This is a genomic window from Mycobacterium asiaticum DSM 44297 (assembly GCF_000613245.1).
Lineage (GTDB): Bacteria > Actinomycetota > Actinomycetes > Mycobacteriales > Mycobacteriaceae > Mycobacterium > Mycobacterium asiaticum.
Genome location: NZ_HG964937.1, coordinates 455,761 through 513,229, shown reverse-complemented (window position 1 = coordinate 513,229; position 57,469 = coordinate 455,761). Strand labels below are relative to the sequence as shown.

53 protein-coding genes, 3 tRNA genes and 1 pseudogene (1 of these 57 cut by a window edge) are annotated in these 57,469 nt (G+C 65.7%); 29 read left to right on the top strand and 28 right to left on the bottom strand.

Annotated elements, in window-relative coordinates:
* The 3 genes from BN972_RS12910 to lipQ form a co-directional block, all read right to left on the bottom strand.
* Positions 1-1,593, bottom strand: partial view of an HAD-IB family hydrolase/lysophospholipid acyltransferase family protein gene (locus tag BN972_RS12910; protein WP_036358378.1) — the 5' portion only. Its footprint begins 252 nt before the window's first position; 1,593 of the gene's 1,845 nt are visible here — the first part of the coding sequence; it begins with the start codon at positions 1,591-1,593; its stop codon lies off the left edge, out of view.
* Entirely contained in the window at positions 1,590-3,089 is a 1,500-nt protein-coding gene (locus tag BN972_RS12905; RefSeq protein ID WP_036358375.1) for a WS/DGAT/MGAT family O-acyltransferase, read from the bottom strand. Before BN972_RS12905 ends, BN972_RS12910 begins: the two co-directional genes overlap by 4 nt.
* Positions 3,090-3,317: 228 nt before the next feature.
* Complete coding sequence (gene lipQ, locus BN972_RS12900) at positions 3,318-4,574, bottom strand: esterase LipQ (protein ID WP_036358372.1); 1,257 nt, start codon at positions 4,572-4,574, stop codon at positions 3,318-3,320.
* A gap of 188 nt (positions 4,575-4,762) precedes the next feature.
* On the opposite strand from lipQ, the gene BN972_RS12895 reads away from it, so the two are divergent.
* Positions 4,763-4,836 (top strand) — tRNA-Arg (locus tag BN972_RS12895).
* A gap of 20 nt (positions 4,837-4,856) precedes the next feature.
* Here the strand turns inward: BN972_RS12895 and BN972_RS31195 are convergent.
* The 3 genes from BN972_RS31195 to BN972_RS12885 all read right to left on the bottom strand — a co-directional run bounded on the left by BN972_RS31195 (position 4,857) and on the right by BN972_RS12885 (position 6,609).
* The gene (locus BN972_RS31195) at positions 4,857-5,054 is read right to left on the bottom strand and encodes a DUF732 domain-containing protein (RefSeq protein WP_342342414.1); all 198 of its coding nucleotides are present in this window, start codon (positions 5,052-5,054) and stop codon (positions 4,857-4,859) included.
* 42 nt (positions 5,055-5,096) lie between these two features.
* The gene (locus BN972_RS12890) at positions 5,097-5,786 is read right to left on the bottom strand and encodes a cutinase family protein (protein WP_036360755.1); all 690 of its coding nucleotides are present in this window, start codon (positions 5,784-5,786) and stop codon (positions 5,097-5,099) included.
* A gap of 136 nt (positions 5,787-5,922) precedes the next feature.
* On the bottom strand, positions 5,923-6,609 hold the full coding sequence (locus BN972_RS12885; protein ID WP_036358369.1) for a GAP family protein: 687 nt from the start codon (positions 6,607-6,609) through the stop codon (positions 5,923-5,925).
* 212 nt (positions 6,610-6,821) lie between these two features.
* On the opposite strand from BN972_RS12885, the gene BN972_RS28835 reads away from it, so the two are divergent.
* Positions 6,822-7,901 carry a hypothetical protein gene (locus BN972_RS28835; protein ID WP_148305393.1) on the top strand — a complete coding sequence of 360 codons (1,080 nt, stop codon included), beginning with the start codon at positions 6,822-6,824 and terminating at the stop codon, positions 7,899-7,901.
* Here the strand turns inward: BN972_RS28835 and BN972_RS12875 are convergent.
* Both BN972_RS12875 and BN972_RS12870 read right to left on the bottom strand, forming a co-directional pair.
* Complete coding sequence (locus tag BN972_RS12875) at positions 7,898-8,725, bottom strand: adenylate/guanylate cyclase domain-containing protein (protein WP_036358366.1); 828 nt, start codon at positions 8,723-8,725, stop codon at positions 7,898-7,900. The two genes, BN972_RS28835 and BN972_RS12875, sit on opposite strands and share 4 nt — an antisense overlap.
* Positions 8,726-8,732: 7 nt before the next feature.
* A complete protein-coding gene (locus BN972_RS12870) occupies positions 8,733-10,241 on the bottom strand; it encodes a flavin-containing monooxygenase (protein WP_036358363.1) in 1,509 nt (502 codons plus the stop codon).
* Positions 10,242-10,371: 130 nt separating this feature from the next.
* Here BN972_RS12870 and BN972_RS12865 point away from each other — a divergent pair, with 130 nt between their 5' ends.
* Positions 10,372-11,580: an Rv1453 family transcriptional regulator gene (locus BN972_RS12865; RefSeq protein WP_036358361.1), complete on the top strand. Its 1,209-nt coding sequence runs from the start codon at positions 10,372-10,374 to the stop codon at positions 11,578-11,580.
* A 116-nt stretch (positions 11,581-11,696) separates the two neighbouring features.
* On the top strand, positions 11,697-11,972 hold the full coding sequence (locus BN972_RS12860; RefSeq protein ID WP_036358358.1) for a DUF3761 domain-containing protein: 276 nt from the start codon (positions 11,697-11,699) through the stop codon (positions 11,970-11,972).
* Positions 11,973-11,985: 13 nt separating this feature from the next.
* Here BN972_RS12860 and BN972_RS12855 read toward each other — a convergent pair whose 3' ends face one another.
* The 8 genes from BN972_RS12855 to BN972_RS12820 form a co-directional block, all read right to left on the bottom strand.
* On the bottom strand, positions 11,986-12,795 hold the full coding sequence (locus BN972_RS12855) for an HpcH/HpaI aldolase/citrate lyase family protein (RefSeq protein WP_036358355.1): 810 nt from the start codon (positions 12,793-12,795) through the stop codon (positions 11,986-11,988).
* On the bottom strand, positions 12,782-13,288 hold the full coding sequence (locus BN972_RS12850) for a MaoC family dehydratase (RefSeq protein WP_036358352.1): 507 nt from the start codon (positions 13,286-13,288) through the stop codon (positions 12,782-12,784). Before BN972_RS12850 ends, BN972_RS12855 begins: the two co-directional genes overlap by 14 nt.
* Positions 13,285-14,451, bottom strand: coding sequence for an acyl-CoA dehydrogenase family protein (locus BN972_RS12845; RefSeq protein ID WP_036358349.1), 1,167 nt, complete (start codon positions 14,449-14,451; stop codon positions 13,285-13,287). The genes BN972_RS12850 and BN972_RS12845 overlap by 4 nt, the downstream gene beginning before the upstream one ends.
* Entirely contained in the window at positions 14,451-16,439 is a 1,989-nt protein-coding gene (locus BN972_RS12840; protein WP_036358346.1) for an acetyl/propionyl/methylcrotonyl-CoA carboxylase subunit alpha, read from the bottom strand. The genes BN972_RS12845 and BN972_RS12840 overlap by 1 nt, the downstream gene beginning before the upstream one ends.
* 1 nt (position 16,440) lies before the next feature.
* Positions 16,441-18,018: a carboxyl transferase domain-containing protein gene (locus BN972_RS12835; RefSeq protein ID WP_036358343.1), complete on the bottom strand. Its 1,578-nt coding sequence runs from the start codon at positions 18,016-18,018 to the stop codon at positions 16,441-16,443.
* Positions 18,015-18,662: a CoA transferase subunit B gene (locus BN972_RS12830; RefSeq protein WP_036358340.1), complete on the bottom strand. Its 648-nt coding sequence runs from the start codon at positions 18,660-18,662 to the stop codon at positions 18,015-18,017. Before BN972_RS12830 ends, BN972_RS12835 begins: the two co-directional genes overlap by 4 nt.
* 229 nt (positions 18,663-18,891) lie before the next feature.
* Complete coding sequence (locus BN972_RS12825) at positions 18,892-19,638, bottom strand: CoA transferase subunit A (RefSeq protein WP_036358337.1); 747 nt, start codon at positions 19,636-19,638, stop codon at positions 18,892-18,894.
* A 101-nt stretch (positions 19,639-19,739) separates the two neighbouring features.
* Positions 19,740-21,380 carry an AMP-binding protein gene (locus tag BN972_RS12820; protein WP_036358335.1) on the bottom strand — a complete coding sequence of 547 codons (1,641 nt, stop codon included), beginning with the start codon at positions 21,378-21,380 and terminating at the stop codon, positions 19,740-19,742.
* A gap of 42 nt (positions 21,381-21,422) precedes the next feature.
* Between BN972_RS12820 and BN972_RS12815 the strand changes: the two genes are divergently transcribed.
* Together BN972_RS12815 and BN972_RS12810 are read left to right on the top strand one after the other, a co-directional pair.
* Positions 21,423-22,064: an SACE_7040 family transcriptional regulator gene (locus tag BN972_RS12815; protein ID WP_036358332.1), complete on the top strand. Its 642-nt coding sequence runs from the start codon at positions 21,423-21,425 to the stop codon at positions 22,062-22,064.
* 66 nt (positions 22,065-22,130) lie between these two features.
* Positions 22,131-22,925 carry an MmpS family transport accessory protein gene (locus tag BN972_RS12810; RefSeq protein ID WP_036360751.1) on the top strand — a complete coding sequence of 265 codons (795 nt, stop codon included), beginning with the start codon at positions 22,131-22,133 and terminating at the stop codon, positions 22,923-22,925.
* Here BN972_RS12810 and BN972_RS12805 read toward each other — a convergent pair.
* Entirely contained in the window at positions 22,899-24,281 is a 1,383-nt protein-coding gene (locus BN972_RS12805) for an MFS transporter (protein WP_080696829.1), read from the bottom strand. The genes BN972_RS12810 and BN972_RS12805 overlap by 27 nt on opposite strands.
* A 75-nt stretch (positions 24,282-24,356) precedes the next feature.
* Between BN972_RS12805 and cmrA the strand changes: the two genes are divergently transcribed.
* Positions 24,357-25,163 carry a mycolate reductase gene (gene cmrA, locus BN972_RS12800; RefSeq protein ID WP_036358329.1) on the top strand — a complete coding sequence of 269 codons (807 nt, stop codon included), beginning with the start codon at positions 24,357-24,359 and terminating at the stop codon, positions 25,161-25,163.
* A 3-nt stretch (positions 25,164-25,166) separates the two neighbouring features.
* On the opposite strand, the gene BN972_RS12795 is transcribed toward cmrA, so the two are convergent.
* The gene (locus BN972_RS12795; protein WP_036358327.1) at positions 25,167-26,708 is read right to left on the bottom strand and encodes a helicase HerA-like domain-containing protein; all 1,542 of its coding nucleotides are present in this window, start codon (positions 26,706-26,708) and stop codon (positions 25,167-25,169) included.
* Positions 26,709-26,794: 86 nt separating this feature from the next.
* On the opposite strand from BN972_RS12795, the gene orn reads away from it, so the two are divergent.
* From orn to BN972_RS12780, 3 genes are all read left to right on the top strand, one after another.
* The gene (gene orn, locus BN972_RS12790; protein ID WP_036358324.1) at positions 26,795-27,442 is read left to right on the top strand and encodes an oligoribonuclease; all 648 of its coding nucleotides are present in this window, start codon (positions 26,795-26,797) and stop codon (positions 27,440-27,442) included.
* A 53-nt stretch (positions 27,443-27,495) separates the two neighbouring features.
* Positions 27,496-27,571: transfer RNA gene (locus BN972_RS12785), tRNA-His, on the top strand.
* A 185-nt stretch (positions 27,572-27,756) separates the two neighbouring features.
* A complete protein-coding gene (locus tag BN972_RS12780; RefSeq protein WP_036358321.1) occupies positions 27,757-28,521 on the top strand; it encodes an alpha/beta fold hydrolase in 765 nt (254 codons plus the stop codon).
* A 6-nt stretch (positions 28,522-28,527) separates the two neighbouring features.
* Here the strand turns inward: BN972_RS12780 and BN972_RS12775 are convergent, their stop codons facing one another.
* Positions 28,528-29,130: a TetR/AcrR family transcriptional regulator gene (locus tag BN972_RS12775; RefSeq protein ID WP_036358319.1), complete on the bottom strand. Its 603-nt coding sequence runs from the start codon at positions 29,128-29,130 to the stop codon at positions 28,528-28,530.
* Positions 29,131-29,433: 303 nt separating this feature from the next.
* Between BN972_RS12775 and BN972_RS12770 the strand changes: the two genes are divergently transcribed.
* The 10 genes from BN972_RS12770 (at position 29,434) to BN972_RS12725 (ending at position 39,909) form a co-directional block, all read left to right on the top strand.
* Entirely contained in the window at positions 29,434-30,303 is an 870-nt protein-coding gene (locus BN972_RS12770) for an MlaE family ABC transporter permease (RefSeq protein WP_036358317.1), read from the top strand.
* Position 30,304: 1 nt separating this feature from the next.
* Complete coding sequence (locus tag BN972_RS12765; protein WP_036358314.1) at positions 30,305-31,168, top strand: MlaE family ABC transporter permease; 864 nt, start codon at positions 30,305-30,307, stop codon at positions 31,166-31,168.
* A 73-nt stretch (positions 31,169-31,241) separates the two neighbouring features.
* Entirely contained in the window at positions 31,242-32,735 is a 1,494-nt protein-coding gene (locus BN972_RS12760; RefSeq protein ID WP_235192501.1) for an MlaD family protein, read from the top strand.
* Positions 32,732-33,787 carry an MCE family protein gene (locus tag BN972_RS12755; RefSeq protein WP_036358308.1) on the top strand — a complete coding sequence of 352 codons (1,056 nt, stop codon included), beginning with the start codon at positions 32,732-32,734 and terminating at the stop codon, positions 33,785-33,787. The genes BN972_RS12760 and BN972_RS12755 overlap by 4 nt, the downstream gene beginning before the upstream one ends.
* Before the next feature lie 4 nt (positions 33,788-33,791).
* Positions 33,792-34,838, top strand: coding sequence for an MlaD family protein (locus BN972_RS12750; RefSeq protein ID WP_036358305.1), 1,047 nt, complete (start codon positions 33,792-33,794; stop codon positions 34,836-34,838).
* Positions 34,835-35,941: an MCE family protein gene (locus BN972_RS12745; protein ID WP_036358303.1), complete on the top strand. Its 1,107-nt coding sequence runs from the start codon at positions 34,835-34,837 to the stop codon at positions 35,939-35,941. Before BN972_RS12750 ends, BN972_RS12745 begins: the two co-directional genes overlap by 4 nt.
* Before the next feature lie 11 nt (positions 35,942-35,952).
* Entirely contained in the window at positions 35,953-37,152 is a 1,200-nt protein-coding gene (locus BN972_RS12740) for an MCE family protein (RefSeq protein ID WP_036360747.1), read from the top strand.
* The gene (locus BN972_RS12735; RefSeq protein ID WP_036358300.1) at positions 37,149-38,399 is read left to right on the top strand and encodes an MlaD family protein; all 1,251 of its coding nucleotides are present in this window, start codon (positions 37,149-37,151) and stop codon (positions 38,397-38,399) included. Before BN972_RS12740 ends, BN972_RS12735 begins: the two co-directional genes overlap by 4 nt.
* 18 nt (positions 38,400-38,417) lie before the next feature.
* Positions 38,418-39,122: a tetratricopeptide repeat protein gene (locus tag BN972_RS12730; protein WP_036358297.1), complete on the top strand. Its 705-nt coding sequence runs from the start codon at positions 38,418-38,420 to the stop codon at positions 39,120-39,122.
* Positions 39,123-39,132: 10 nt separating this feature from the next.
* Entirely contained in the window at positions 39,133-39,909 is a 777-nt protein-coding gene (locus BN972_RS12725) for a mannan-binding family protein (RefSeq protein WP_036358294.1), read from the top strand.
* A gap of 7 nt (positions 39,910-39,916) precedes the next feature.
* Here BN972_RS12725 and BN972_RS12720 read toward each other — a convergent pair whose 3' ends face one another.
* The gene (locus tag BN972_RS12720; protein ID WP_036360745.1) at positions 39,917-41,119 is read right to left on the bottom strand and encodes a L,D-transpeptidase; all 1,203 of its coding nucleotides are present in this window, start codon (positions 41,117-41,119) and stop codon (positions 39,917-39,919) included.
* Between the two features lie 206 nt (positions 41,120-41,325).
* On the opposite strand from BN972_RS12720, the gene BN972_RS12715 reads away from it, so the two are divergent.
* Positions 41,326-41,398 (top strand) — tRNA-Lys (locus BN972_RS12715).
* Between the two features lie 2 nt (positions 41,399-41,400).
* Here BN972_RS12715 and BN972_RS12710 read toward each other — a convergent pair.
* Positions 41,401-42,006, bottom strand: coding sequence for a TetR family transcriptional regulator (locus BN972_RS12710; RefSeq protein ID WP_051545423.1), 606 nt, complete (start codon positions 42,004-42,006; stop codon positions 41,401-41,403).
* A 48-nt stretch (positions 42,007-42,054) separates the two neighbouring features.
* Here BN972_RS12710 and BN972_RS12705 point away from each other — a divergent pair, with 48 nt between their 5' ends.
* A complete protein-coding gene (locus BN972_RS12705; protein WP_390176207.1) occupies positions 42,055-42,948 on the top strand; it encodes a lysophospholipid acyltransferase family protein in 894 nt (297 codons plus the stop codon).
* Between the two features lie 93 nt (positions 42,949-43,041).
* Here the strand turns inward: BN972_RS12705 and BN972_RS12700 are convergent, their stop codons facing one another.
* The 3 genes from BN972_RS12700 to BN972_RS12690 are packed head-to-tail and all read right to left on the bottom strand — an operon-like array spanning position 43,042 to position 45,724.
* Positions 43,042-43,848, bottom strand: coding sequence for an ABC transporter permease (locus BN972_RS12700; protein WP_051545420.1), 807 nt, complete (start codon positions 43,846-43,848; stop codon positions 43,042-43,044).
* Positions 43,845-44,987, bottom strand: a complete 1,143-nt coding sequence (locus BN972_RS12695; RefSeq protein ID WP_235192500.1) for an ABC transporter substrate-binding protein — start codon at positions 44,985-44,987, stop codon at positions 43,845-43,847. The genes BN972_RS12700 and BN972_RS12695 overlap by 4 nt, the downstream gene beginning before the upstream one ends.
* 26 nt (positions 44,988-45,013) lie before the next feature.
* Complete coding sequence (locus tag BN972_RS12690; protein ID WP_036358283.1) at positions 45,014-45,724, bottom strand: ABC transporter ATP-binding protein; 711 nt, start codon at positions 45,722-45,724, stop codon at positions 45,014-45,016.
* A 375-nt stretch (positions 45,725-46,099) separates the two neighbouring features.
* Between BN972_RS12690 and BN972_RS12685 the strand changes: the two genes are divergently transcribed.
* Positions 46,100-47,851: a DUF3556 domain-containing protein gene (locus BN972_RS12685; protein WP_036358281.1), complete on the top strand. Its 1,752-nt coding sequence runs from the start codon at positions 46,100-46,102 to the stop codon at positions 47,849-47,851.
* On the top strand, positions 47,848-48,636 hold the full coding sequence (locus BN972_RS12680) for an SDR family NAD(P)-dependent oxidoreductase (protein ID WP_036358277.1): 789 nt from the start codon (positions 47,848-47,850) through the stop codon (positions 48,634-48,636). Before BN972_RS12685 ends, BN972_RS12680 begins: the two co-directional genes overlap by 4 nt.
* Before the next feature lie 7 nt (positions 48,637-48,643).
* Here the strand turns inward: BN972_RS12680 and BN972_RS12675 are convergent, their stop codons facing one another.
* The gene (locus BN972_RS12675; protein ID WP_036358274.1) at positions 48,644-48,871 is read right to left on the bottom strand and encodes a DUF3618 domain-containing protein; all 228 of its coding nucleotides are present in this window, start codon (positions 48,869-48,871) and stop codon (positions 48,644-48,646) included.
* A 97-nt stretch (positions 48,872-48,968) separates the two neighbouring features.
* Between BN972_RS12675 and bcp the strand changes: the two genes are divergently transcribed.
* Both bcp and BN972_RS12665 read left to right on the top strand, forming a co-directional pair.
* Positions 48,969-49,454 carry a thioredoxin-dependent thiol peroxidase gene (bcp, locus tag BN972_RS12670; RefSeq protein WP_036358271.1) on the top strand — a complete coding sequence of 162 codons (486 nt, stop codon included), beginning with the start codon at positions 48,969-48,971 and terminating at the stop codon, positions 49,452-49,454.
* 49 nt (positions 49,455-49,503) lie between these two features.
* Positions 49,504-49,875, top strand: a complete 372-nt coding sequence (locus tag BN972_RS12665; protein WP_036358269.1) for a nuclear transport factor 2 family protein — start codon at positions 49,504-49,506, stop codon at positions 49,873-49,875.
* Here the strand turns inward: BN972_RS12665 and BN972_RS12660 are convergent.
* Positions 49,856-51,235 (bottom strand): dipeptidase, encoded by a 1,380-nt coding sequence (locus BN972_RS12660; RefSeq protein ID WP_390176206.1) that lies wholly within the window; start codon positions 51,233-51,235, stop codon positions 49,856-49,858. The genes BN972_RS12665 and BN972_RS12660 overlap by 20 nt on opposite strands.
* On the opposite strand from BN972_RS12660, the gene macS reads away from it, so the two are divergent.
* The 3 genes from macS to BN972_RS12645 all read left to right on the top strand — a co-directional run bounded on the left by macS (position 51,213) and on the right by BN972_RS12645 (position 54,976).
* On the top strand, positions 51,213-52,385 hold the full coding sequence (gene macS / locus BN972_RS12655; protein ID WP_036358264.1) for a MacS family sensor histidine kinase: 1,173 nt from the start codon (positions 51,213-51,215) through the stop codon (positions 52,383-52,385). The two genes, BN972_RS12660 and macS, sit on opposite strands and share 23 nt — an antisense overlap.
* On the top strand, positions 52,378-53,034 hold the full coding sequence (locus tag BN972_RS12650; protein WP_036358261.1) for a response regulator: 657 nt from the start codon (positions 52,378-52,380) through the stop codon (positions 53,032-53,034). Before macS ends, BN972_RS12650 begins: the two co-directional genes overlap by 8 nt.
* A 61-nt stretch (positions 53,035-53,095) precedes the next feature.
* Complete coding sequence (locus BN972_RS12645) at positions 53,096-54,976, top strand: DUF2339 domain-containing protein (RefSeq protein ID WP_036358258.1); 1,881 nt, start codon at positions 53,096-53,098, stop codon at positions 54,974-54,976.
* Between the two features lie 10 nt (positions 54,977-54,986).
* Here BN972_RS12645 and acpS read toward each other — a convergent pair whose 3' ends face one another.
* Positions 54,987-55,379 (bottom strand): holo-ACP synthase AcpS, encoded by a 393-nt coding sequence (gene acpS, locus BN972_RS12640; protein WP_036358255.1) that lies wholly within the window; start codon positions 55,377-55,379, stop codon positions 54,987-54,989.
* A 28-nt stretch (positions 55,380-55,407) separates the two neighbouring features.
* A pseudogene (locus BN972_RS28245) lies at positions 55,408-57,469 on the bottom strand (beta-ketoacyl synthase N-terminal-like domain-containing protein); the annotation flags it as partial.

Here is a 57,469-nt window from a genome sequence, read left to right as displayed (position 1 = left end):
CGCGGCGGCCTTCTTGGCCGGCGCCTTCTTTGCGGCCGCCTTCTTTGCGGGCGCCTTCTTTGCGGCTGCCTTCTTCACGGGTTTCGTGTTGTACAAGGCGACTTCGGGCAACTCGTCGACCGGCCAATCCGCCAACGTGTCCAGGTAGAGCACCCGGATCTCGGCGATGCGGTCCGGCAACGTGTCCAGAGTCCAATCCTCCACCGGGATCGGTGGGAACACCGCGACGTCGACCGTGCCCGGGTTCAACGTGGTGGAGTTGCGGGACGCGATGATCTCGGCATTGCGAATCACGATGGGCACGATGGGAATTCCGACCGCCATCGCGATGCGGAACGGCCCCTTCTTGAACGGCCCGACCTCCGTCGTGTCCAACCGGGTGCCCTCCGGGGCGATCACGATGGACAGCCCGTTCCTGGCGCGCTCTTCCACCTGGTGCAACGTCTCCACGGCGGAGTTCGGGTCGTCGCGGTCGATGAACACCCCGTCGAGCAACTTGCCCATGGTGCCCATGATGGGGTCGCGCTCCAGCTCCTTCTTGCCCACCCCGACCCAGTTGTCTTTCACCAATGCGCCGGAGATGATCGGGTCAACCTGGTTGCGGTGATTGAAGATAAAGACTGCGGGACGTTGCGCGGTGAGGTTCTCCCGTCCGATGACGTTGAGGTGCACACCGCAGGTGGCCAACAGCAGCGCCGAGAAGTTGGACGTGAAGAAGTTGACGCCGCGCCGTCGGTTGCGGGTGAGCAGCCCCAGCCCCACCGCGCCCGCTGCGACCGGGAACATGGAACTGAAACCCGCCAGGGTGCGAATCTGCCGCCGCAGGCCGACGCCACCACGGCTCTCGAACTTCAAAATCGGCCATCCCCGCCGCCGGGCGACGGCCGCCATCTTGCCCTCGGGGTTGGTGGGCCGCGGATTGCCGACCAGATACATCAGGGCGACGTCCTCGTCGCCGTCGGCGTAGAAGTAACTTTCCTTCAAGTCGATGTCGTGCTCGGCGGCAAACTGTTGCACCGCAGCGGCTTTGCCCGGTCCCCACAGGATCGGCTTGACCACGCCGCCGGTGAGGAACCCGTCTTCGTTGACTTCGAACTTGTTGGTGAGCGTGTTGGTGATGCCCAGGAAGCGGGCCACCGGGTTGACCTGAATGGTCAACGCTGAGGAACTCAGTACCACCGTGTGTCCGCGAGCAACGTGCGCGCGCACCAACTCCCGCATCTCCGGGTAGATCCGGGATTCGATCCGCTGGTTGAACAGCCGCTCACCGATCTCGTCCAGATCGGTGAGCAACCTTCCGGCCAGTGCCATGGACGCTTTGCCGATGAGGTCCTCGAACTCGATCCGCCCCAGGGTGTGGTTCAGCGCGCCGGTGATCATGCTGAGCAGTTCCCCGACGCCCATGTCGCGGCGGCGCAGCCGCTCCTGGGTCAGGATGACCGCGGTAAAGCCCGCTACCAGCGTCCCGTCCAGGTCGAAGAACGCGCCGACCTTGGGACCCGGTGGGCTGGCCATGATCTCGGCCACCGAACCGGGCAACCGCAGATCCTTGGCGGGCTGACGCGTTGCCTGGTCCTTCTCGTCGGCGCTCATGAGCCCGACACCGATCGAGCGGCCGCATCCGACGGCTGGGCCTCGAACGAGGCGGCCACCGCGTGGGGTGGCGGATCACCGGCCAGCGCGAGGATTTCGTTGAAAGCCTCGAGCAGGCATTGCGCGAAGAGCTCGTCCTTTCGCACCGAAGCCCGGTCGTAACGCACGGTGATCGTGCACCATCCGCCGCGGGAGATCAGCACGACCATCATGGCGACGCCAGGCAGCGGCCCAATACCATACTGCCGCAGCACTTTCGCGCCGGCGATGAAGGTATCTCCCGGGTATACCGGGACATTGCTGGCCTGTACGTCAGAACCGATCACCGAACCGCTGAGACCTTCGAGCACCGCCGTCGGCAGCACGCTGAGCACCGGCGCGATGGAGCCGACGATGTTCATCGCCGGTTCGTCACGACGCTGTGTCATTTGCGCCCGGATTTTCTTCATCCGGGCTACCGGGTCGACGGTGCCCACCGGAGCGGCCAGATTGACGCCGGTGAACTGATTCCCGCCGGCAGCGTCACCGTCTGACCGCAGGTTGACCGGGACCGCCATGGGCAGCGTGCTGATCGGCACGCCGAGGGCCTCGTGGTAGCGCCGCAAGGCGCCGCACAGCCCGGCGAGGTACGCATCGTTGATGGACCCGCCGCCGGCTTTCGCGGCCTTGTGCAGGTCAGACAGCCGGATGTCGATCGCTTCGGTGCGGGTGGTCAGGCTGCGCCGGCGCAGCAATGGCGATGGCTCCGCGGCCCGATTCATCACCCGCGCGCCCGACATCGCGTAGCCGACGATGCCCGAGACGGTGGACACCGGGTCCAGCACCGCGCGTCCGGCCACCGATACCGCACCGGTCAGCGCGCCGAGCGCGCCGCCGACCAACGCGATCGGCAGGTGGTTGAGGCCCTGTCGCATCAGATCATTGGGAGTTAGATCCTGCGGGATGGGTTGCGGCGGCACCGGCCTGGGACCCGGATCGCGCTCCAAATCGTAGATCTCGGCAAACATCTCAACCCCGCCGACACCATCGGTGACCGCATGGCTGAGGTGCAGCAGCGTCGCCGCCTTGCCGTCGGGCAATCCCTCCACCAGGGTGGCCGTCCACAGCGGCCGCGAAATGTCCAACGGCGATTGCAGCATCACCTCGGCCAGGTCGAAGACCTCGCGCAGGGTGCCGGATCCGCTGACGTGGAGCCGTCGTACGTGGAAATCGAGGTTGAAGTCGGGATCCACCACCCAACGCGGAGCCGCCGTCGGCAACGTCGGCACCACGACCTTCTGCCGTAGCCGCAACACCTTTCGGGAGGCGTTCTCGAATCGGTTTCGGAAACGTTCCCAATCCGGTGTGGTGTCGAGGATTTCCAGCGCCATGATTCCCGAGCGGGTCCGTGGATTGGCCTCGCCCCGGTGCATCAAATAATCGACCGGTCCGAGCTCGTCGGGCAACTTAACGGCACCGCTGGATTCAGCCCTGGATTCAGCCTTGGATTCAGTCATTGCCGAGACCCCTCGCGAGCCGGGTTTCTCGGCACCTCAACCCTCTCACCGCTGATCAATCCTCCTGCTATCGGGCCCCGCACCAAAATGCAAACCCAACGCTAGTCCGGTTCCGGCGGCGGTGAAAGTGAGGATGCGCTCATCACCCTTGACGGCAACCGCGCAGTCGCGAGACACGCTGTGGCCCAAAGATGTTGCTGCGGCAACGCCCGGGCGGGATCCGGCGGTTCAGCTGGCCGGGGTTGCCGACAGTGCCAACGAGTCGAGCAACGAGCTTTCCCGCCGCCCGTACACGACGCCCAGGAAGTCGGCGACGGCGTCGGCGGCCAGTCGGGAGCGGACCGTCGGGGTGATGTCGAACGCATGGTGGGCGTTGGCCAGCTCGGCGTAGGCGACCGTCGACGCTCCGGCGTCGCGCAGAGCCTTGCAGAACGCGCGGGCCTGGCCGCTGGGGACCAATTCGTCCTTCTCGCCGTGCAACACAAAGAAGGGCGGGGCCTCGCTGTGCACGTAGGAAACGGGCGACGCCTCGATGAAGCGCTCCGGGTGATGGTCGTAGCGGGCCTTCATCACGAACTGCTCGAGGAACGGCAGCATCAACTCGTGCATATTCTCGAGGTCGGTGAAGTCATAGACCCCGTAGTACGGCGCGACCGCCTGGACTGTGGTGTCGGCGCGCTCGAAGCCCGGCTGGAACCTCGGGTCGTTGGGAGTGAGCGCCGCCAGCGACGCCAGGTGCCCACCCGCTGATCCCCCGGTGATCGCGATGAAGTCCGAGTCGCCGCCGTAGTCCCCGATGTTCTCCCGGACCCAGGCGATGGCACGTTTCACGTCGATGATGTGGGCCGGGAACTTCGCCCGCGGGCTCTTGCTGTAGTTGATCGACACGCAGATCCAGCCGAGTTCGACCATCCGGCTCATCAGCGTGTACGCCTGCGGTCGCTTCCCGTTGACGCTCCACGCGCCGCCGGGGACCTGGATGAGGACCGGCGCCCGGTGACCGGGGGCCAGGTCGGGACGGCGCCAGATGTCGAGCAGGTGCTCGGTGCCACCTGGTCCGTAGGAGATGTTCGAGGTCTTGGCCGCGTAGCGGCGGTGCGGGCCCGGCATGGGCCGCGGCAGCCGACCACGGCGAATGACGGAGGGGTCGGTGGTCGGGTGGTAGACCTGCTCGCGGAAGCTCGACCCGAAAGACTCCTCCAGTGCTGCGGTGAGCGCCAGATCGGCACGCTGCGCCGCCCAGGTGGTGCCGACCCGATTGATCGACGGTGGAGCGATCCGGCACAGCGCGTGCCCCGTGACGACGTGCGGAGGGAATTCCGTAGCCAGCCAGCCGGCAATCCACCCGGCGGCGAATGGCGATCCGCGCAGCAGCAGAGCCCCGGCCCGATAGGTGTCCTTGGCTTCAGCCGCCATCTGAGCACCCTGCCGTAGCGCCTCAGCACCGACCCGCGAGCAACGCGCAGTCACACTGGACAAGCACATAACTAGGTTCCACCCCTCGACGTCAGGCACACGCCTCGTTGCGGTTAACGGCCGATTGCCGGCCGATGTTGTACGTGTGTCGAGGCTCACACAATAACCCGTAAATGGTCCTCCCAAACATCTTTCGGGCGTGTGTTGTTGCGGTCGCGGCTATCGATCCGGCCGTTGGATAGACTGACCTGCACATTGCCTCCGTAGCTCAGGTGGATAGAGCAAGGGCCTTCTAATCCCTAGGTCGCACGTTCGAGTCGTGCCGGGGGCGCGGGTGGGGTGCGTTTTGCCTCAGTGATCCCTGAGAAGCCTGTTTCTACTGATTCGAACTGAGCAGTACGACTTTGCCGATATCGTCGCGGACTGCGCGGCCCCGCTGCTGGTGAGCCCGGGATTGTTGTCCCGGATGTCGTTGCTGAGCTGCAACCTCGACGCGCCCCGAGAAACAAAGCCACATACCTTGGATGCGCCCCTTCTGCTCGGGGACACCGCTTGACGGCCGACCAATCAGCGCCGCGCGAAACCGAACCGCTAGAGGTGGCTCACCGCGAAGTCCGCGGCTCGGCCGGTCATGCCGTTCACCCCGTAGGAAGCGTGCGCCGCTGGGTCGTTGCCGGTGCCGCAGATCCCGTCCCCCGGTGCGCACAATTGCACCGTTTTGGGCTGATAAGCGGCACCGATCGTGATCGGTGGCGCATTGAGGTGGCTCAAGAATTGCGGGGACGGGGTGCCGAACAGGGCTACCGCGGCGATGTGGCTCGCGACGTCGGGCGCCAGCGGCTGGGGAACGGACGCCACGGGCACGCCGTCGGGCACGGCGGCCGAAGTGACGTAGCCCGCGACGGCCGCACCTTGGGAGAATCCGCCCAGTATCTCGCGCGTGCGCGGGCAGGAATTGGCCATCGACTGGATGTGTGAGCTGGCGTCCCGAATTCCGTCGACAACCGTCTTCGGGAAGTTGGGGTTGCCGAAGTCATCGCTGGCCGGATAGTTGACCGCGTACACGTTGAAGGAGCGGCCGCCAACCCGGGAACGCACAGCGTCGACGAAGGACCCTCCGATACCGCCCACCCCGGGAGGTTCGTTGGTCCCTCGGGCGAAAACGACCTCGACGTCGGGACACGGCGCAGCCGCTGCGGACGGAAGCGCTAACAGGGCAGGGACGGTCACCCCCGCCGCCACGCCGGCCGCCGCCGCGAACCGGCGAAATGATCGTCTCATCACGAAAAACACTGCCTCATCTCAATGTCGGGTGAGTTAGGTGGCGGGACTCGGCCGGAATATGGAGTTCCGACGGCCCAGCCGGAACAGCCGACCCGCACGGTCACCGCTTCAGGCGCGGCCGTGGCCCTAGCACTCAGTTGCCCACGATACCGAGGGTGACGAGCACGCCACCGACCGCGAGCAGCAAGATGGCAACTTCCAGCCGGCGACGTGATCGGATCCAGGAATTGAGCCTGGCCACCCCTCGCCCCGTCGCTTCTGGTTTCAGCAGGTATGCGAGCAAAGGAATCTCTACGAAAGCGAAGGCCATCGCATGGAACGCGAGCAGCGCGGCGACCTGGGTCGTGGCCGAGGCGCGGGAGGCCAGGATGACCGCCAACGCAGCCAAGTAATCCACGGATGGGAGGCCCGAGCCCAGACCGGCCACGGCCGCCACCCATAGCGAACGCCCCTCGAGCAGCTGTCGTAGCCAAACGACCGGACGAAGCGAGCCGATTCTGGTAACGACCACATCGAGTTCCGGCCGGCGCCCGCCTCGGCCCAACAAAATGTTTGCGGCCAGGACCGCGCCCACCAGCATGGCCAACCCACCGATCATGAGTTGGGCCCTGGGCAACGTGAGGTAGGTCGTATCAGCGAGCCGTCTGCGAAACACGAACAGTACGACCAGACCGACGGTGATGCCCATGGCGAAGCCCCCGCAGAGGAACGCCAACAATTGCAGCGTCGGCTTGGGCCGATTGAGCAGCAGCGCGGTCATGCCGATCCGGAACGGTTCGAGGCTCACCGCGATGGCCATCACCAGGATGGTGATCCACATGGTGGCAGGCTTCTCCGTCTTGGGTGTCGGCACGGATGTCGCCGCGACCGTACCATCGGCGCGCCGCAGGCCCTTCGGTGTCCAACCCCTCGCAGTTCGCTATCCGGTGCGATGATGACAAGGTGGCTGACGGCGAACCACCTGCAACTGGCTCCGAGATCCCTGGGCAGCCGTTAGCTGCCGGCGCACCTGCGAGCAGCGGTCGGGCCCAGTTGAAAGCCGTATTCGCCACCTGGCCGACGCACTTGGCCAACGGGCTGTCTCATCTGGGTGCGGGACTGTCCCTACTGGGCAGATGGCTGGCCCGCCTGGGCAGACGGCTGGCACGTCTGGCCGAGCTCAGACCATCGCCTTTACAGAAACTCGCCATCCTGGGCGGACTCGCCGGCCTGAGCATCTTCGGTGCTCTCGCCTTTCCGGGTAATCCAATTGGGCAGGCGTGCGTCATTGCGTTTGTTCCTGGCTTCTGCATCACGTTGGGCATCCTCGGAACTCGCTGGTACGCCGGGCACGAGATCAACCAAAGCCTCGCGAACGCAACGCAGAACGCGCTGTACGCGATCCTGCACTTGAAGAAGTCCGTTCGCTACGTCGACGACCGCCTCGCCGATGCGCAGCGCCAGTTGGAAAGCGGCAGCAAAGAAGGCGCACTGATCGAGGTGGTGCGAGCCAGGACCGCAACGGAGTTGTCGCTAGGCACTGCGGAGCAGTCGGTACGCCGATGGGAGTCAGTGGTCATCAGCGACGCTCCCCCGCCGCGCATCGTCGCGGGGGACGGTCCTGTTAGGAGGCCGATAGAGCACGACGAAGCCTCGGCATTGATCACGGGCAGCGTGGCTCGGGTCGAGGACGAATACACCTTGATCATCAATCGCGGTTCAGAGCACGGCCTGCAGACCGACATGGTGTTCGCGGTGATGGCTGATGGAGGAGACGAGATCCTGGACCCGGAGACGGGTTCGGTGATCGGTGAGCTGCCGGTGGAGAAGCTGCGGGTGAAAGTCGTCGAGGTGCAAGCGAAATTCTCGCGAGCGGTGACGTTCCGGACGTACACACCGGCGAAACTGCAGTATCCGGCCTTGACTGAGTTTGCCCGAGCGGGTGTGCGGACCGACGACGTCGGACCGTATGAGTCCATTGACGAGTCGATCACCAAGATGCTCGAAACCGAACTGGCGGAACCTATTCCGATGCGCGAGAAGATCGGCAACGCGAAGCCGGCCGGTGACGACGCGCAGGTCCGGCCGCAGGTGCGGGTCAATATCGGTGATCGGGTGCGGCAGGTCCCCTAGCTGTCGTCGGCTCCCGACCACATCACCGGGTACAGCTGGTGTGTGCCGCGGATGCCCTTGAGTTCGACCTCGCGAGGTGTGTCCAGCGCGATTTCACGCGAATTCTGAATCTCGTCGCGAATCGACTCGCTGATCAGGATCTCACCCCCGTCGGCCTGACCCGCGACTCGTGCGGCCATAGCGACATTGCGTCCGAAGAGATCGTCTCCGCGTCGCACCGAGCTGCCCATGTGCAGGCCGATCCGTACGCGAATGTCGTTGAACCGTTCAGGTTCTGCTTGCAGCGCCCGCTGCACGGCGATGCTGCACAGGACGGCCTTTGTGGGGTCAGGGAAGGCGATCATGAAACCGTCGCCCTGCGTTTTCACCACGTGGCCACCGTGGCCCTCAACCTGCTTGGCTATCAGCTTGTTGTGGCGTTCCAGCAATTTCACCCAGCCCCTGTCGCCGAGTTCTTCGTTGAGTTCGGTGGACCCTTCGATGTCGGAGAAGGCGATGACGACGTTGCCGTCCGCTGTGATCCTTGCGAGATCGGGCCATTCCACTCGTGCCCAGCCGGCGAGGTCCTCGACCGAGTTACGCACGGTGGCGCCAAGCCCCTTGTTGATCAGAGAGTCCGCTGTCCGCCAGACCCTCTTGACCGCGAGCGGAGCCACACCGGGCCTGCGGCGGCGACGACGGTTCGGACCCTCCAATCGCATGCGCGCCAACGCTTTTCGTGCTCCGCTCAGCTGGCGCCGCGACACAATGAGCACAACAAACGCCGCGATCAACCCGGCGAACTCGGTGAGGGCGATGATCGCCCAAAGAACTGTCGCGCTCACCCGACGATTATGCCGGGACCGCCTCCCGACTCGGAATGTCGGCCGAGGCCGTCAATTGCAGGGCCGGGTCAACCACGTCGTTGTCGCGCAACAGCTTCACGTCGGCGTGGTAACTCATCGACGTCAGCCACGGTTGGTCGGTGCCCTGCCGGGGTAGCTCGTGCACCACGCGCTGGACGTAGCCGGCCGCGAAGTCCATGAACGGCCGGGTCGGCATGTCGGGGTCGTCGAGGACGGGACGCGCGGTGTCATAGCCGTGCGCATCCATATGGCTGAGCAACCGGCAAAAGTGTTCGCACAGCAGTCCGACCTTGAGCGTCCAGGAGGAGTTGGTGTAGCCGATCGCGTACGCGAAGTTCGGGACGTCGGACAGCATCATCCCCTTATAGGCCACCCGCTCGGGCAGGTTGACCGCTGCGCCGTCGACCGTGAGCGAAATCCCGCCGAACGCCTGCATGTTCAAACCCGTTGCGGTGACGATGATGTCGGCATCGAGCTGGCGACCGGATTCGAGCTCGATGCCGGTCTCGGTGAAGGTGGCGATCCGGTCGGTGACCACCGACGCGCTGCCGTTGCTGATCGCCCGGAACAGATCAGAGTCGGGCACCGCGCACAGTCGCTGATCCCACGGGTTGTACGTCGGGCTGAAGTGCTCGTCGACGGGGTAACCCTCGGGCAGTCGCTTGGCGTTGAGATGGCGGATGATCTTGCGGGCCAAGGACGGGTGCTTCTGGCAGAACTGATACACCGCACGCTGCTGAGCGATGTTCTTACGGCGGGCCAGCGCGTAGCCGAGTTTGTCGCCCAGCAGGGCCTTGGCCGCATTGGCGAAGACGTCTTTTGAGGGCACCGGCATGATGTAGGTCGGTGAGCGTTGCAGCATGGTGACGTGCCCGGCCCGCTCGGCCATCGCCGGTACCAGGGTGACGGCGGTGGCGCCGCTGCCGATGATGACGACCTTTTTGCCCGCGTAGTCCAGATCCTCAGGCCAGTGCTGCGGGTGCACGATCTGACCGTTGAATCGGTCGCGTCCCGCGAAATGCGGTGTGTAGCCCTCGTCGTAGCGGTAGTAACCGCCGGCGCAGAACAGCCAGTTGGCGCTGATCTGTACCGGCTGACCGACGTCCGTCCGCTCGGCGTCGACAACCCAGCGCGCGTCCACGCTCGACCAGGCGGCGCCGCTCACCTTGTGATGGAACCGGATCTTGCCGTCGATGCCGTTCTCGGCGGCGGTCTCGCGCAGATAGGCCAGGATCTTGTCGGACGTTGCGATGGCGTGGTCGTCGCGCCATGGCTTGAACTCGTAGCCGAAGGTGTGCAGGTCGGAGTCCGAGCGGATGCCCGGGTAGCGGAACAGGTCCCAAGTGCCACCGGTGGCGCCGCGCGCTTCCAGGATCGCGTAGCTGCGTCCCGGATGCTCCCGCTGCAGGTAGTACGCGGCGCCGATGCCCGAGATTCCGGCGCCGATGATGAGGACGTCGACGTGTTCGACGGTGTCTGCGGACGGGTGGGGCATGGTCGTGGCTCCTGATCGGCGGGATGCGTTGGGCCAATAGTCGCCGGATTGGCGCCGCCAACCAAGTATATTTCTTCTCAATTAACCAGCGGTTGTGGTGCATTTTGCACCACCACTTTACTGTGGCTAAATGCCGTGGAAACGTCCGTCCGAGCCGGTCAGGGAGCTGATTCGGCAGTGCGCGCAGATCACTGTGAACCCGCGAGCCGAGTGGCTCGATGAACTCGACGCGGAGGTCCTGGCGGCCAGCCCTCAGATCGCCGCCGATCCCGAACTGGCCGCGGCCGTCAGCCGGAGCAACAGGGCCAACATGTACTTCTGGGGAGCGGCCAATGTGCGCGACCCCGGGGCGCCGGTGCCTCCGAACACCGGTCCAGAACCGATGAACATCGCCCGAGAAGTCGCCCGCCGCGGCTTGACAGCGTTCACCCTCGACGCCTATCGCGTCGGTGAAGCGGTGGCCTGGCGCCGATTGATGGAGATCGCCTTCGAGCTAACCTCCGATCCCGCCGAACTCCACGAGCTGCTGGACGTCTGCTCCCGCTCGATCAGCGCCTACATCGATGCCACCCTGGCGGGCATCGCGGCCCAGATCGATCAGGAGCTGGATGACCTCACCCGCGGAACCCATGCCGAGCGGCGGGAGACCGTCGCGCTGATCCTCGATGGCGCCCCCATCACCCGCAAGCGGGCCGAGGCGCGCCTGGGTTACGCGTTGACCGGACCGCACACCGCGGCCGTCATCTGGAGCGACGATCCGGGTGCCGACATGGCTCGGCTGGATGCGGCCGCCGAGGCGCTCGGGCATGCCGCGGGGGTACGGCCGCTGACGGTCCTTGCCAGCACCGCCACTCGATGGGTGTGGATCCCGAGTGGATCTTTAGACGTTGCGCTGCTGCGAAATTCGATTGCGGCAATGCCCGATGTACGCGTTGCAATCGGGCCGACAGCCGACGGAATCGACGGATTCCGGCGCAGTCACTTCGATGCGATCACCACCCAGCAGATGATGGCTCGCCTGCACTCGCCGCACCGCATCGCCCAGTTCGCCGACGTCGAACTGGTAGCCCTGCTCACCGCTGACCCCGACCGCGCCGGCGAATTCGTGCGCCACACTCTCGGTGACCTCGAGACGGCGGGCAGTGAACTACAGGAATTCGTCCGCATTTTCGTCGACGAGCAGTGCAATGCCTCCCGCGCGGCGGCGCGGCTCTACACCCATCGCAACACCCTGCTGCGCCGGCTGGCGCGGGCCGACGAGCTGCTGCCGCGTCCGCTGGCCGAGAACAGCGTCAACGTGGCGGTCGCGTTGGATGTGCTGCGCTGGCGCGGACGGTAGCGGCAGGCTGAAGCAGAGTTTGGCGAATCCCGCACGACGACGCCGTCAACCCGTTACTGTCGGTCTCCGGGTGGGGACCCGTTGACTTTTCAGGCTCGATCTTCACAGGTGGGACAATGCGCGTTCGGCTTTTTGCTGCGGTACTGGCTATTTCGGGAGGGACGCTGCTCGCGGCACCCGCGATCAGTGCGGGCGGATCGACGATCGTTCTCGGCAGTTGCAGCCACGGCTATTACTCGAATTCGGACGGGCAGTGCATCGCTTCGCCGTCGGCGGGCGGCGGGTCCGAAGGCGCCACAGCCGTGTGCGGCGACGGCACGTACTCCCACAGCACGCACCGCTCCGGCACCTGTTCTGGCCACGGCGGCGTCAAGCAGTGGCTGACGAGCTGACCTCGACCGGAAGTTAGCCGCCTGCCCGACGCAGCATCGCTTCGGCATGCCGCAGCACCGGAGAGTCGACCATCTGGCCTTCGAACGCAAACACGCCCCGCTCGGACTTGGCCGCTTCCAAAACCCTTCGCGCCCAATCCAGTTTCTCGTCGCTGGGCCGATAGGCGTTGCGCACCACGGGAACTTGGCTGGGGTGGATGCACACGGTCACGTCGAAGCCGACCGCCACGCCATCGACGGCCTCTTCCCGCAAGCCGTCGAGATCGCGGATGTCCAGGTGCACCGCATCGAGCGCCAGGCGGCCAAATGCCGACGCCGCCAGCAGCGCTGTCGACCGGACGTGCCGGGCCACATCCCGATAGCTGCCGTCCGGCCGTCTACTGGAGCTGCCCCCCAGGGTCGCCACCAAATCCTCAGCGCCCCACATCATTGCGACGGTGCCTTCGGCAGCGGCGATCTCGGTGGCGAAGAGCGCGCCGCGGGGTGTTTCCAGCAGCGCGATGACATCGCGGGGCGCCAGCGCGTCCACCTGGGCCGCCGACTCGGTCTTGGGCAGCATCACCGTGGTGTACGCGGTCTCGGCCAGGGCCTGCAGGTCGAGCGCCTGGTCTTCGGTGCCGGCGGCGTTGATCCGCACCACGGTACGTTCAGGATCCAACGGGGTCTCACGCAACGCGGTGCGCGCCGCGGCCCGCTCCGCCGCAGCCACCCCGTCCTCCAGGTCGAGGATCACCACGTCGGCGGCTGCCGCTGCCTTCGCGAACCGCTCGGGACGGTCGGCCGGGCAGAACAGCCAAGCGGGGCCGGCGTCACGCAATCTCATTGCGGCTCTCCATCACTGGCCGCTTCTGTACCAGCGTCGTGCGCACAGCCCGCGCAACCACATCGCCGTGCTGGTTGCGTCCGGTGTGCTCCAACGTGACGATGCCCTCGCCCGGACGGCTTTTCGACTCTCGCTTTCCGGTACACACCGTCTCGGCATAGAGGGTGTCGCCGTGGAAGACCGGCTTGGGAAAGGACACCTCAGAGAACCCGAGGTTGGCCACGATGGTGCCCAGGGTCAACTGGGAGACCGATAGTCCCACCAGGGTCGACAGGGTGAACATGGAGTTCACCAGCCGCTCGCCGCCGAAGCCGGGTTGATCGGCGGCCCACGCCGCGTCCAGGTGCAGGGATTGGGTATTCATGGTCAGCGTGGTGAACAGCACGTTGTCGGCCTCGGTGACGGTCCGACCGGGCCGGTGCAGGTAGGTGGTCCCGATCTCGAACTCCTCGAACCACAACCCGCGCTGGACAACGGACTTGGCATCGCTCATGACAGCCCCAGGGATCGCGCGATGAGCATGAGTTGCACCTCGGTGGTGCCCTCGCCGATCTCGAGGATCTTGCTGTCCCGGTAATGGCGCGCCACCGGGTACTCGTTCATGAAGCCGTAGCCACCGTGGATCTGCGTGGCGTCCCGGGCGTTGTCCATGGCCGCCTCGGAAGAGATCATCTTGGCGATCGCCGCCTCCTTCTTGAAAGGCTGGCCCGCCAACATCTTTGCGGCCGCGTCGTAGTACGCCGTGCGAGCGACGTGGGCCCGCGCTTCCATCCGGGCGATCTTGAAGCTTATCGCCTGATACGAACCGATCGGCTGGCCGAACGATTGGCGTTCCTTGGCGTACTTGACGCTCTCGTCGACACAGCCCTGCGCCACCCCGGTGGCCAGCGCGGCGATCGCGATGCGGCCTTCATCCAGGATGGACAGGAAGTTCGCGTAACCCTTCCCCCGCACGCCCAGCAAATTCTCGACCGGCACCCGTGCGTCGTCGAAGGACAGCGGGTGGGTGTCCGAGGCGTTCCAGCCGACCTTGTTGTAGACCGGTTCGACGGTGAAGCCCGGTGTGCCGTTGGGCACGATGATGGTCGAGATTTCTTTTTTGCCGTCGGCCAGGCTGCCGGTCACCGCGGTGATGGTGACCAACGAGGTGATGTCGGTGCCCGAGTTGGTGATGAATTGCTTGCTGCCGTTGATGATCCAGTCGTCGCCGTCGAGCCGGGCGGTGGTGCGGGTGCCGCCCGCATCGGATCCGGCACCGGGTTCGGTCAGACCGAACCCGGCCAGCGCGCGTCCTGCGATCAGGTCCGGGAGCCACTTCTGCTTCTGTTCCTCGGTGCCGAAACGGTAGATCGGCATCGCACCCAGTCCGACACCGGCTTCCAGGGTGATGGCGACCGACTGGTCGACCTTGCCCAGTTCCTCCAAGGCCAGAGCCAGTGCGAAGTAGTCGCCGCCCATACCGCCGTACTCCTCGGGAAAAGGCAGGCCGAACAGACCCATATCGGCCATCTTGGCGACCACTTCGTACGGGAAGCTGTGTTCCTCGTCGTGTTTGGCCGAGACAGGTGCGACGACGGTGCGCGCGAAATCGGCCACCGTGTCGCGGAGTTCCTCGTATTCCTTGGGCAACGTGCCCGCGCCGATCGTTGTCGTCATTATTCTTTTTCCTTGCTCTGGTCGGCCGGGACGAACCTGGCCAATACCTGTTCAAACTTCACCTGGTCCCCGACGGCCACCAGGACCTCGGCCTGCCCCGAAACCGGTGCTGCCAGTGCGTGTTCCATCTTCATCGCCTCGACGACCACCACCACGTCGCCCTCAGACACCTCGTCGCCGGAGCCGACCTGCACCGCGATCACATTGCCCGGCATCGGGCTGAGGACCTCGGCCGGCCGGTCGCCCGCCGCGCGGTCGATTTTGTGTTCCTCGGCCTCCCGGATGTGCCAGGTGCCCCGTTCATCACCGATCCACAAGTGCCGGTCGGCCTCCGCACACCGGTACTCCCGGCGCACACTATCCAAGGTAACCACGAGTTGACCATGCTCGAGTTGCACGGTCGCGCTGGCTGTTTCGCCGTCACCAACTTCAACGGTGGCCGATCCGGGCAGACCCCACACCGACACGGTTTCGCTGCGCAGCGGGGTACGCATCGCGGTGCGGACTGGGGCTGCGGCACCGCCTACGCGCCAGCCGTTCGGCGTGGCCCACAGGTTGCCCCGGGCACGCCGATCGATTGCCCACTGGACGTAGAGGCCGGCGGCGGCGAACACGTCGTCGGGAACGGCAAGCGGCGCGAAGTCGGCCAGCCGCTCGTCGAGCAGCGCGGTGTCGAGGTCGCCCGCCTGGACCCGCGGGTCGGCCAACAGGAACCGCAAAAACTCGATATTGGTCTGCACCCCCAGAACGGTGGTCTGCGACAGCGCCCGGTCGAGCCGCGCCAGCGCCTGACCGCGGTCGGCACCGTGCGCGATCACCTTGCTCAGCATCGGGTCGTAGTCGCTGCCGACCACCGTGTCCGCCAGCAGTGAGGAGTCCACGCGTACACCGGCTCCGGACGGCTCGATCACCTGTAGCACTTGGCCGCCGGTCGGCAGAAATCCTCGCGCGGGGTCCTCGGCGTACACCCGGGCCTCGATCGCGTGGCCGTTGAGTTCGACGTCGTCCTGCGCGAACGCAAGCTTCTCCCCCGCGGCCACCCGCAGCTGCCACTCGACGAGGTCCAGCCCGGTAACCGCTTCGGTGACGGGGTGTTCCACCTGCAGCCGGGTGTTCATCTCCATGAAGAAGAATTCGTCGGGCCGGTCGGCCGAGACGATGAACTCCACCGTGCCGGCGCCGACGTAGTCCACGCTGCGGGCGGTATTGCAGGCCGCTTCGCCGATCCGCGCCCGGGTCGCGGCGTCCAGCAGCGGTGAGGGTGCCTCCTCGATGACCTTCTGGTGGCGTCGTTGCAGGCTGCATTCGCGCTCGCCGAGGTGCACCACATTGCCGTGCGTGTCAGCCAGAACCTGAACCTCAATGTGCCTGGGCCGCAACATGAACCGCTCCAGGAACAGGGTGTCGTCACCGAATGCGGACGCGGCCTCCCGGCGGGCGCTGATCAAGGCTTCGGCCAGGCGCGCCGGTTCCTCCACTAGGCGCATCCCTTTTCCGCCACCACCCGCGGACGGCTTGACCAGCACCGGATAGCCCACGTCCTCGGCGGCCGCGATCAGCTCGTCATCGGTCAGCCCGGGCCGCGCTATGCCCGGCACCACCGGTACGTCGAAGGCGACGACGGCGTTCTTGGCGGTGATCTTGTCGCCCATCACCTCGATTGCGTGCGCCGACGGACCGAGGAACACCACCCCGGCGCGGTCACAAGCGGCCGCGAAGTCTTTGTTCTCAGAGAGGAATCCGTACCCTGGATGAATGGCCTGCGCTTCGGTGCGCAGCGCGGCATCGATCACTTTGCCGATGTCGAGGTAGCTTTCCCGCGCGGGCGCCGGCCCAAGCCGAACGGCGGTATCGGCTTCCCGGACATGCCGGGCACCGGCGTCGGCATCGCTGTACACCGCAACCGATCGGATACCGAGACGGCGCAAGGTGCGGATCACCCGGACGGCGATCTCACCGCGGTTGGCCACTAAGACTGTGTCAAACATGTCACATCCGAAAGACGCCGTAGGAGACCGATTCCAGCGGAGCGTGGGCGCACACCGAAAGTGCGAGGCCAACAACGGTTCTGGTGTCGGCCGGGTCGATGATGCCGTCGTCCCACAGCCGGGCGGTTGAGTAATACGGGTTGCCCTGGTCCTCGTACTGGGCCCGGATGGGCGCCTTGAACTCCTCTTCCTCGTCTGGGTTCCAGGGTTTGCCCGCGGCGGAGAGTTGCTCGCCGCGCACCGTGGCCAGTACGGACGCGGCCTGCTCACCGCCCATCACCGAGATCCGCGCGTTGGGCCACATCCACAGGAAGCGAGGCGAATATGCGCGCCCGCACATCGAATAGTTGCCCGCGCCATAGGAACCGCCGATCACCACGGTCAGCTTCGGCACCCGAGCGCAAGCCACCGCCGTGACCATTTTGGCGCCGTGCTTGGCGATACCGCCCGCCTCGTAGTCGCGGCCGACCATGAAACCGGCGATGTTCTGCAGGAACAGCAGCGGGATCCGGCGCTTGTCACACAGCTCGATGAAATGCGCTCCCTTGACAGCCGATTCGCTGAACAGCACGCCGTTGTTCGCGACGATGCCCACCGGGTGGCCGTGGATGCGGGCGAAGGCCGTCACCAGCGTCTTGCCGTAATTGGACTTGAATTCGCTGAATTCGCCGCCGTCGACGAGCCGGACGATAACTTCGTGCACGTCGTAGGGAACCCGCGGGTCGGGGGGCACGACGTCGTAAAGTTCGCTCTGCTGGTGTTTGGGGTCGACGGTGGGTAGTACCTCCCACTGCGCGGGTTCGCGTGGACCGAAGGTCGCCGCGATCGAACGCACGATCCGCAACGCGTCCTCGTCGTCGTCGGCCAGATGGTCGGTGACGCCGGAGACCCGGGAATGCAGGTCGCCGCCGCCGAGTTCCTCGGCCGTGACGATCTCACCGGTGGCCGCCTTGACCAAAGGCGGACCACCGAGAAAGATCGTGCCCTGCTCGCGCACGATGACGGCTTCATCACTCATCGCCGGCACGTAGGCACCGCCCGCCGTGCAGGACCCGAGTACGGCCGCGACTTGCGGAATTCCTTTAGCGCTCATGGTGGCCTGGTTGTAGAAGATCCGGCCGAAGTGCTCACGGTCGGGAAACACTTCGTCCTGACGCGGCAGGAAAGCGCCGCCGGAGTCGACCAGGTAAATGCATGGCAGCAGGTTCTGCAGCGCGACCTCCTGGGCGCGCAGGTGCTTCTTGACCGTCATCGGGTAGTACGTGCCGCCCTTGACCGTCGCGTCGTTGGCGACGATCACGCATTCCCGCTCGGACACCCGGCCGATACCGGTGATGATTCCCGCGCCCGGGGATTCGTCTTCATACATGCCGTTGGCGGCCAGCGGCGCCAGTTCCAGGAACGGACTACCCGGGTCGAGCAGGCGGTCCACCCGTTCGCGGGGCAACAGCTTGCCGCGGCTGACATGACGCTCGCGGGCCCGCTCGTTACCGCCCAGGGCGGCCGCGGCGAGCTTGTCGTTCAGCTCGGCGATGAGGCGACGGTGCTCGTCGGCGAACGACGGCGCGATGGTCGTCACCTCTTAGCCAATTCCGAAACAATCAGGGGCGGTTGAGTTTTCGCCAATACCTCTTCGACCGACACGTCGGGCGCTGTCTCAATCAGGTGCAGGCCTTCGTCGCGGACGTCGATGACCGCAAGTTCGGTGACGATCCGGTTCACGCACCCCACCCCGGTCAACGGCAACGTGCACCGCTCCAGGATTTTCGGGCTGCCGTCCTTGGCGGCGTGCTCCATCACCACGATGACCTTGCGCGCGCCATGCACCAGGTCCATTGCGCCGCCCATACCCTTGACCATCTTGCCGGGGATCATCCAGTTGGCGAGGTCCCCGGTGGCCGAAACCTGCATGGCGCCAAGGACCGCCACGTCCAGATGTCCGCCGCGGATGACTCCGAATGAGGTCGACGAGCCGAAGAACGCCGCACCCGGCTGCACGGTGACCGTTTCCTTGCCTGCATTGATCAGATCGGCGTCGACATCTTCGCGCCGAGGATAGGGGCCCACACCCAGGATGCCGTTTTCCGAATGCAGCACGACGTGCACGCCGTCCGGGATGTGGTTGGGGATCAGGGTGGGAATACCGATGCCCAGATTGACGTACTGCCCGTCTTCGAAGTCCGCCGCCACGCGTGCGGCCATCTGGTCTCTGGTCCAGGTCATCTGTCGCTCCCTTCTGCACTCGTCGATACCCACACTGGCGTGACACTCGACGTCGACAGCCACGCTGGCGTGACGCTCGGCGCTGGAAGGTGCCCACAGCTCCGCGCGGTCATCTGGTGCCCCCTTGTGCACTCGTCGACAGCCGCACTGGCGTGACACTCGACGTCGGCGGCCACGCTGGCGTGACGCTCGGCACTGGGAGGTGCACACAGCTCGGTCACAAGACAGGTCACGAGCGCACCGTCTCTTTCTCGATGCGCTTTTCCGGATTCGGCACATGCACGACGCGCTGCACGAAGATCCCCGGGGTATGCACGGTGGCGGGATCGATCTCACCGGGCTCGACGAGATGCTCGACCTCCGCGATGGTGATCCTGCCCGCGGGCGCGCACTCCGGATTGAAGTTGCCGGCCGCGTAGCGGTAGACGAGGTTGCCGTGTCGGTCGCCCTTCCAGGCGTGCACCAGTGCGAAGTCGGTGCGGATGCCCCGTTCCAGAACGTAGGTGACGCCGTCGAACTCGCGGGTCTCCTTGGGCGGGGAGACGACCGCGACTTCCCCCGAGGCGTCGTAGCGCCACGGCAGTCCCCCGTCGGCGATCTGGGTGCCCACTCCGGCCGGTGTGTAGAAACCCGGAATCCCCATGCCGCCAGCGCGCAGCCGTTCGGCCAGCGTGCCCTGCGGAGTCAGTTCGACTTCGAGCTCACCGGACAGGAACTGACGCGCGAACTCCTTGTTCTCGCCCACATAGGAGGATATCGTCCGCCGAATTCGCTTGTGCTGCAGCAATACTCCCAGGCCGATACCATCAACGCCGCAGTTGTTGGACACCGTCTCCAAGTCGGTCACACCGCGGTCGGCCAATGCCGCGATGAGCGCCTCCGGAATCCCGCACAGTCCGAATCCCCCGACAGCCAGCGACGACCCGTCGGTTATGTCCGCGACCGCCTCCGCAGCGGTAGCCACCACTTTGTCCATTTGCCGCAGGGCCTCCGATTTCAGTTAATAATCATTAACTGGACAGTGAGAATACCATTGCCGATACGGGCGCGTCCAGGGAGGGCCAGTGCAAGCAGCGGTTATGCCCGGCCGGCCAGAAATTCGATCGCCTGCTCGCGCATCTGTGCTTTGCGGACTTTGCCCGTGACGGTCATCGGGAATTCCTCGACGATCCGTAGATAGCGCGGAATCTTGAATCTCGCGATACGGCCCGCACAGAAGTCCCGCAGCGCCTCGATGGTCAGCTCCGGGGCGCCGTCGCGCAGCTTGATCACCGCCATCAGTTCCTCGCCGTATCGTTCGTCGGGCACCCCGATCACGTGACCGTCCACGATGTCGGGGTGGGTGAGCAGAAACTCCTCGATCTCGCGGGGTGCGATGTTCTCACCACCGCGCACCACGATGTCTTTGAGCCGTCCGGTGATCTGCACGTAGCCGTACTGGTCCATCGACGCCAGATCGCCGGTGTGCATCCATCCGTCCGCGTCGATGACCTCCGCGGTCTTCACATCGTCTTTCCAGTAACCGGACATGACGGAGTAGCCACGCGTGCAGAACTCGCCTGCCACGCCGCGCGGAACGGTGGCGCCGGTGGCGGGATCTATCACCTTGATCTCCAGGTGCGGCGCCACCCGACCGACGGTTCCGACGCGCCGTTCCAACAAGTCGTCGGGGCGTGTCTGGCTGCTGACGGGTGCCGTTTCGGTCATGCCGTAGCAGATTGAGACCCCCGGCATGTGCATCCGCTCGATCACCTTGCGCATCACCTCGACGGGGCAGACAGCGCCCGCCATGATCCCGGTGCGCAAGGTATTCAGTCGATAGTCGGCGAAATCCGGCAGACCGAGCTCAGCGATGAACATCGTCGGTACGCCGTACAGACTCGTGCAACGCTCTGTCTGCACCGCCCGCAGCGTGGCGGCGGGGTCGAAGCTGGGCGCCGGGATTACTACGCAGGACCCGTGGCTGGTAGCCGCTAGATTGCCCAACACCATGCCGAAGCAGTGATAGAAGGGCACCGGGATACAGATGCGGTCCCGTTCGTTGTACCCGAGCAATTCGCCCACCAGGTATCCGTTGTTCAGGATGTTGCGGTGAGTCAGTGTCACGCCCTTCGGGTGTCCCGTTGTGCCGGAGGTGTATTGGATGTTGATCGGATCGGTCGACGTCAGCTGCCGAGCCGCCGAGCCCAACGTGCCCGCGTCCGGCTCAGCGTCGGCCAACTCCTCCCATCCCTTGGTCTCCATCAGCACGACGGCGCGCAGGTCGGGACATTCCGGCGCCGCCTCGGCGAGCATCTCGGCATAGCTCGCGTCCTTGAACCCCGGCGCCGCAATCACCAGCGCTACACCCGATTGCTTTAGGGCATAAGTCAATTCACGCAACCGATAGGCCGGATTGATGGTGACCAGGATGGCGCCGATCTCCGCGGTGGCGTATTGCACGAGCACCCATTCCCAGCGGTTGGGAGACCAGATGCCGACCCGGTCACCCCTGCGGATGCCGGCGCGCAACAGCCCCGTCGCCAGCCGGCGCACATCGGTCAGCAGCTCGGCGTAAGTCCAGCGCCGCCCCGCGGTGACGTCGACGAGCGCATCGCGGTGCCCGAAAGACGTTGCGGTGCCTGCCAGGTTGGCGCCGATCGTCACTTCGAGCAACGGGGGCGTGCTAGGGCCGCGTTCGTAAGAAAGCGTCACGGTTCCTCCGGCCGGTGCGTGGATGCTACGTTAGTGACGATTAACCGAGATGTCCAGGAGGTCGTCATGGCAGCGTCCGCCCAGGACCGCGAGCACAGTCGGCCCGATTCGCCAAATCGCCGCAGCCAGTTGAAATCCGACCGGCGTCTACAGCTGCTGTCGGCCGCCGAGCGTCTGTTCGCCGAGCGCGGGTTCCTTGCCGTGCGACTGGAGGACATCGGCGCCGCCGCCGGCGTCAGCGGTCCGGCGATCTACCGGCACTTCCCCAACAAAGAGTCGCTGCTGGTCGAGTTGCTGGTAGGGATCAGCGCGAATCTGCTCGCCGGTGCGCGTGCGGTCTCCGACCGCGGTGGCGATGCCGCCGCGACGCTGGACGGCCTGATCGACTTCCATCTCGACTTCGCGCTGGGCGAGCCCGATCTCATCCGGATCCAGGACCGCGACCTCGCGCACCTGCCCGCGTCCGCCGAGCGTCAGGTGCGCAAGGCTCAGCGGCAGTACGTCGAGATCTGGGTAGGTGTGCTCCGTGAGCTGAACCCCGAACTCGCCGAAGCCGACGCCCGCCTGATGGCGCACGCGGTGTTCGGCTTGCTGAACTCGACCCCGTACAGCATGAAAGCGGCCGACGCCAAGCCCGCCCGGGCGGTGCGCTCGCGCGCTGTGATGCGGGCCATGACTATCGCCGCGCTCACCGCCGGCGATCTCTGAGTGCGGGCAAGCTGAGCACTCGCCAAACCGTTCCCCGACGGATGCCTTGTACCCTGCGAAGTGGACATGAACGATCCACAGCGACCCCAGCAATTCGGCCCCCCTCAACCGGGGTCCGATTCGGCGTGGTCGCAGGACTATTCCGATTCACCGCCCGTCGACTACCCCGCTTATGCCGATCAGATGCCGTACGCCAGCTACGGCGGCGGCGGTTCGCCCTGGGCGCCTGGCGCATATCAAGCCAACCCCACCCAGCAATTGCCGCCTCAGTACTGGCAGCAGGACCAGCAGCGCGCGGATGAGCTGCCCGGCGGCGAGCCCCCACCGCCGCCGCGCTCACCGCGCTGGCTGTGGTTCGTGGCCGGCGCCTCGGTCCTGCTGGTCATCGGGCTGGTGATCGCGCTGGTCGTGGTGAACGTGTCGACGAAACAGCAGACCGCGATCGAGCCACTCCCCCCGATGCCCGCACCCACCACGACCTTCGCGCCCCCGACGACCAGGACGTCACCGCCGTCCACCACTCGCAGGCCGCCGCGCACCACGACGACCGAACCGAGCACAACGGCCCCACCCGCATCCCCCACCTCCCCGGGAACCATGCAGACCGTGGTCTACACCGTCACCGGAGAGGGGCGCGCCATCAGCGTGATGTACCTGGACACCGGCGACCTGATCCAGACCGAGTTCAACGTCGCACTGCCCTGGAGCAAGCAGGTCAGCCTGTCGACGTCGACCACGCACCCGGCGAGTGTGACGATCGTCAACATCGGCCACAACGTCACCTGTTCGGTGACGGTGGCCGGCGTTCAGGTGCGGCAGCGCACTGGGCAGGGCTTAACCATTTGCGACGCCCCGCTCTGATTCGGCCGGCACCCGCACCACCAGCATCGCCAGCAACCCGAGCAGTAGCACGACGCAGATTCCGCCCAACCCGGCCCGAACGGCGTTGAACACGTCGACAAATACTGAGAACAGCCACGGCGCCAGGAACGCGACCGCCCGGCCCGTCATCGTGTAGAGGCCGAAGGCCACGCCCTCCTTGCCGTGCTGGGCCATCCGCAGCAACAATGCGCGCGCCGAGGATTGCGACGGACCGATGAAAAGACACAGCAGCAGTCCGCAGGCCCAGAACGCGAGCGGGCCCGACAGCATCATCATGGCGAGCCCGGCGGCCAGGATCGCCGACAAGGAAAAGACAATGACCGGCTTGGAGCCGACCCGGTGGTCCGCGAACCCGCCGACGATCGCGCCGACCGCCGCCACCACGCTCGCGGCCACCCCGAAGATCAATACGTCGGCGCGGTTGAGGCCGTACACCTCCACCCCCAGCACGGCGCCGAAGGCGAATATCGCGGCCAAACCGTCCCGGAAGATCGCGCTGGCGACCAGGAAATAAACGAGATTGCGGTCACGACGCCACTCTGAAGTGACGTCGGCCCACAGTTTTCGGTACGCGCCCTGCCCGCTACGGCGGGTGACCGTGCGCGCACCCGGCAGTCGGTGGGCGACCAACAACAGCGGCAGTCCCAGGATCGCCAGCCAGGCCGCGGCCAGCAGCATCGCGGCGCGGACGTTCACCCCGTCGGCGGTCGGCAGGTGCAGCAACCCGCGGGTGTTGCCGTCACCGGTCATGAAGCCGAGGTAGACCAGGATCAGCAGCACAACGCTGCCCACATAACCCGCCGCCCAGCCGAAGCCGGAGATGCGGCCGGCGCTCTGCGGCGTCGAGAGCTGCCGCAGCATCGCGTTGTAGGGAACGCTGGCCAGGTCGCCGCATGCCGCCGTGCCGGCCAGCAGCGCCAGTCCGGCGAAGAAGTAGCGCGAGTCGTCGCGGATCAGCGACATCGCACAGGTCAGTGCGACCGCCAGGCCGGTCAGCAGGCCGAGCGCCAACCGTCGACGATGCGGAGACTCCACCCACACGCCGACCACGGGCGCTAGCAGCGCGATGGTGATCCCGGCGATGGCACCGGCCCGCCCCAGCCAGCTTTCCGGCGTGGCACCCAACGGTGTGCCCACACCCACGCTGCTGGTCAGGTAGACCGAGAACACGAACGTCGCAGCGATCGCGTTGAGCCCGGTCGAACCGCAGTCCCAGAGCGCCCATGCGACTATCCGCGACGGCGAGGTGCCCTGCGGCCGGTGTTCGGCAGGGTTTTCAGTGTCGAGGGTTTCCTGCTCGCCGGCGCCTGTGTCGGGGGACTCCGGCTCACTCATGGTCGGCACTCTATGTGTTTTCCCAGTGACCCGCTGCGAGTGGCTGCCGCACAACGGGTGTCTACGATCGTCGTCATGCCGATACCTGCCCCCAGCCCCGACGCGCGCGCTGTTGTCACCGGAGCGTCGCAAAACATCGGCGAAGCGCTGGCGACCGAGCTCGCCGCCCGCGGCCACAGCTTGATCATCACCGCGCGGCGGGAGGAACTGCTCAACAACCTCGCCGCCCGACTGTCGGACAAATACCGCGTCACCGTTGAGGTACGCCCCGCCGACCTCGCTGACCCAGCCGAACGCGGCGAGCTGTGCGAGGAACTGGCCGCGCGGCAGATCTCAATCCTGTGCGCCAATGCCGGCACCGCGACGTTCGGCGCCGTCGCCGACCTCGACCCGGCCGGCGAGAAAGCCCAGGTGCAGTTGAATGCCATTGCGGTGCACGACCTTACGTTGGCCGTCTTGCCGGGAATGGTCGCGCGCAAGGCCGGCGGCATCCTGATTTCCGGTTCGGCGGCGGGCAATTCGCCGATTCCCTACAACGCGACTTACGCGGCGACCAAGGCGTTCGCGAACACCTTCAGCGAATCGCTGCGCGGCGAGGTCCGCAAATCCGGGGTGCACGTGACGCTGCTGGCACCTGGTCCGGTTCGCACGGACCTGCCCGAGGGCGACGAGAGGTCGCTGGTGGAAAAGCTGGTGCCCGATTTTCTGTGGATCTCGACCGAGCACACCGCCCAGGTTTCCCTGGATGCGTTGGAACGCAACAAGATGCGCGTCGTTCCCGGGGTGACCTCCAAGGCGATGTCGGTGGCGAGCGGCTACGCGCCGCGGGCCATCGTGGCGCCGATCGTGGGTGCGTTCTATAAGAAACTCGGTGGCGGGTAGCGGCTACCTGCGGCGACGCCGACCGGTGCCGAAGATGCTGCGCACCGCTTCGCGTATCGCCGTGTTGATGCCGCTCTTCACCGTGGGATTACTCAGCACTTCCTCCCACATGGCGGGCCCCTTGGGCTCGGCGGGTGCGGGCATGGGCGGGACCTCGTCGTACGTCGGCAGGGGCGGATAGTCGGGCCTGGGCGCCGACGGAGGTGGCGCGGCGGGAGCCTGGTCCGGCGACGGCGCGGTCCGGCCATACTTGTCTTGCAGCCGACTGGATTTGGCCGCGGCCGTCACCGCGTCGGGGCCGATCGCGGCCATCAACGAACGAGGCACCCGCATGCGCGTCCAGGCGACCGGTGTCGGCGCACCCTTTTCGGACAGCACGGTGACGACGGCCTCGCCGATGCCCAGCGATGTGAGCGCCGACTCCAGGTCGTACACATCGGTTTTGGGATAGGTGCGGACGGTCTTACTGAGCGCTTTCTGGTCGTCCGGCGTGAATGCCCGCAATGCGTGCTGAATCCGGGCACCCAGCTGCGACAGCACGTCATTGGGCAGGTCGGTGGGCAGCTGAGTGCAGAAGAACACACCCACACCCTTGGAACGGATGAGTTTGACGGTCTGCTCGACCTGTTCGAGGAAGGCCTTTGAAGCATCGGTGAACAGCAGGTGCGCCTCGTCGAAGAAGAACACCAGCTTGGGTTTGTCGATGTCGCCGACCTCGGGCAGCTGCGCGAAAAGGTCGGCCAGCAACCACATCAGGAAGGTCGAGAAGATGACCGGGCGCAGTGATTGACCGCTGAACTCGAGCAGCGAGATGACCCCGTGGCCCTGATCATCGATCTGCAGCAGATCGTTCGGGTCGAGCTTCGGCTCGCCGAAGAACGTGTCGCCGCCTTCACCGGCCAGATTCACCAGCGCACGCAAGATGACCCCGGCAGTGGTGGAGGACACTCCGCCCAGGGTTTTCAGATCGGATTTGCCCTCGTCACTGGTGAGGCGCCCGATGACGTTCCGCAGATTGTCCAGGGTCACCAGCGGGCGCCCGTTCTGCTTCGCCCAGTGGAAGATCAGACCGAGTGTCGACTCCTGAGTAGCGTTGAGCGCCAGCACTTTTGATAGGAGGACCGGACCGAAGCTCTCGACGGTCGCCCGTACCGGCACCCCCACGCCGCCGGTGCCGAGCGAGAGGAACTCAACTGGGAAACCGCTGGGCTTCCAGTTGTCGCCGGTGTCTTTAGCCCGCTCGGCGGTCTTGTCGTTGCCCTGTCCCGGCCTCGCCAGGCCCGACAAATCGCCCTTCACGTCGGCCATGAAGACCGGGACCCCCGCGGCGCTGAGCTGCTCGGCGATCAGCTGGAGCGTCTTGGTCTTCCCGGTCCCGGTCGCACCGGCCACCAGACCGTGCCGGTTGATGGTGGCCAGCGGGATGCGGATCTGCGCGGTCGGATCGACCTCCCCGCCGACGACGACCGTGCCCAGTTCCAGCGCCTGGCCTTGGACGGCATAACCCGCCGCGATACCTTTGGCGGCCTCTGATTCGGTGCTCATCAGTTCCCCTTGCTGTATGGCAAACATCACCCTACTTGCCAGGGGGTGCAGCAGCGGGCGCTGACGTGGGCTTACGCTTGGGCGCTGTGCGCGACGAATTGGTGTGGATCGACTGCGAGATGACCGGGCTGGATCTTGGGTCGGACAAGCTGATCGAGATCGCCGCTCTGGTCACCGATGCCGACCTGAACATCTTGGGTGACGGAATCGACGTCGTCATCCATGCCGAGGAAGCCGCGTTGACCTCGATGATCGATGTCGTCGCGCAGATGCATGCCCGTTCGGGGCTGACAAACGAAGTCAGGGCCTCCACCGTTGACGTGGCCACCGCCGAGGCGATGGTGCTCGACTACATCAGTAAGCACGTCAAACAGCCCAACACCGCGCCGCTGGCGGGCAACTCGATCGCCACCGACCGGTCCTTCATCGCTCGCGACATGCCCGCCTTGGACTCATTTCTGCACTACCGGATGATCGATGTCAGTTCCATCAAGGAACTCTGCCGGCGCTGGTACCCGCGGATCTATTTCGGGCAGCCGCCCAAGGGTCTGGCGCACCGCGCGCTGGCCGACATTCATGAGTCCATCCGGGAACTGCAGTACTACCGGCGTACCGCGTTCGTGCCCCCGCCGGGGCCCTCTACCAGCGAAATCGCCGCCGTAGTGACCGATCTTCAGGGGGACGCTGAAGCGCCCGAGGTTATCAATTCGGCCGACGAGCGCCCAAGCGGCTAGTATCGACGTCGCCGCTTATCAGCCCGTTGCTACGAGACTGCCCGGCGGCCACGGTGGCTGTAGTTCAGTTGGTAGAGCACCAGGTTGTGATCCTGGATGTCGCGGGTTCGAGCCCCGTCAGCCACCCCATGTAGGAAACCGCCCGATCTGCAATGCAGGTCGGGCGGTGTTCCATCGCCAGGTCTCGGCCCATCCATGCCCCGGTTGAAGTGATCCGAGCGCCGACCACGGAACCGGCGACAGCCGGGGCGCTGTCGGTAGCGGCAGCGACGCGGCTTTGCCGCGGACAGAAGTTGTCATGGCAAGGTGGCGGGGTGAACAGACTCCAGCGCGAAGACGGCGTCACGCTCGCCTATCAGGTGCACAACCCGCTGGGTCAGAAAGTGCCGATCTTGCTCACGCACGGTTTCGGCGCGACCTCGAGGATGTGGGACCGCAATATTGATGCGTTGAGCGTCGACCGGCCGGTCATCGTCTGGGATCAGCGCGGCCACGGCAGCAGCGACGCACCCGAGGAAATGGACCGCTACAGCGAGCAGATCAGCGTCGCCGACATGGTGGCCATCCTCGATGCCGTGGGCGCCGAGCGGGCAGTCATCGGCGGAATGTCGTTGGGTGGCTACCTATCTCTGGCCTTTCACCTCGTGCACCCGCAACGGGTCGCGGGGCTGGTACTGGTCGACACGGGGCCGGGCTACCGCAATGACGACGCGCGCGGAAAGTGGAACGCTTGGGTAGAAAAAACCGCACAACGATTCGAGCGGGGCGAGGGGTCAGCCAGCCGCTCGGCGGAAGTAACGCAGGCGGCACATGAACATCCAGAAGGACTCCCCCGCGCCGCCCGCGGTGTCATGGCGCAGAAAGACGCCCGCGTCATCGCATCGCTCGACAGCATCGCGGTGCCCACTCTGGTGATCGTCGGCGCTGACGACACCGACTTCCTGGCCGGCGCCGACTACATGGCTCGTCACATCGCCAACTCTGCCAAGGTCGTCCTCCCCGACGCGGGGCACGCGGCGAACATGGACCAGCCCGAGGCGTTCAATGCCGCCGTGCGCAAGTTCCTTGAAGAGCTGTAACCAGGATTATTCAAAGCCGGCCAGCGTAATCCGCAGCGCCTGTTCCATGTAGACGTGCATGGGTTCATCCGGTTCCGCTTCCGCGGTCAGCCAGCGGTCGATGACGAATTTCACGGTGGCCAAGCTCGTGTGCACCAGCAGCGCCGGACGGACGTCGACACGGGGGTCCACTCCCATCCGGGATGCGACGTGCTCGACGAATTTGCGCTGATCGGCTTCGCGGATCAGCGTCGACTTGCTCAACAGATGCGGGGCCGTCGCGACCGCCCGCTGCCAGGTGTCGAGGTGCTTGACCTCGCTGGCTTCCCTGGCGTGGGCGACGAACAGCTGGATGAGCACTTCAACCGCCGATTCGCCCGCCGGTCTGGCGCTGAAGGCATCGAGCATCTCGCTGATCGTCTCGCGAACCGGATCGACAAGCAGACCTTCCTTGGTGGGCGCGTGCCGAAAGTAAGTGCTGATCGAGATTCCGGCCGCGGCTGCGATGTCTTCGGTCGTCACGGCATCGAATCCACGCTCGGCGAACAGCTCGTAAGCGGTGTGCTGGATTTGCGAAAGCAACTCGGCGCGACGCCGGTCCCGAAGCGACTCAATGTTTGCTGAGGGCATGCGATCACCTTCGCGAGTCCGACCGGCCGAGCACGTTGCGCGATCCAACGATGGACGTAAGTGAGTGACTCTACACTATTGAAAGTGCCTATCACATAGGCTAGCGTGATACCGCAAAACTGATTGAGCTGCACGGTTGCGGACTCGTGGGTGTTTGAGCGCGGTGGGGGTCGCTCGACGACACTTGACCGAGACCGCTCGACACTTACGAAGCAACCGGTGGGGAGAGCGCCGATGAGATCGGTTTCCGGTACGCGATGACCTTCAGTTCGTTTGCTCGACCGTTCCCCGGATCCGCCTGATATGACCTTGCATCAAGATCCCGCCGTACGCAACGAGCGCCCCGATGACGGCCTCAACACGATAAAGGATTGGGGTGTCGGGTACGTCGACCGCCACCCGCTGGCGTCACTGCGGACGGTCGGCGAGCAGTTCGTCCTGGGCATCCGCACCGTGCAGTACTTCTTCATCGATCTCTTCACCGGCCGCTTCCAGTGGCAGGAGTTCGTCCGCCAAGGCGCATTCATGGCGGGCACCGCCGTCCTGCCGACGATCCTGGTTTCCCTGCCGATCAGCGTCACCCTGTCAATCCAGTTCGCGTTGCTCGCCGGGCAGGTCGGCGCCACCTCGCTGGCCGGCGCCGCCAGCGGGCTCGCGGTCATCCGCCAGGGCGCGTCGCTGGTTGCCGCGGTTCTGATGGCGGCCGCCGTCGGCTCCGCCATCACCGCCGACCTGGGTTCCCGGACGATGCGCGAAGAAACCGACGCCATGGAGGTGATGGGCGTCTCGGTGATTCGCCGCCTCGTCGTACCACGCTTTGCCGCGGCGATCATGATCGGCGTCGCTCTCACTGGCGTGGTGTGCTTTGTCGGCTTCTTCGCCAGCTACATGTTCAACGTCTACTTTCAAGACGGGGCGCCCGGCAGCTTCGTGTCCACATTCGCGTCGTTCGCCACCACCGGCGACATGATCCTGGCACTGCTGAAGGCAATTATCTTCGGGGCGATCGTCGCGATCGTCTCGAGCCAGAAGGGACTGTCCACCAAGGGCGGCCCCACCGGCGTGGCCAACTCGGTGAATGCCGCAGTGGTGGAATCCATTCTGTTGCTGATGATCGTCAACGTCGCCATCAGCCAGCTCTACATCATGCTGTCACCACGGACCGGTTTGTGACGTGACGGCCTCCCCCTACCTACCGCTGGCGCCGCTGACCACGCGCCTGATGCGCTTGTACCGGCGGGGCACCAAGCCGATCAGTCGCCTCGGCCACATGCTGGTCTTCTTCGTGCGGGCACTGGTGGCGATACCGCTCACGCTCCGCCAGTACAACGGCGAGTTTCTGCGCCTGCTGTCAAACATCACCTGGGGCAACGGCTCGATTGTGGTGGGTGGCGGCACGGCCGGTGTCGCGGTGGTACTCGGTATGACGGTCGGCGCCCTGGTAGGCATCGAGGGATACAACTTTCTGGACCTGCTGGGCCTAGGACCGGCGACCGGGTTCGTGTCGTCGTTGGTCAACACCCGCGAGCTGGCTCCGCTGATGGCCGCCATGGCGTTCGCGATGCAGGGTGGCTGCCGCTTCACCGCGCAACTGGGCTCGATGCGCATCGCCGAAGAGATCGACGCCATGGAATCCATTGCCATCAGGCCGATTCCGTATCTGGTCACCACCCGGCTGATCGCCTCGGTGATGGCCATGATTCCGCTCTACGCCGGCTGTCTGGCGATCGGCTACCTGACCACTCAGGTGGTGGTGCAGATCAGCAGCGGCGGGTCATCCGGGTCTTACCTGCATTACTTCTCGTTGATGCTGGCCGGCAAGGACATCATCTATTCGTTGTTCAAGGCCATCATCTTCGTGTGGATCGCCTCCACCATCCAGTGCTACTACGGCTTTTACGCCAGCGGCGGTCCCGAAGGGGTGGGAGTCGCTGCGGGACATGGCATGCGGGCCAGCATCACGGTCATGATCATGGTCAACATGCTGCTGACCATGGCGCTGTGGGGGGTCGATGCCGGTGCGAGGTTCGGTGGTTAGGTTGAGGGCGCAACCGAATTCGTTCGACGTCGACGGGCGCGGCCCATCCGACCGGCAACTGTTCGGCTGTGGCATGGCGGTGGCGATGGTGGCGGTGCTGCTGACCGTGGGTTTGTTGTACAAATCGACGGGGCGGCTCAACGAATACGTTCGGGTGATTGCCGACTTGGTCAACGTTGGCGACGGCCTGCCGCAGAAATCCGACGTCAAATATCACGGTGTGCTGGTCGGCATGGTCAACGATGTGGTGCCGGCCGCCCACGGCAAACCCAACTATGTGCACATCGATCTCAAACCGGAGTACGCCAAGTCCATTCCGGCCGCGGTGACCGCCCGTGTCGTGCCCAGCAATGTGTTTGCGGTCTCCTCGGTGCAGCTCATCGGCAATGGGCCGGGAGCAGTCATCCGGTCCGGCGCGCACATTCACGAAGACACCCAACTGCCGACTGTCCTGTTCCAGACCACCATCAGCAAGCTGCGGGACCTGCTCGCCGCCACCGGGCGCGGCCGCGAAGACCATTCGGTGGGCATCCTGGCCGCGCTCAACGCCGCGACAGACAACCGGCGCACCAAGCTGCTGGGCAGCGCGGCTCAGCTGAATCGCCTGATCGATCAACTGAATTCGATCGTCAGCACTGATACCGGCCCGTCGACGGTGGCTGCGCTCCTCGAGGCCACACAAGGGTTGCAGGCCACCGCGCCGGAACTGCTGGACGCGTTGCATGAGGCCGTCGAGCCGATGCAGACCTTCGCCGAGACACGGGGACAACTGGCTTCGCTGCTTTCCAGCGCCGACTACACGGTCGACACCACCCACCAGTCGTTCAACAATCACATCGACCAGCTGGTCCGGATCTCTACCGAACTCACGCCGGTCGTCGGTGTGCTCGCGATCAAGTCGAACAACTTCGTTCCCGCGGTGGCCAAGCTGGACAACCTGGCGAAGAAGTTCATGGAAGAAGTGTGGATGCCCGAACTCGGGGTCGGCCACATGCGCGCGCGGCTCTCGTTCACCCAGACGTTCGCCTACAGCCGCGCCGACTGCCCGCACTACGGCGAACTGAAGGGGCCGAGCTGTTACACCGCACCGCTGGTCCCCAACAAGCCTGACCTGCCCGATGTGCTGCTGCCCCAGAACTACCAGCCGCCCAAGGATTTGGCGCCACCGCCGGGAACAGTGGTCGGTCCCGACGGCAATCTCGTGGTCGTGGGACCGCCAGCGCTCAACCCCTACCCGAATTTGACCGACCCGAATCCCCCGCTTCCCCCGTTCATCTCACCCTCACCGCCGATCCGGACCGGTGCCAACCCCGACGACCCGGACCCCTCACCGCCGGCGCACGGGCCGGTACCGCCGCCCCCGCTGTTGGGACCACCGGCAGCGGGATCGGTTGTCACCGCTTCATCATTCGGCGGCAACGTCGGACCCGTCGGCAGCGAATATGAGCGAGAGCTGTTGGGCGTCATCAGCGGACGGCCCGCCACGGTCGCCACCGAGTTGCTGCTGGGTCCGATGGCCCGCGGAACAACGGTGTCGCTGGTCCCGTCGACAGGGGGGCCCGGATGAAGTTTCGGGGACCTCTGATCGGCCTGACCCTGTTCATGATCGTGGCCGTGACATTGACGTGGTTGGTCTATGTGAGCCTGCGGCGCGACGTGGGCGGGAAGACTTCGCCCTATGCGGCGATGTTCACCGACGTGTACGGGCTTCGGGAGGGTGACGACGTCCGAGTCGCCGGGGTACGAGTCGGTCGCGTCGAAAAGGTCGAGTTGGACGGACGATTCGCAAAAGTATCGTTCGTACTGCAACAAGAACAGCGCGTCTTCGGCAACACCGTCGCGTCGGTGACCTACCAGAACATCGTCGGCCAGCGGTACCTCGGGCTGTCCCTGGGGCACGAAGGCAGCACCGCCCAGCTCCCGCCCGGCAGCACCATTCCCCTGGAACGCACCGAGCCCTCCTTCGACGTCACCGCGCTGCTCAATGGTTACGAACCGCTGTTCAGCTTGCTCAACCCCCGCGACGCCGACAACCTCACCAAAGGCGTACTCGAATCGCTGCAGGGTGACACCTCGTCACTGGCCACCCTGGTCAGCCAAACATCTACGCTCACTGAGACTTTCGCGGGACGGGATCAGGCACTGGGCGATGTGATCACCAACCTGAACAAGGTGGTCGTCAACCTCGCCGCCCAAAACGACGATCTCGACGGAGTCCTCACCCAAACCCGCGATGTCGTCGCCGTCCTCAACCAGCGGCGCCCGGAGCTGGTGTCCTCGGTGGGCACGATGTCCCGAATGATGACCCACCTGGCCTCCGCCGCACGCGAGGACTACCCGGCGATTCGCGAGTTTATCGATCGTCGGCCCGGCGTCACGCGCCACCTGCTCGATGTCGAGCCGCAGGTGGCGTTCTTCGGCGACAACGTTCCGCTGGTGCTGAAAGGCTTGATCCGCGTTGGCAATCAGGGCGCGTACGGCAACGCCTACGCGTGCGATGTGAACATTTTTGGCTTCTTCCCCGGTCTGAACGACGTGGTGCCGATCATCGTCAACGCCGCGACGCCGGGCAACAAAGCGATGCATACCCCCCGATGCAGGAACGTGGGAGGTAGCTGATCCCATGGCGGATACGTCGCGATGGCAGCGGCACAAGAAGCGGCCCCTGGAGAGCTACAACAAGACATGGCTGGGGTTCAGCGCCTGCGCGGTGGTCGCGGTGCTGATCGGGGCCATGCTGCTGGTCCACGCACTCGGCGCCGGCTACCGGCACTACACCGCCGAGTTCCTGCAGGCGGCCTCGCTGCGGCCGGGAAACCCGATCACCGTGGCGGGCATACCGGTCGGTGAAGTGACGAGCATGAAGCTGGACGGCGACCACGTCGAAGCCGGGCTGAAGATCCGCAACGACGTGGTGTTGGGTAGGGATTCCAAGGCCTCGATCAAGGTCACCACCATCCTAGGCTCGCGCTACCTCGCTCTGGAGCCGAACGGTTCGGGCTCCCTGGCCAACAACACTTTCGATCTTGCCCATACCGAGGTCCCCTATGACCTGCAGGCCGCTTTGCACGATGCCACAACTACTTTCGAGCAGGTTGACTCCGACAGGTTCGCCCAATCATTGGCCGTGCTGGGCAAGCAGCTCGAGAAGTTGCCCCCGGTCGTGCCGCAGGCGATGGCGAACATCGACTCACTGTCGTCGATCATTGCCCAACGCCGTGACCAGCTCGGCCAGCTGCTCAAGAGCACCGAGCAAGTCACCAATACGTTGCGCCGCCAGCAGGCCAATATCGGCAGCGTGGTCAATCAGGCTCAGCAGCTGCTCGGTGAATTCGCCGCGCGGCGGGCTGTCTTCCACGCGATGATGCAGTCCTTGACCAGCTTGGTGGACACCATGAATCAGATCGTGGTCAATGACCGGGCCGGCGTCGACATGTTGCTCAAGGACATGCGGGAATTCACCGACATGGTGGCCAAACACGACGATCTGGTGGGCAACGTGTTGCAGGCCACTCCGATCTTCGCGCGGGAGGCGACCAACCTCACCGGCGACGCGAACGCGGTCAGCTTCAACCTGCCGAGCTCCCTGCTCATCGACTCGTGGATGTGCGCGATCAGCGGACGAGCTCAGCAGTTCGGCATGATCCCCTACTACAAGGACTGCAAATGAGAGCCCGGATCATCGCCGCCGTCGCGATCGTGGCGTCGGTGGTCACCGCGATCGGCGTCGGCTGGTGGTACCTTGCCGACAGAAAAGACCCCATCACCATCACAGCGCAATTCGACAGCGCCTCTGGACTTTACGAGGGCAACGTGGTGGCGGTCCTGGGCATGCCCGTCGGCAAGGTCGTCCATATCCGCCCCAAGGGCGGTTACGTCGAGGTCCAATTCACCGTCGACCGCGATGTCAAGGTGCCGGCGGATGTACAAGCGGTCACCGTGTCGACGTCGATCCTCACCGACCGCCAAATCGAACTCACTCCGCCCTACCGCGGTGGCCCGACATTGGCGAATCACGACACCATCGGCCTGACCCGAACCAAGACTCCCGTCGAATTCAGCCGCGTGCTAGCGGTTTTAGACCGGGTGACCAGGTCCCTCGAGGGTGACGGGCATGGTGCCGGACCCATCGCCGATGTGCTCAACGGGGGCACCGAGGTGGTCAACGGCAACGGCGCCAAGATCAAGGGAGCACTCGACGAGCTGTCCAGAGCGCTGCGGTTGAGCAGCGACGGTGGTGCGGGGACCCGCGCCCAGATCACCACGATCATCAAGAACATGAGTTCGCTGTTCGCAGCCGCAGCCGACAATGACGGCAAGCTACGCGAATTCGCCTCGACCATCCACCAGGTCAGTCAGATCCTGGCCGACGAGGACATTGGCACCGGCAGCACCGGCCGCAAACTCGACCAATTGGTCCAGCGCGCCGGCGACCTCCTCGACGCCAACCGCGACGTCATCCGCCAAGCCCTGCTGAATGGCAACACGGTGGCCAAGACTCTGGTCGACCACCGCCGCGACTTGGCCGAAACCCTTGATCTTGCGCCCCTGCTGGCCGACAACGCCTACAACATGGTCGACCGCGAGAACGGCGCGGTCCGCGCCCACTTCCTCACTGACCGCATGATTTTCGACAGCCAGCTCACCAAAGAGGTCTGCAACCTGATGGGGCTGCGTCAGCTGGGGTGCAGCACCGGCACGGTGCAGGATTTCGGGCCGGACTTCGGCTTGACCTACGTGCTGGACGGCTTGGCCGCGATGGGCCAGAAATGACGGCGAAGCGAATGCGAGTCCGAGGCAAGGCCGTAACCGCGGTGGCGGCCGCGGCGCTGCTCAGTTCCGGCTGCGCCACCAACGGCCTTGCCAGCCTGCCACTTCCGGCACCCGGCCTGGGCTCGGGCGGCTACATGCTGACCGCGGTTTTCTCGAACGCGCTCAACCTGCCGATGAACGCGAAGGTGAAATTGGCCGGTGCCGACGTCGGCCAGGTGGAATCGATGGTCGCGCGCAACTACACCGCCATCACCACCCTGCGTATCCGCGACGGCGTCCTGCTGCCCCGGGGAAGTACCGCCGAACTACGCACCGCCACACCGCTCGGCGACGTGTTCGTGTCGTTGCGGCCACCGGCCGAAACCTCGCCCAGCACACCGTTGTTGAAAAACGGCGACACCATCGATTTGGAATCGACGGCCGCCGCCGCCACCGTCGAGTCGGTGCTGAGTTCGGCGGCGATCCTGGTTAACGGCGGCGCGGTCCGCAACTTCACCAACATCATCAATGGAGTCGGCAAAGCCACCGGCGACCAGGGCCACGCCTTCGGCGACCTGATCCGCAAGTCCAATCAGCTGCTCGGCACCATGGATGCCCGGTCCGGACAAATCTCCAACGCGTTGACGGAATTGTCGCGTCTCAGCAGGGAACTCGACGCCAAGAATCAGACCCTGAGCGACCTGATGGCGGCCGCTAACCCGGCGATGGCCGCGCTGTCCGACAACACCAACGAACTATCGAACCTGCTCATCCAGGTCGGTGACACCAGTCGGGTGCTTTCCCGGTTCCCGTCACTCAACGGAACCGACGCCAGCGGCAGAAGTGTCATCCGGGACTTGAACACCCTCGCCGGCGCCGCCAACGACGTGGCGATAAGCCCGGAAACCAGTTGGCTTCCGCTCAACCGGATGTTGCCCGCACTGATCAAATCGACTTCCGGCAACGCCATTTCCGTGCACGTGGGCGTCGACCAGCTGGTGCTGGGTTCGATCCCGGACATCGGGTTTCCTGGTGACCGAGGACTGCACGGACCCACCAGATTCACCTGGAACGAGATGATCGGCTCGCTCAAGTACACGTTGTGGCGTCTGCAGGAACGCATCGTCGGCCGCGGACCCAACTCGCCTCAGGTCCCGGTGATCCCGGACCCGAACGTCCCCGGCGGCATTCTCATCGCCCCCGGACCGCCGTCACCGGGACCACCACCGTGATCAATTCGCTTGCAGCACATGTTGTCCGCACGGTACGGGCCGCGCATCGACGCCAGGTGTGGTTGTCGGTGGCCGGGCTTGTGCTCACCTTGGTGGTCGCCACCACCTACCTGCTGATCGGTGCGCTGCGGGTGGCGCCGTTCGCGACGTCCTACCGAGTGACAGTGCAACTGACCGAATCCGGCGGGCTGCTCCCCAATCAGGACGTCGCCCTACGTGGGGTCCGGATCGGACGCGTCGAGTCGCTGCAGATCACCGACCGGGGCGTGAACGCCGTCGCAAGTATCTCGTCGAAGGTGCGAATTCCGGCGAACAGCACGGCGCGCGTATCGGCACTGTCACCGGCCGGCGAGCAGTACATCAACTTCGAGGCGGAATCCGACGCCGGACCTTACTTGCGAGACGGCAGCTTCATTGGACTCGACCACACCGGCGTTCCGGTCAGCCTGGCCCAACTGCTTGGTGACGCCGACGGGCTGCTGGCTCAGGTCGATCCGCACAAGATCGAGCTGATCAAGAAAGAGCTGAGCCTGAGTAAGGAAGGGCCGAACAAGCTGGCCGCCATCGTGGATGGCGGGACCATGTTGCTCTCGACGCTCGACTCTGTGCTGCCCGAGACCACCAGCATCCTTCGGACCAGCCGCGTCGTCCTGACGCTGGCGGCCGACAAGAACGCCGGACTGGCCGCAACCACCGTCGACCTCAACCGCACCCTGGCCGGGGTGGCCAGGATGCAGGCCGGTTACCGCCGTCTGACGGCCCAGACACCGCAATCGCTTTCGGCGATCGACAACTTGTTTTCGGACAACTCCGAGACCATGGTGCAGCTACTGGGCAGCCTGGCCACCGCCTCACAACTGCTGTATCTGCGGGTTCCGGCGCTCAATGCGCTCTTCCCCGACTACCGCGGGTCAGTGCTGGACGCCGTCGCCAGTGCCTTCCACGATCACGGGGTCTTCGCCACAGCCGAGCTTTACCCGCGCTATGCATGCGACTACGGGACACCCACGCACCCACCCTCGGCAGCCGACTATTACGAGCCGTTCATGTACACCTACTGTCGCGACGACGACCCCGGCGTGGGAATCCGCTCGGCCAAGAACGCGCCCCGACCCGCCGGTGACGACACCGCGGGCCCACCACCCGGGGCCGACCTGGGACGGCGCACCGATCCGACACCGCAGGGCCGCTTCACAGTTCCCACTCCATACGGCGGCCCGCCGCTGCCCATCGAACCACCGCACTAATCCAATTCGCCCAAGGAGATGATTGTGGTCGCTACCACCGAGCAAGACCTCGACACCGAAGAGGCCGACAGCACAGTCGAAGACGCCATCGAAGCGGACGATTTGGACATCGAAGCGACGGAGTGCGCCGACGACACCGAGGACGCCGAAGGCATCGACGAAAGCATCGACGAAGCCGAAGACGACGACGGGCCGCTGCTGGGCAGGCGCGACAAAGGTGGGAAGCCCAAGCGTTTCCGGCGTGGCTGGAGCCAATACCTACGTCGCAGTCTGATGCCGCTGTTACTCGTTGCCTCGCTGGCACTTTCGGGCTTCCTCGGCTGGAAGTTGTGGCAGCAGCATCAGATACAGGCGGCCGGAGAGCAGGCACAGCAAGCGGCGGTCAAGTACGCGCAAGTGCTGACCAGCATCGACTCCAACAACGTCGACGAGAACTTCCGGCAGGTGCTCGACGGCGCCACCGGAGAGTTCAAGGACATGTACACCCAGTCCAGCGTGCAGCTGCGACAGCTGCTGATCGACAACAAGGCCACCGCCCACGGCGTGGTCGTCGACTCGGCGATCGCCTCCGAGACCACGAACAGGGTTGTGGTGCTGGTTTTCATCGACCAGACGGTGGCCAACATGGCCGTGCCCGATCCACGCATCGACCGCAGCAGGATCAAGATGACGATGGAGAAAGTCGACGGCCGCTGGCGGGCCAGCAAAGTTCAGCTGTTGTGAGGGGTAAGCCATGATCAGCAGACTCCTGGCGACCGGATTACTCGGTGCCGCAACCACAATCACGGCAGCAGCGGGTGTGGGTACCGCCCACGCCTCGGCCGAATCATTCTGCGGGGAGCTCGGCGGCGGCTGGGACGGCCAATACTGCCACACCGCGGTGACCTCGCAACGCAACGCGGTGCGCGACATCAAAGTCGCCGTGCCCGTCGATCTCGTCGACAACCCGACGGCGGGTCCGGTGATCCGCGATTACCTGCGCACCCTGGTGGGAAACTGGCGAAACGCCAACGCGCTCATGGCCGCCGATAGCTACGGCGAGGAGAACTACCAGATCTTTCAGCACGGTAACTTGCTGAGCGCGGTCTTTCACGAGGACTACCACGCCGACGGACCGAAACCGAACAATGCCTATCGAACCTTCACGTTCGACATGGCCTCAGGCCGGCGGGTGCAACTGGCGGACCTGACCAACGGCAACCCGCTGACCGCCATTCCCCCACCGGCGCAGCCGTTCGTCGAAGCCGCGCTGAACCAGGCCGCTCCCCCACATGACCCGGGAACGTACCCGTTCGTCGTGGACCGCTGGACACCTGACAAGGTCTATTCCGGCGCCTACCGGGCCTGGGCGCTGACCCCTGACGAGCTCGTTCTCTACATGCCCGACTATCCGGTCGGACACGACGAGCCGGTCAACTTCTCGCCGGGCCTGCCGCAGTGGTTCATGGACGGCGGCACTGTCGAGGCGCACATCCCGCTGTCGGCGCTGAGTTCGGTGCTGCGGGTCTGACGACGGGTTAGGACGAGTTGGCGTTACCCGCGCGCCACTGATCCCACGGGATGTTCCAGTCGCCGAGGCCGTCGGTCCCGGGCAGGATGCTTCCCACCGTGTTGACGATCTCCACGACGTCACCGCGCTTGCTGTGGTCGTAGAACCACACCGCGTTGCTCGGGCTCACGTTCAGGCAGCCGTGGCTGGTGTTGGAGTGCCCTTGCGCGCCAACCGACCACGGCGCCGAGTGCACGAAGATGCCGCTGTAGGAAATCTGCGTGGCCCAGTCGACATCGGTGCGATAGCCGTTCGGCGAGTTGACCGGTACGCCGTAGGTTGAGGAGTCCATGATGATGTGCTTGAACCGCCCGCCGACGATGTACACGCCGTTGTTCGTCGGCGTGCTGTCCTTGCCCATCGACGTCGGCATGGTCTTGACGACCTCACCGTTGATCCGCACCGTGATGATCTTGGTGTTGTCGTCAACGGTCGCGATCATCTCGTCGCCGATGGTGAAGTGCATGTTGACGTTGTCCTCGCCGAACATCCCTTCACCGAGATCGACACCGTAGGTGTTGACCGCCACGTCGACGGTGGTTCCCGGCTTCCAGTAATGCTCTGGGCGCCAGCGCACTTCGCGCCGGTTCAGCCAATAGAAGGCGCCCTCGACGGGCGGGTTGGTGGTGATCTTGATGGCCTTCTCGGCGGCGACACGGTCGGCGATGTTCTCGTCGAAGCGGATCGCGACCGGTTGCCCGACGCCCACTACCTCGCCGTCGCTCGGCACCACGTAGGGCATCGTCAGGTGCGCCGGTGAGCTGGTCTGGAACGTCATCTGGCGGGTTGCCGCGCCGCCAAGCCCCGTCGCCTTGGCGCTCAGTGTGTAGCGCCGGTTGTAGCCGAGCTGCTCGGTGGTCTGCCAGTGCAAGCCGTCCGGGCTGAGCTGCCCGGCGATCTGGCGGCCGTTGTCATTGACCATCGTGACCGAGGCCAGTACTCCGTCGGCGACCGTTACCGTCACCGGAGCGTCCACGGTGACCCCGACCGCGCCGTCGCTAACCGACGCGCTGAGCTTGGGGACGAGCAGGTCGGCAAACGGTGTGCCCTTGTTCTCGATCACCTTGGCAGCGACTGGCGTCCCGCCCCCGCTGCTACAGGCAACCCCGCACACAGCAACCAGGACCATGGCCACAGCCAGCCAAGATCGACGTCTGCGCAAAGGCGCCATCAAGTGACCTTCCACATTCTGTTCTCTTTGCTCGGTCACCGCTGACCTGGATTGTTTCCTGCATTGTAGTGTCTGGGCACCACCGCCCGTGGCAATGCGGATGAATGATATCGGTTATGTCCAACGGGTGGTGCAGGTCACGGGAAGGGATTTCCCTCCGCGACGCATTGCCTGTTATTGTCGATAGCCGGTCTCTGGCCGAGCACGCGCCGTTAGCTCAGTTGGTAGAGCAGCTGACTCTTAATCAGCGGGTCCGGGGTTCGAAACCCTGACGGCGCACTTCATTTTTCCCTCCCGGGCGAACGTCCGGCCCGCGGTCCCTGTGGGGACACAATCCGCCGAGCCGCCTCGACGACGTCGGCCCGCCGTGCCGCGACCACCTCCGGATCGGCGGTACGCGCGTCCGGGTGGGGCGACTGCGCCCAGGCCAGCCCGACGCCCACCAACAACACCAGCAAGTCCATCGGCCGCCAGGACGGGTCGACGTAGCCAGCAGCCTGAGCGGCTTCAACGGCGCGAATGTGTCGGGCCGGCATGGAGTCCCATTCGTCGGCCGGGGGCGGATCGAGAGCCAGTCCCTCTAGGTTGGCCCAGGTGATCATGCGCAAATGCTCAGGCCGCTGGCGCGCCAGATCGTAGATCTCGCCGACGAATTCAGCCACCGCCTCGGGTCGCAGGGTCACGGCGGCGAAGAACTCCTCGCCGTCGGCGGCGACCACGCTGCGGAACAACGTCTCCTTATCCCCGAAATGCGCGTACAGCCGCTCCTTGCTGGCGTTAGCCGTGCGGGCGATGCGGTCGATCCGCGCACCAGCCAGCCCGTACTGCGCGAATTCGGACCGCGCGGCACTCAGGATCGTGTCGCGAAGTTCCGTCGTCGAGCGCACTAGAAGATCATACCCATACGAACTAGTTCGTTTGGTACGCTGGTCGGCATGGCTCCCCCTTTCCCACCGCCCCGCATGAAAGACGTCGAGAACCTTCCCATTGATATCGACGCCGTGATGAACCATCCACGCCGCGTGCAGCGGCTGCGTCGGGTGCTCGACCGCGTCCAGGACGGCATCGCCCCATTGATCGACGTCTACCGGCCTTATCTGCGCGGTCTGGACACGCTGCCCGCGGATGGCCGATTTTTATTGGTGGGCAACCACACCCAGTTCGTCGGCGGCGAGGTACTACTGGTACCTCACTTTGTGCGCCGCGCCATCGGCCGACGGGTTCGGCCCCTGGCGGATCGCAGGTTTTCGCAGCAGCCCGGGTTCGGACATGACCTGATCACGGCATACGGCGGCGTCGTCGGCGCACCGGAGACCGCCCGGGAGTTGATGCGGCACAACGAAACCATTCTGGTGTTCCCCGGCGGGGGCCGCGAGATCGCGAAGTTCAAAGGTGAGGAATACCAATTGAATTGGCGTGGCCGCTCCGGCTTCGCCCGCATCGCCGTGGCGAACGACTACCCAATCATTCCGGTCGGCCTGGTTGGCGGCGACGACGTGTACAAGAGTTTGGTCACTCGCGAGAGCACGCTGGGCCGACTTAGTCGAACTGTCAGCGCCAGGCTCGGCGGTGATGCCGATATGGCTATGCCGCTGATGCGGGGTGTCGGACCCACCTTCCTGCCACGTCCCCAACGGATGTATCTCCAGTTCGGAACCCCCATCGTCACCACGAAACCCGAAGGCGTGTCGGAGGAGGATTGGGTGGTGTCAATCAGGGACCGCACGAAGCGGTCACTCGAGGCCATCCTGGCCGAACTGCTTGCCGTCCGCGCCGGGGACCCGTTCCGGGAACTCAACCCGCTGGCCTGGCCCAGGGCGGCGGCCTGACGTGCCGCGAGCCGAACCAGGCTGCGATTTGCGGTCCGGTTTTTCGCAGTGACGTTCGGTTCGCGGACGCCGGAGGGTACAGCGGCGGCAGTGCTACGCCGGGCGCGAGCCCGACAGCGCCCGTCGCGCCGCAAGGTCAAGCACGTAGCCGATGACGCCGATCACCACGATCACCGCAACCACCTGGCCGTAGGCCAGCTGGTCGCGCGCGTTGAGGATCTGATAGCCCAAACCCGAACGCACACCTAGCATTTCGGCCGGCACCAACACCACCCACGCAATACCCAGGGCCACCCGCAGACCGGTCTGCAGGTGCCCGCGGATCGCGGGCAGCACGACGACGGTGAGCTGTTCGACTCGGGTCGCCCCGAACGACTTCGCCACCTGCAGATAGCCCGGGTCGATGGCGTGTACGCCCGCGGCGGTGTTGATCAGGATCGGCCACACCGATGCCGCGGCGATCAGGAAGATGACCGGCTCGTTCCCGATCCCGAACAGCGCCACCGAAATCGGCGCCCAGGACAGCGGCGAGATCATCCGCAGGAACTGCACCACCGGACGGGTGGCACGGTCGGCGGTGTCGTTGAGCCCGATCAGCAAGCCCGCGGGAATCCCGATGACGGCGCCGACCAGCAACCCGACCAGCAGCCGCCACAGGCTGACGCCGGTATCGGGCAGCAACACACCGCGGCTGTACAGATCCCCCAGCGCTTTGACGACCTTGACTGGTGTCGTCTCCCGCAGCAGCGACTGCGAGGGCGCGAGGACCGCGGTGGCCAGCCACCACGCCGCGATCGCCGCTGTGATGGCCACCGCCGGTGGCCACCAACGTTGAATCAGCGACCAGCGCGCGACCGGAGCCGGTGGCGTCGTATCGGGAATGGTCTGCTCGAGAGTCATCGCGGTTGTACCTGTTCGGTTCGGGTCAAATCAGATGGGATGCCAAAGCTTTCGGGTCCGCCGTACGCCGCCAACGCCGCCCGCACGAAGGTGTCGTTGACCAGCTCAGCATGCACGGTCGCCGGATCCAGCCGTTCCAGGAACTTGCGGTCGCCGTCTACCACGGTGTCGTGCATTGCCTCCACCAGGCGGCGGGTGAAGCTGGGGAACGGGAATGGCTGGTAGCCCAACCGCTGCGGCTGCCAGTCGGGGTGCAGGAATCGATAGTCCTGCGCACGGTAGGTCAGCGCGGTCTTGATGGCGGGTTGCGGTTGCGGAAGGTAGGCGCCCTTCGACAACACTGTAGCGGCCGCCACGCGATCGGAGTTGATGCGTTGCTGGGCACCGACAATCGAGTTCACCAACGAGGCGGCCGCCTGCGGCCGATGCTCGATGAGGTCTTCGTGAGCCAGCACCACACAGCAGGCATGGTCTCGCCACACGTCGCCGAGGAACCTGTGAATCCTGCCGATCTTGCGCACCTGCGCCATGGCGTTGAACGGATCGGCCACCACGTAGCCGCTGATCGAGCGATTGGCCAACGCGGGCACCATGTCCGAGGGACTCATGACGATCAACTCGACCGTCCGGGCGCTGCGCGACGCGCTCCGGCGCACCACCGGCACCAGACCGTGGGCGCGCAGCAGATCCTGGAGAATGATGTTGTGGATCGACCACCAGAACGGGATCGCCACCTGGGTGCCGGCCAGCTGCCCGAGATCGGTGATATTCGGCGCGACGGTGAGCGCCGAGCCGTTGGTGTGGTTCCAGCTCAGCACCCGCACGGGGCTGCGCAGCAGGAACCGCAACTGGATCGCCGTCGGCATCAGCATGTGCACCGCGTCCACCTGCCGGGTGACGAACGCCTCGGCAAGCGAAGCCCAACTGCGAAACAGCACGGGTTTGGCCGAACTCACCACGCCGGGCTGGTACAGACCTGCCGCGTGCGCGATCAGCAGCGGCGCCGCGTCGGTGATGGGCAGGTATCCGATGCGGAGCTGACCGCTGATGTTGGTCCGATCGATGCTTGCCGCGTGGGCCAAGTCAGCCAGACCCGCCAGCCCACCCGCCGCGGCCAGCGCGGCCGCTCCAGTCAGCAGGGTCCGCCGTGAAACCAGGGCTTCCGTCACTGCCCCACCAGGCGGTAATGATCCAAGATCTCCTGCTTGAGAGCTTCGTCGCCCGGTCGCCATTCCCGGCGGATCCTGCCGTCGGGACCCAGCAACACCACACGGCTGGCCAGCAACAACGCTTCGTCCACATCGTGGGTGACCAGCACCACCGTCACCCCGAGCTCGGCCGCGAGATTGGCCAGCCACCTCTGCAGGTCGCCCCGGATGGCCGGGTCCAGTGCACTGAAGGGCTCGTCGAGCAGTAGCAGTCGGGGTCGGGTGGCGACCGCACGGATGATCGCGACGCGCTGCGCCTGCCCCCCGGACAATTGATCGGGATAACGGTCGGCCACCCGTTCCAGGTCGAAGCGCCGCAGCAGTTCTTCGGCGTATTCACGCTGAAACGATCCCTTGTGAGCGGCGAACCGGCCGGCGATCGTCACGTTCTCCCCGGCGGTCAGCCACGGGAACAGCAGCGCCTGCTGAAACACCACGCCGGTGTGCGGCCTGGCCACACCGTTGGCGCTGGACCATTCGACGGTTCCCGACGTCAGTTCCTCCAGGCCCGCGATCACCCGCAGCAGGGTGGACTTGCCGCTGCCGCTGCGCCCCAGAATGGCCAGGAAATCGTCGTCATCAATGGTCAGGTCGATGTCGGCCAGCGCGTGGCTGTCGGCATCAAAGCGCTTGTGGCCACCCACGATTCGTACAGTGGCAGCTCCCACGTTCGTTCCTCTCAAAAGGGATTGCGTCCCACCATTCGATCAGCATGCCGACGCGCACCGACGCGCCGGCGCAGGCAACAGCGATAGGCCACGCCGGGCTCCAGGACGTATTCGGTGATTCGACTCGATCATCGGTCAACTGACAGGAATTGACATGCCGGGCAACGGCTTCGGATAGCGTCGCGGCGGCGCCGGGACGGTGACGCGGCCCCGGTCAGGACACCATCAAGCCGCCGACAGAGCAAATGGGATCGCGTTGATCGCAACCGCTTACCCGGGGCCGACAGGCCGCCTCCCACTGGGCGACACAGACCTATCGCAGGGGCTCAGCCCCAGGTAATTTGCAGAAGGCACACCGTTGTCGAAGGAGCTGCAATGGGATTCATCCAGCCCAACCTGCCCGTCGTCGACGTTGCGGAGTGGAGCAAACTGCCGCGCGCCGAACGCGTGGTGCCGATGATGCGCCACATCGCCCAGCACGGCTTCGGCACTCCGCTGGTGATGCATGTGATGTACGGCGTGAAGATCGTGCTGTACATCCTGGGCATCTGGCTGTTTGCGTGGTCCACCTCGGGCATCGACGGTTTCACCAATGTTGCGGCGTGGTGGACCGAACCGATCGTTTACCAGAAGGCCGTGCTGTTCACCATGCTGTTCGAAGTCGTCGGACTGGGCTGCTGCTTCGGACCGCTGGCCGGCCGGTACTTTCCGCCGATGGGGTCGATCCTGTACTGGCTGCGGCCCGGCACCATCCGGCTGCCGCCCTGGCCCGGGCGGATCCCACTGACCAGGGGCACCAACCGCTCCCCCTTCGACGCGGTGCTCTACGGCGCGCTGGTGGTGTTGCTCGCCCTGGCGCTGGTGTCCGACGGCTCGGGCCCGATCCGGACCCTAGACACCGCGATCGGCGTGCTGCCGCGATGGCAGACCATCGCGATCCTTGGGGTGCTGGCGGTGCTGAGCCTGCGCGACAAGGTGATCTTCCTGGCGGCTCGCGGCGAGGTGTATGCGCCGTTGGCCGTGGCGTTCCTGTTCGCCGGCGCTGACATCGTGGTGGCGGCGAAATTGGTGTGCATGGCGATCTGGCTGGGCGCCGCGACCTCCAAGCTCACCCGGCACTTCCCGTTCGTGATCTCGACGATGCTGGCGAACAACCCGTTCCTCCCATCGGGATTTCTCAAGACGTCATTGTTCAAGCGATACCCCGACGACCTGCGGCCCGGTGCATGGTCGGGCTTCATCGCGCACTTCTCTACCGCAATTGAAGGGCTGGTGCCGCTCGCGCTGCTCTTCTCGCACGGCGGCTGGCCGACAACCATCGCCGCGCTGGTGATGATCGTGTTCCACCTGAACATCCTGTTGGCTTTCCCGATGGGGGTGCCGCTGGAATGGAATGTGTTCATGATCTTCAGCGTGCTGTGGCTGTTCGTCGCGCACGCGCCGCTGGGCCTGTCCAGCGTGACCAACCCGGTGCCGGTCGCCATACTGTTCGCGGTCCTGGCCACGACCGTCGTGTTGGGGAACCTGTTCCCGCACAAGATTTCGTTCCTGCCGGGCATGCGGTATTACGCCGGCAACTGGGACACCACGCTGTGGTGCGTGAAGCCGTCGGCCGACGAGAAGATCCGCGTCGGCGCCCGCGCTTTGGGCCCCATGCAGCATCTGCAGCTCGAGCGGTTGTACAAGAGCAAGGAAGACACGTTGGTTCCGATTCATCTCGCCTATGCCTTCCGCGGGATGAACACCCATGGGCGCGCGCTGTTCACCCTGGCGCACCGGGCGATGGCGGGCTATGACGAGGACGATTACAACCTCTGCGAAGGCGAGATGCTGTGCGCCATGGCTGTCGGGTGGAACTTCGGCGACGGGCATATGCACAACGAGTGCCTGATCGAGGCGCTGCAGGAGCGGTGCGGGTTCGAGCCGGGTGAGGTGCGGGTGGTGATTCTCGACGCGCAGCCGATCCACGTTCAGCGCCAACAGTATCGACTGGTCGACGCGGCGACGGGCGAATTCGAGCGTGGCTATGTCGAGGTGGATGACATGGTCAGGACCCAACCCTGGAAGGACGATCTCCCGGTCCACATCACCAGCGGCAGTCCGCGGCGGAAAGGCCAGCCAGCATGACGACCGCCCTGATTACGGGAGCATCGACCGGTCTGGGCCGCGAACTGGCCAACCTGTTCGCGGCCGACGGCATCGACGTGGTCGTCGTGTCCAGCGAGCGCAGCGCCGCGCAGCTTGCCGCGGTGGCCGAGGAATTGCGCACCCGCCACGGCGTCCGCGCCCACCCGATCAACATGGACCTGGCGCAACCGGGCGCGGGAGCCGAATTGGTCGCTCGCGTGGACGAACTCGGCATCGACGTCGAATACCTGGTCAACAACGCCGGCGTCGGAATCCTCGGCCTGAAGATCCAGGAGTCCGACCCGGTTGCCGTCTCCAAGATGGTGCAACTGAATGTGGTGACGCTGACCGACCTGACGACGCTATATGCCGCGCGGATGGTCAAGGCCGGCCACGGAGCGATCCTCAACATCAGCTCGATCGCCGCCTACGTGATCCCGCACGGCCTCGAGGCGGGCTACTCGGCCAGCAAGGCCTACGTCCGGAGCTTCTCGGAGGCCGTGGCCTCCGACCTGCACGGCACGGGCGTCACCTGCACCCACCTCGCGGCGGGTCCCACCCGCACCGAATTCGCGCACACGGCTGGTGTCGGAGACTGGTCGCGGCTAGACCGCTTCATCATGGATGTCGCGCCGGTCGCGGCCTCGGGCTACGCCGCGATGCGGGCGGGCCGGGTCATGGTGATGCCTGGCCTGGGCAACAAAGTCATGCGGGCGGCGGCGCCGCTGTCACCGTCGCGGCGGCTGAAAGCGCTGGTATCCGGTTACTTCGTGGCGCGTCACTGAGGTCGGGTCAGCGCTTCCTGATCCGGTAGACGATCACGACGACGGTTGCCACACCAACCCCGGTCAGCGACACCGTGACGATCGGCTTGTTCAGGAACTCGATCACCTTGGCCTTGACGTCATCGGCCAGGCGGCGAGGATTGGCCCGCTCAGCAAGCGAGTCGACGGTCGCCGCCAGCTGCTCGCGGGCTTGGTCGATCTCCTGCTTGATGGTGTCGGGATCGCGGTCCGCCACGTGTCTGTCCTCCAAGTCAGGATGGTGCACTGACGAACTACCCTAGATCAGCCGGTGCGGGCCCCAACGCTCCGGTGAACAGAAAGGACTCCCTACGTTGAGCGAGACCACCCGGCTGGCCCCCGGAGACAAGGCCCCCGCATTCACCCTGCCCGATGCCGATGGCAACAAGGTGTCGCTTTCCGGCTATAAGGGCCGTCATGTCGTCGTCTACTTCTATCCCGCGGCCTCGACCCCGGGCTGCACCAAGCAGGCCTGTGCGTTTCGGGACAACCTGAGCGAACTCAACGACGCCGGAATCGACGTCGTCGGGATTTCGCCCGACAAGCCGGAGAAGCTGGCCAAGTTCCGCGACGCCGAAGGGCTGACCTTCCCGCTGCTGTCCGATCCCGAGCGCAAGGTGCTCGCCGCCTACGGCGCGTACGGCGAGAAGCTGATGTACGGGAAGAAGGTGACCGGGGTGATCAGGTCGACGTTCGTTGTCGACGACAAGGGGAAGATCGCGGCCGCGAATTACAACGTCAAAGCGGCGAGCACCGTCTCGAGTATCGAGAAGATCATCAAACAGGTGACCGCCGCATAAATCCGCCATTCCCGGGAATGTGAGCGGACTACAGTCCGTTTCGTCTCCCATGACTACTTCTGAGCGAGTGATCGAACTCCTGCAGCGCAATGTCCGGGATGTCTTCGGCGAAGCGGACCCAATCCGTCGGCGCACCGCCGTCGAAGAGCTCTACACCGACGACGCCGTGCTCTACGTCCCGGACGACGTGCTGATCGGTCACGACGCGGTGGACGGGTTCGCCGGGGCATTGCGGGCCAGCCACCCGGACTTCGTCTACACCCATCGCGGGGAACCCCAAGCACTGCACAACGGCGGCATTTTCGCCTGGGGCTCGGGACCCGAAGGCGAGCCGCCGGCCTACACGGGCCTCGACGTCATCGTCGTCCGCGAGGACAAGATCGCGGTCCTCTACGTCTACCTCAATCCGACGCTGTCGTAGCCAGATTCGCCAGCAACAGCGCTTCGGTGATTGCGGCGCGTTCCAGCACTCCCAGGTGCAGACTCTCGTTGATGCTGTGCGCCTGGGTGCTTGGGTCCTCTACGCCGGTAACCAGAATCTTGGCGTGCGGAAAAGCTTCGGCGAACTCGGCGATGAACGGGATCGACCCGCCCATACCCATGTCGACGACGTCAACACCCCAGGCCTGCCGAAACGCCGCGCGCGCCGCGTCGTAGATCGGGCCGCTGGCGTCGATGGCGTAGGGCTGGCCGATCTCGCCGCGGATGACTTCGACCTGGGCACCCCACGGAACGTGTCGCTTGAGATGCGCCTCGACCGCAGCCAGATGCGCCACCGCGTCGCCACCCGGTGCCACCCGGATGCTGATCTTGGCGCGGGCCCGCGGGATCAACGTATTCGAGGCGGCCGCAACCGAAGTGGTGTCAATGCCGATCACTGTGATCGCCGGCTTCGCCCACAACCGCTGCGGCACCGAGCCGGACCCGATCTCGCTCACACCGTCCAGCAGACCTGAGTCCGCGCGCACCCGCTCGGGCGGGTAATCCACGGCGGCGGCGGTGCTTTCATGCAAACCCTGGACCGCCACGTTGCCGTCGTCGTCGTGCAGACTCGCCAGCAGTCGCACCAGCACACTCAGCGCATCGGGCACCACACCGCCCCAAAGGCCGGAGTGCAGACCGTGGTCGAGTGTGGCGACCTCGACGACGCAGTCGGCCATCCCCCGCAACGACACCGTCAGAGCCGGTATCTCGGTGCTCCAGTTGTCGGAGTCGGCGATCACGATCACGTCGGCGCTCAGCGCATCCCGATGGGCGGCCAACAACCGGCCCAGGGACGGCGAACCGGATTCCTCCTCGCCCTCGACGAAGACCGTCACACCTACCGGCGGCTTTCCGCCGTGCGCCCGAAATGCGGCCAAATGGGTTGCGATGCCCGCCTTGTCGTCGGCGGTGCCCCGACCGTACAGGCGTCCATCCCGTTCGGTCGGCTCGAAGGGAGGTGACGCCCACTGAGCGCGGTCACCTTCGGGCTGCACGTCGTGATGCGCATACAACAGCACGGTCGGCGCTCCCGGCGGCGCCGGGTACCGCGCGATGACCGCCGGAGCACCACCCTCACTGACGATGCCGACATCGTCAAAACCCGCCTGGGACAACAGGTCCACCACTGCCTGCGCGCTGCGGTGTACCTCGTCGCGCCGTGCCGGATCGGCCCACACCGACTCGATGCGAACCAGATCCTCGAGGTCGCGGCGCACCGAAGGCAGCACCTCACGCACCCGCTCAACCAGATCAGTCACGCCTGAAAGGCTAGCTATGCTGCCGGTAATGGCGACCAACGGCCCTGACCCCACTCCCGATCCGACTGCGCCGCTCTGGCGGGCGGCGCAACTGTTCCGGCTGCTGAGCTGCCTCTACGCGCTGGGCTTCCAGATCGCGATCAACTCCGACCTGCGTCACCCCCTGCTGGCGTGGCTGCTGTTCGCGGTGCTGATTGCCTGGAGCGTGCTCTGCGCGACCGCCTACCTGCGCGGTTTCGGCAGACGGCCGGCATGGGTGGTCGCCGAACTCGTCGTGACGGTGCTGTTGATGCTGTCCACCGAGGTGGTGGCATCGGGACAGTGGGCGCACAACAACCAGACCTGGCCGACGACGTTGTGGGCCAGCAACGCGACCATCTCGGCGGCCCTGCAGTTTGGCCCGGCCGGCGGCATGCTGACGGGTCTGGCGGTGACGGCCACCAGCGAAGCGGTCAAGGGCTACTTCAATGTCAACCTCGGGCGCAACGCCACCATCATCGTCGAGCTGGCGGTCGGCTTGGCGGTGGGGCTGGCGGCCCGCACCGCGCGGCGCGCCCACGACGAGCTGCAGCGAGCCGCAAGGCTGACGGCCGCGGTGGAGGAACGCGAGCGGCTGTCCCGCCAGGTACACGACGGCGTCATCCAGGTACTCGCCCTGGTCTCCAAACGGGGAAACGAAATAGGCGGTGCCGCAGCCGAACTCGCCAAGCTCGCCGGTGAACAGGAGCGCGCCCTGCGCAGCTGGGTCACCTCGACCGAGATGGAGAGCGACACCGCAGCCGATACGACCGTCGACCTGCGCGCGCTGCTGCGCCGCAGGGAGGCCGACTGTGTCTCGATGAGCCTGCCGGGCACCCCGGTGCCGATAGACAGCGATCTGGCCACCGAATTGGACGCCGCGGTGGGCAACGCCCTGGACAACGTGCGCGAGCACGCGGGTCCGGACGCCCGTGCGTTTGTGTTGCTGGAAGACCTGGGCTCGTCGGTCGCGGTCAGCATCCGCGACGACGGAGTGGGCATCGCCCCGGGCCGGCTCGAGGAAGCCATCGGTCAGGGACATATCGGCATCTCGAAGTCGATTGTGGGACGGTTGAAGTCATTGGGTGGCAGCGCGAACCTGCACACCGACCCGGGAGAGGGAACCGAATGGGAGTTGATCGTGCCGCGGCGGAGGCCCAACCATGACTGAGCAAGCCGGCCTGTCGGTAATGGTGGTCGACGACCATCCCATCTGGCGTGACGCGGTGGCGCGCGACCTTACCGATGACGGGTTCGAAGTAGTGGCCACCGCCGAGGGCGTGGCGTCGGCGCGGCGCCGGGCCGCTGTGGTCAAACCGGATGTGGTGGTGATGGACATGCGCCTGAGTGACGGTGACGGCGTCCAGGCAACCAGAGAAGTGCTCGAAGTGTCGCCGTCGACCCGAGTGCTGGTGCTGTCGGCGTCCGACGAACGCGACGACGTGCTCGAAGCGGTAAAGGCGGGTGCGACCGGATATCTGGTCAAGAGCGCATCCAAGGCCGAGCTGGCCGAGGCGGTGCGGGCGACCGCGGCCGGACGAGCGGTGTTCACCCCGAGCCTGGCGGGGCTGGTGCTGGGCGAATACCGGCGCATCGCCCAGAACCCGAGCCCGGACAAGGCCACCCCCAGCCTCACCGAGCGGGAGACAGAGGTGTTGCGTTTCGTCGCAAAGGGCATGTCCGCCAAGCAAATTGCCGAGAAGCTGTCGCTGAGTCACCGGACGGTGGAAAACCACGTGCAGGCGACCTTCCGCAAGCTGCAGGTCGCCAATCGGGTGGAGTTGACGCGATACGCGATCGAACATGGGCTCGACCAATAGCCCCAGAGTTGGGTAGTCCTACTCATCCGAACGGCGGCGTTGCCCGGCAGGGTGGGTGACCATGACCGAACCGCACCAGGCTGACCGTGCTGTCCTCAGCCGGCTCACGCAGGAATTCGACGCCCTGGCCCGGCAGATGTCCCGGGTGTCCGGGGAACTCAGCCAATTGGACCGGCTGTTCGCCAGCTCCGCCCCCCCGGCCGCCGCACCCGCCGCACAGCCGATGCCCCCACCGACGCCCGCTGCGGCGCCGGCCTATGCTCCGCCCGCGCAGCACGAGCCCGCGCCTTATTGGCAGAACTACTGGCAGTACTGGACGCCCGCGGCCGCCAAGCCGCGTCCGCCCCGACCACCACGCCAGTACGCGCCAGCGCCCGCCCCCGCGCCGACCGTAGACCCGGCGCCAGCGGCCGCCGAAACACCCTCAGCGCAAACCGAATCCGGCTGGATCGGCAAGTTGCTGGCGGTCGCCGGTGTGGCCGTGACGCTGATCGGTGTGGTGCTGCTGCTGGTGTTGGCCGCCCAGGCCGGCCTGCTGCGACCGGAGATTCGGGTAGCCGGTGGTGGCGCGCTGGCGATAGCGCTGGTCGCGGTGTCCGCCCGCCTCCGGGCATGGCCTGGTGGCCGCATCGGTGCAATCGCCCTGGCTGCCACCGGTATTGCCACGGCCTACCTGGATGTCATCGCTGTCGTCACCATCTACCAGTGGGTGCCGGCGCCGGCCGGTTTGGTGTTGGCCGCCGTCGTGGGCGGCGGCGGCCTGGCACTGGCCCGGCGTTGGGATTCCGAACAGCTGGCGCTGCTGGTGCTGGTACCGCTGATCGGGCTGGCACCCGCGCTCACCCGCCGCGTGGACTTGCTGCTGGTCAGTTTCATGCTGGCGCTCTCGGCGGCCGCGCTGCCGGTGCAACTGGGCAAGGACTGGCTGTGGATGCACGTCGCCCGGGTTGCGGCGCCCACGCTGCCGCTGCTGCTCGCGCTGATGGCCGTCAGCCCACACGACAACGCGTGGCTGATCGGCGGCGCCTGCGCGGTGGCCGCACTGCTGGCCATCACCAGCGGCCTGGTCCTGCTGCCGGCCACCTCGAACCCCGCAGCGCTGGCGCTGATCACAACGGCCGGCACCCTGCCCGTGCTGGCCAGCGCGATCGCCGTCGACCGCATGCTGGCGGCGATCATAGCCGCCGCCCTGGCGACAGCGATGCTGGCGTTAGCGGTGATCGGCAACCACCCCCGCATCGTCGTCCAGACGTGGTCGGCCTGGTCTGCTATCTCCGCGCTGATCGCCGTTACGGTCGCCTTTGCGGGTTACATCGAAGCCCCCGTGCTGCTGGCACTCGGCGTCGCCGTCGCGGTCGCCGGCCGCCGCGACGCGGTAGCACGGTGGTGCGCAGCAGGTTTCGGCGTCATCGGCACTGTCCTGTTCTACAGTTACGTGCCGCTGCGGGTGCTGGTGCGCGCCACGGCGATCCCCACATCCATCGCGGTGTCCACGTTGGCGGCCAGTCTGCTCGTGATCACCTTCGCCGTCGTCATGACGCGGACGTGTGTTGGCGCCAAGCGGAATACGGATGTCAACGGTCTGCTGATCGCGGCGGCCTCAGCGGTGGTCGTCTACGCCGTGACCGCCTTCACGGTGACCGCCGGGGTGCTTGTCGGCGGCACCGACGGCGGATTCCTGGCCGGCCACCTGGCGGCCACCATCTGCTGGATCGGCGGAGCCGCCGCGCTTTTCGTCTACGCACTGCGCCTGCACGAGCCGGACCGACGGACCGAGCCGATCACCGCGGGTCTGGCGCTTACCGGTGCGGCCACGGCCAAGCTGTTCCTGTTCGACCTGGCCACGCTGGACGGCATCTTCCGGGTGGCGGCGTTCATCATCGTCGGCCTGGTGCTGCTGGGCATGGGCGCCGGCTACGCGCGCAGCCTCGCGCGCACGTGAGGCCGCGAGCTCAGGAAGTTTCCAGAATCGCCACCGCCGCCGCCGTATCGGCTTCGTGGGTCAGCGAGACATGGATTATCACATCGGCCAGGTGCTTGGCGATTTCACCACTCAACCGCACCCGCGGCCTGCCCCACATGTCGGTCACCACTTCGATATCGCGGTGGATGTCTTCCGGCAGCACCGGCCGCTGCGCGAAGCGGGAACCCGACCACGCCTTGATCACCGCTTCCTTCGCCGCCCAGCGGGCAGCCAGGTGACGCGCCGCCGACGAACTCTTGTCGGATGCATCGCGGCGCTCGCCGGGGGTGAACGTCTCGGCGAACACCGTCCCGGGCTGGTCTACCTGTTCGGCGAAATGCGGAATGGAGACAAGGTCAATCCCGATCCCGACGATGCCCATGGCTGGCCAGGTTAACGGATGGGCCGAATCATTCGGACACCTGGCTCGCGCCGTAGATCGAACCATCACCGAGCCGGGCGGCCGGATTCAGCAGCATCGAGGCCTCCTGCGGCTTCTCCGGCAGGTCGTGGTCGAAGCGACGGTCCGGCGGCCGCTGGTACATCGGCTCGCCCCCAGCGATTGCCGAGGCCAGGCGACGCTGCCCAGCCAGCAGCCGAGCCTCGGCACGCCGTTGGTAGTCGGCGCGCTGCCCGGGCTCCAGCGAGGCGATGAAGGCCTGCGGGTGCACCAAGGCGACCAGACCCGACACGTGACCGAACCCGAGGCTGGTCAGCATGCCGGCCTTGAGCGGGAATTTTCCGCCCAGGCGCAACGTGTCGCGCACCCAGACGAAGTGCGCGGCGCCGGCCAGCTCGTCGTCGACACAATCCAGGCTGCGGTTGGGCGGGATCACCCCGTCGCGCAGCATCTGGCACAGCCCCATCATCTGGAAGACCGCGGCACCGCCCTTGGCGTGACCGGTCAGGCTCTTCTGCGACACCACGAACAGCGGAGCGCCCACCGAGCGGCCCATCGAGTCGGCGAGCCGCTCGTGCAGCTCCGTCTCGTTCGGGTCGTTGGCCAGCGTCGACGTGTCGTGCTTGGAGACCACGGCCACGTCGTCAGCGCTCACGCCCAGCTTGGCCAGCGCACGCACCAGGGCGGAGTCCTTGCCGCCCCGGCCCGCGCCCAGCGCACCCAGGCCAGGCGCCGGAATCGAGGTGTGTACGCCGTCACCGAAGGACTGGGCGTAGGCCACCACGGCCAGCACCGGCAGACCCATCCGCAGGGCGAGATCGCCACGGGCCAACAGGATCGTGCCGCCGCCCTGGGCCTCCACGAAGCCCAGCCGCCGCCGGTCATTGGGACGGGAGAACTTCGAGTCGTGGATGCCGCGGCCGCGCATCATGCCGGTGTCGGCGGTGGCCGCCATGTCCCCGAAGCCGATGATGGCCTCCAGCGTCAGGTCGTCCAGACCGCCGGCCACCACCAGCTCGGCCTTGCCCAGCCGGATCTTGTCGACACCCTCCTCGACCGACACCGCGGCCGTTGCGCACGCCGCCACCGGATGGATCATCGATCCGTAGCTACCCACATAGGACTGAATCACATGTGCGGCAACCACATTCGGTAGAACTTCCTGCAGGATGTCGTTGGGCTTGTTCCGGCCCAGCAGGTTGCCGTGGTACATGGTCTGCATCGAGGTCATGCCGCCCATCCCGGTACCCTGCGTACTGGCCACCAGGCTCGGGTGTACGTAACGCATCACCTCGGCCGGGCTGAAGCCCGCGGACAGGAACGCGTCGACGGTCGCGACGATGTTCCACAGCGCGACCCGGTCGATCGAGGTCGCCATGTCGGGACTGATGCCCCACACCGTCGGGTCGAATCCGGTCGGGATCTGCGCGCCCACCACGCGGGACAGCTTGGTCTTGCGCGGAACCCGGATTTCGGTGCCCGCCTTGCGGGTCACCTGCCAGTCGGTGGAGTCCGGTACCGGTCGCACCACGGTGTGCTCCGGGTCGAACTCGACGAACGCGCGGGCGTCAGCCTCCGACGACACCACGAAGCTGAAGTCCTTGTCCAAGAAGACCGAAACCAGCAACGGGGACGCGTGGTCGGGGTCGATCGCGCCGTCGTCGACGAACTCGCGGATGCCGGTGCGTTCCAGGACCGCGTCGTGGTAGCGCTCCACCAGTTCCGCCTCGTCGACCAGGTCACCGGAAGACGTGTCGTACCAACCCGGTTGCGGGTCGTCCTCCCAGCGGATCAGGCCAGTGGTCCACGCCAGCTCGAGCACACCGGCGGCCGACAGTTCGTTCTCGACCTCCATCTCGAAACGGGTGCGCGACGAGCCGTAGGGGCCGATCTCGGCGCCGCCGACGATGACCACCAGGTCGGCCGGGTCGACGTCGAGGTCGTCCCATTCCGGCGGCGGCGCCGGTGTGTAGCCGCGCGGCGGCGACGGCAGTGCGGCGATGGTGCCCTCGGTCGCCTCGTCGTCCCGCTGCCGGCGTCGGCCGACATCTCCTCGCGGGCCTTGGCGGCCA

Coding starts and splice junctions, on each gene's coding strand:
- acpS (WP_036358255.1), bottom strand. CDS start 55,379: ATGGGCATCGTCGGGATCGGGATTGACCTTGTCTCCATTCCGCATTTC.
- BN972_RS12750 (WP_036358305.1), top strand. CDS start 33,792: ATGGCGGATACGTCGCGATGGCAGCGGCACAAGAAGCGGCCCCTGGAG.
- BN972_RS12865 (WP_036358361.1), top strand. CDS start 10,372: ATGCCGTGGAAACGTCCGTCCGAGCCGGTCAGGGAGCTGATTCGGCAG.
- BN972_RS12730 (WP_036358297.1), top strand. CDS start 38,418: ATGATTGTGGTCGCTACCACCGAGCAAGACCTCGACACCGAAGAGGCC.
- BN972_RS12705 (WP_390176207.1), top strand. CDS start 42,055: ATGGCTCCCCCTTTCCCACCGCCCCGCATGAAAGACGTCGAGAACCTT.
- cmrA (WP_036358329.1), top strand. CDS start 24,357: ATGCCGATACCTGCCCCCAGCCCCGACGCGCGCGCTGTTGTCACCGGA.
- BN972_RS12905 (WP_036358375.1), bottom strand. CDS start 3,089: ATGACTGAATCCAAGGCTGAATCCAGGGCTGAATCCAGCGGTGCCGTT.
- BN972_RS12725 (WP_036358294.1), top strand. CDS start 39,133: ATGATCAGCAGACTCCTGGCGACCGGATTACTCGGTGCCGCAACCACA.
- BN972_RS12775 (WP_036358319.1), bottom strand. CDS start 29,130: ATGCCCTCAGCAAACATTGAGTCGCTTCGGGACCGGCGTCGCGCCGAG.
- BN972_RS12845 (WP_036358349.1), bottom strand. CDS start 14,451: ATGACGACAACGATCGGCGCGGGCACGTTGCCCAAGGAATACGAGGAA.
- BN972_RS12810 (WP_036360751.1), top strand. CDS start 22,131: ATGAACGATCCACAGCGACCCCAGCAATTCGGCCCCCCTCAACCGGGG.
- BN972_RS12855 (WP_036358355.1), bottom strand. CDS start 12,795: ATGAGATTGCGTGACGCCGGCCCCGCTTGGCTGTTCTGCCCGGCCGAC.
- BN972_RS12645 (WP_036358258.1), top strand. CDS start 53,096: ATGACCGAACCGCACCAGGCTGACCGTGCTGTCCTCAGCCGGCTCACG.
- BN972_RS12830 (WP_036358340.1), bottom strand. CDS start 18,662: ATGACCTGGACCAGAGACCAGATGGCCGCACGCGTGGCGGCGGACTTC.
- macS (WP_036358264.1), top strand. CDS start 51,213: ATGCTGCCGGTAATGGCGACCAACGGCCCTGACCCCACTCCCGATCCG.
- BN972_RS12760 (WP_235192501.1), top strand. CDS start 31,242: ATGGCGGTGGCGATGGTGGCGGTGCTGCTGACCGTGGGTTTGTTGTAC.
- BN972_RS12850 (WP_036358352.1), bottom strand. CDS start 13,288: ATGAGCGATGCCAAGTCCGTTGTCCAGCGCGGGTTGTGGTTCGAGGAG.
- BN972_RS12885 (WP_036358369.1), bottom strand. CDS start 6,609: ATGTGGATCACCATCCTGGTGATGGCCATCGCGGTGAGCCTCGAACCG.
- BN972_RS12825 (WP_036358337.1), bottom strand. CDS start 19,638: ATGGACAAAGTGGTGGCTACCGCTGCGGAGGCGGTCGCGGACATAACC.
- lipQ (WP_036358372.1), bottom strand. CDS start 4,574: ATGTGCTTGTCCAGTGTGACTGCGCGTTGCTCGCGGGTCGGTGCTGAG.
- BN972_RS12840 (WP_036358346.1), bottom strand. CDS start 16,439: ATGTTTGACACAGTCTTAGTGGCCAACCGCGGTGAGATCGCCGTCCGG.
- BN972_RS12720 (WP_036360745.1), bottom strand. CDS start 41,119: ATGGCGCCTTTGCGCAGACGTCGATCTTGGCTGGCTGTGGCCATGGTC.
- BN972_RS12680 (WP_036358277.1), top strand. CDS start 47,848: ATGACGACCGCCCTGATTACGGGAGCATCGACCGGTCTGGGCCGCGAA.
- BN972_RS12755 (WP_036358308.1), top strand. CDS start 32,732: ATGAAGTTTCGGGGACCTCTGATCGGCCTGACCCTGTTCATGATCGTG.
- BN972_RS12805 (WP_080696829.1), bottom strand. CDS start 24,281: ATGAGTGAGCCGGAGTCCCCCGACACAGGCGCCGGCGAGCAGGAAACC.
- BN972_RS12685 (WP_036358281.1), top strand. CDS start 46,100: ATGGGATTCATCCAGCCCAACCTGCCCGTCGTCGACGTTGCGGAGTGG.
- BN972_RS12890 (WP_036360755.1), bottom strand. CDS start 5,786: ATGAGACGATCATTTCGCCGGTTCGCGGCGGCGGCCGGCGTGGCGGCG.
- BN972_RS12740 (WP_036360747.1), top strand. CDS start 35,953: ATGCGAGTCCGAGGCAAGGCCGTAACCGCGGTGGCGGCCGCGGCGCTG.
- BN972_RS12700 (WP_051545420.1), bottom strand. CDS start 43,848: ATGACTCTCGAGCAGACCATTCCCGATACGACGCCACCGGCTCCGGTC.
- BN972_RS12745 (WP_036358303.1), top strand. CDS start 34,835: ATGAGAGCCCGGATCATCGCCGCCGTCGCGATCGTGGCGTCGGTGGTC.
- BN972_RS12795 (WP_036358327.1), bottom strand. CDS start 26,708: ATGAGCACCGAATCAGAGGCCGCCAAAGGTATCGCGGCGGGTTATGCC.
- BN972_RS12870 (WP_036358363.1), bottom strand. CDS start 10,241: ATGCCCCACCCGTCCGCAGACACCGTCGAACACGTCGACGTCCTCATC.
- BN972_RS12665 (WP_036358269.1), top strand. CDS start 49,504: ATGACTACTTCTGAGCGAGTGATCGAACTCCTGCAGCGCAATGTCCGG.
- BN972_RS12770 (WP_036358317.1), top strand. CDS start 29,434: ATGACCTTGCATCAAGATCCCGCCGTACGCAACGAGCGCCCCGATGAC.
- BN972_RS12650 (WP_036358261.1), top strand. CDS start 52,378: ATGACTGAGCAAGCCGGCCTGTCGGTAATGGTGGTCGACGACCATCCC.
- BN972_RS12815 (WP_036358332.1), top strand. CDS start 21,423: ATGGCAGCGTCCGCCCAGGACCGCGAGCACAGTCGGCCCGATTCGCCA.
- BN972_RS12860 (WP_036358358.1), top strand. CDS start 11,697: ATGCGCGTTCGGCTTTTTGCTGCGGTACTGGCTATTTCGGGAGGGACG.